Origin of the sequence: Embleya hyalina (assembly GCF_003967355.1) — a bacterium.
GTDB lineage: Bacteria > Actinomycetota > Actinomycetes > Streptomycetales > Streptomycetaceae > Embleya > Embleya hyalina.
This window is the reverse complement of sequence record NZ_BIFH01000016.1, coordinates 544,984-588,248: the sequence shown is the minus strand read 5'-3', so window position 1 is coordinate 588,248 and position 43,265 is coordinate 544,984. Positions and strand designations below refer to the sequence as shown.

The window sequence follows — 43,265 nt, the reverse complement described above, 5'->3', positions numbered from 1 at the left end:
GGGCACAGCAGACGCGGACGCAGCCGACTCGGACGCACCCGAGGCGGACGCCGGCGCAGCCAAGGTGGGCGAGGCCGACCTGGGCGTCGCGGTCACGGGCGCAGCGGAGGCCGGCGCGGCCGAGACGGCGGACGCGAGTGCAGCAGAGGCCGATGCAGCGGACTCGGGCGCGCCCGAGACGGACATGGGCGTGGCGGTCGCGGGCGCGGTGGAGGCAGGCGCGGCCGAGACGGCGGACGCGAGTGCAGCAGAGGCCGATGCAGCGGACTCGGGCGCGCCCGAGACGGACGTGGGCGTGGTGGTCGCGGGCGCGGTGGAGGCAGGTGGGGCCGGGACGGGTACGGCGGGCGCAGGTGCGGCGGAGGCGGGCCCGGTCGAGGCGGAGGCGGGCAACGGCGGTGGTGGCGCCGAATCCGGCGAGAGTTCTGCCGCGTTCGTGGGCTCCGGCCTCGGCTGCGAACCCGAGCCCGCCTCCGGGCTCGACGTCGATTCCGGCTCCGGCTCCGGTCCGGGTTCCCGCTTCGATTCCGACTCCCGCGCCGGTCCCGGCCCCGTGTCCGGCGCCCCCTCCGCTCCCGACGCCGTCGGCCCCCACCGCCCCGACGCCACCTTCCGGCACGCCTCCCGCAGGGCCTCGCCGTCCGGTCCCAGCCACGGGTCCGGCAGGGCGGACGTGCGGACACCCGCCCCGTGCACGGCGGCGCCCGCGGCGGCGTCGCCGCCCGGGGCCCCCTCCAGCAGCCGATCCGCCGCGTCCCCGCCGGGCGCCGCGAACGCGCGCAGGCGGGCCAGGTCGGCCCGTACCCGATGGAACAACCACGGCGTCTCGTGTTCGTCGGAGCAACCGGCCACGCCCGGCTCGTGGTGCGCGCCGAACCGTACCCGCGGCGCGACCCGCCGGATCTGCGCGACGGCCAGCTCCGCCGCGATCGCCCAATCGCCCGCCCCCTCCGCGTAGCGCCGCACCGCATCGGCGATCAACAGATCGCCCGCCCCCAGTTCCATGCGATCGGCCCGCTGCCGCACGGCGGCGAACGCACCCACCGGCTCGCCGGCCCGGGTACGCACCCTGGCGTGCGCGAGCGCCGACCCCGCGGCCCGTTCCGCGGCGCCGAGCGCTCGCGCGGCCCAGCCCAGCCGCAGCACCGTCACCGCGCGATCGGCCTCGGCGGCGGAGAGTTCGAGGTAGGCCAGCGCCGAGCCGAGTCGGGCCCGCGTCCACCCCGGCACCGCCAAGTCCTCGACCGGGTCGACCGCCTCGATCCGATGCAGCCCCATCGGCCCACCGCCGGGCGGCAGTCGCAGGACGTGGCCGGCGACGTCGCCCGCCTCGACCAGGCAACCGGCCCCCGGCAGCCCCGGATCACCCGGCAACGCCGTCGCCACCCGGACGCCACCGTCGCCGATCGCCGCGGCCAGTCCGACATGTTCGGCGAACAACCGTGCCGCCACGAATCCCTCCGACACCGGCAACGGACACGCGGCCCGACCGAGCACCCGGGCCAGGGTGATCGAGGCGGCGAGATCGTCCTCGCGCCCGAGGTCGAACCAGCCGTGCCCGGCGCCCATTTCCCACAGTCGATCCAGGTCCCCCGTCGGCGCGGCGGCGGCCCCTCCCCAGTGCCGGGCGATCAGCCCCGCCGCGACCTCGGCGAACCCCTCGTCCCCGGCAGAGCCCTCGGCCTCGGCGAACATCCCACCCCCCGGCGACCCTTCGGCCCCGGCGAACCCCTCGACCTCGTCCCGGCGCGACACATGCATGGCGCGGCTCCCTTCGGCGCTGGTCCCGGACCGCGCGTCCGCGAACCCCGGCCGATCCGACGGGAGTTCGATGACGGTGATCCGGTGCGTACGATGACCCGGCGCGTACGGCGTTCCCGGATCCCCTCCGGCGGCCGACGCGACCCCCCGCGCTCCGGTCGTGCCTTGCCCGGCCGTCGCCGGCCGCGACGACCCGGCGGTCAACCGGTTGGCTCGGTCAGCGTATGAACCCGACCGCGACCGGGGGAACCCCTGATCCGGCCCTTACCCGGGGTCCGATCGCCCCCTACTCGATCCGGGGTCGCCGATCACCCGTCCACGCCCACCGGTTGGGATCCCGACGCCGAACCACCCACGCCGCCTCGCCCCGCCCGGTCTCGCCCGGCCCCCACCCCCGGCATGAACACGAGCGCGACGATCAACCCGAGCACCGCGACGCCGCCCGACACGAGCAGGGCCAGATCCATACCGTGCACGAACGCCCCCCGCACCGAGGCCGACATCGGCGCCGAGCCGACCCTGCCCGCGACCTCCGCGCCGCCGAACACCCCGGAGCGGGCGGTGGACAGGTCGGCGGCGGACAGATCCGGAACCCGCAGCCGATCCCGATACCCCGTCAGCGACACACTGCCCAGAATCGCCGAACCGAACGGCGCACCCACCTTGTTCACCGCCTGCAACACCGCGGCCTCCACCCCGCTGCGCCCCTGCGACACCTCCGACAGCGCCGCGGCCGTCGACGTCGCCATGGCCAGTCCCATCCCCGCCCCGCTCAACCCCATCCACAACGCGACGAACCACGCGCTCGACCCCACACTCGTCGCCCCACCCATCAGCAGCCCCGCCGCCATCAGCACGAAGCCGACCGCCACCGCGACCTTGACCCCCAACAGGCGGGCCACTCGATCCGCCGGCACCGCACCGATCACCAACCCGCCGATGATCGGCAACAACCGCAGCCCCGAACCCATCGCGTCCGTGCCGCGCACCGCCTGGAAGTACTGCGGCATCGTGAACAGCACCCCGATGTTCGCGAACACCGCGATACCGATCAGCACCACGCCCCACGTGTACGACGCCGCCGCGAACACCCGTAAATCCAGCAGGGGTTGCCTACCGGGCCGGCTCCCGAGTCGATGCTCGTATCGTCCGAACGCGGCGAGTAGCACCAAACCGCCGCCGGTCGCCGCCCAGGCCCACGCGTCGTGCCGGCCGTACTCCCCCGCCCGGATCAACCCGAGCGTCACACACACCAGTCCACCGGTGGACAACGACACCCCGACCGGATCCGGCCGCGACCGACGCCCCACGACGGCCTCGGGCACCGCCTTCGGGACCAACACCGACACCACCACCACGCCCACCAACGCGACCGGCACGTTGATCAGGAACACCCACCCCCACCAGAGATGCGTCAGCATCCACCCACCGAGCAGCGGACCCAGCGGCAGCGCGAGGAAGTTCGCCGCCGACCACACCCCCACGGCCCTCGGCCGCTCGGCCGCCGGGAACAACACCGTCAACGCCGACAACGCCATCACCACGATGCCCGCACCGGCCACCCCGAGCACCGAACGCGCCGCGATGAACCACCCGGGCGTCGCGGCATACGCACAGCCCGCCGACGACAGCGCGAACAGCGACAGCGAGGCGACCAACACCCGCTTGTGCCCCAGACGGTCGCCGAGCAGCCCCATCGGCAACATCGCCGCCGCCAGGAACAGCAGGTACGAGGACGAGAACCACTGCAAATCCGAGGCGGTCGCCTCCAGATCACCCGCCAATCTCGGCAGGGCCACACTCAGTACCGTGCCGTCCAGCCCCACCGCCAACATGGCCAGACTCAACGCGGCCAACGCCCACCATCTGCGCCGCCCGGCTCCGACCGCACCCATCGCCGTACCCGCCGCGCCCGCCATCCCCGTCGCGCCCATGTGGTGTCCCCTCGTCGACGCTCGACTCGCCATGAGAGCGGACACTTTTCTTGAGAGTCAGCTCCTATTTCGGAGCCTACTCCTAGTTTTTTCGGATCCAACAGTATCTACGCGCGTTGATTCACCGTCGAAAACCCCCGTCCACCACCACCCCCTCGATCAGCGGGCCGTCGGGACAACAGGCGGAAGGCGGCCGGGGGCCACCTCCTCGGCGGTTTCCGGCCCCGAGCCGGGCTGACGAGGCGGGAGCGCGCTCCCGGAGCCGCCGGAGCTCCCGACGAGCGACGTCGGGCAGGCCCGGTTCTCGGCGCGCTGGACCGGGGTGATCACCGAGACCACGCCCGAGCCGCCACCGGGGAGGTTGCGGCTGCCGGCCGTCGCGGCGGTACAGATCACCTGCTCCAGCGCGGTCTCGCCGAGCGGACTCGCGCCGGCCATCTCCACCCGGAGCGTGCCGCGCTCGACCACCGTCACCCGCGCGGGGCCGACCCCCGCCGGGATCGCCGTACTCACACCCACCAGCGACTCCTCCCGCGTCGGCCCCGCCAGCAGCAGGTCGATCGCGGCCTGCGGACTGTCGCCGCCGGACGAGGTGCGCAACTCGGGGACAACCCGGTGGGCGTCGACCATGTACACGTACACCCCGCTCGGATGATTCGCGTCGGCGGGCGGGATGATGCCGTCGGCCGGCTGACCCGCCTCGATCGCGCCGGTGGCCGGAATCCCGCAGCCGGCCCCGACCGCGAGCAACACCGCCGCCAGGAACGGCGGTCGCAGCCGGACGATCCCGTTCCCGCGCTCCGTCACCATCCGCGTCCGCATCCGCCGCACCCTCATCCGTCCTCCCGACCTTCGGCGCCGACGCGGGCGTGGCGAGGCAGTTCCACCGTGAACTCCGCGCCCCCGTCGGGCCGGTTCGCCGCCCGGATGAGTCCGTCGTGCAGCCGGACGTTCTCCAGCGTGATCGCCATGCCCAGGCCGCTGCCGGACGAACGGGTGCGCGCCGCGTCGGCCTTGAAGAAACGCTCGAAGACCCGATCCAGGGTTTCCGCGGCGAGTCCGGGGCCCCGGTCGGCGACGGTGAGTACGACCCAGTCGCCGTCGTCGCGCCGCTCGGCCGCCAACGCCACCTCCACCGGCGGCGCACCGTGGCGCAGCGCGTTGCCGACCAGGTTGGCCACCACCACGTCCAGCCGACGCGGGTCGACCTCGGCCCGGATCCCCTCCGGCAGCCGGGTCGCCACCGCGTCCCGCCATCCCCGCGCGGCCAGGCAGCGGCGAACCGCCTCCGCCATGTCCAACTCGTCCACGTGCAGCGCGGCGGCGCGCGCGTCGAAGCGGGAGATCTCCATCAGGTCGTCGACCAGCCGGGTGAGCTTGCCGGTCTCGGAGGAGATCAGCCGCAGCGCCGCGGCCGTGTCGGGGTTCAACTGTTCGGCCGCGGCGTCCTCGTCCAGTACGTCGGTCACCGCGGTCATCGCGGCCAGCGGGGTGCGCAGTTCGTGCGAGACGTCGGCGGCGAACGCCCGGGCCCGCGCCTCCAGTCTGCGCAGCCGCGCGTCGTGTTCCTCCAACGCCGCCGCGGTGTGGTTGAAGTCCTGGGCCAGCTCGGCCAGTTCGTCCCCACCCTTGACCTGGAGCCGGGTGTCCAGGCGACCCCGGGCCAGTCGCCGGGTGGCCCGCTGCAGGGCGCGGACCGGGCGCAGTACGCCGCCCGCGACGATCAGCGCGAGGACCAGCGCGGCCAGCACCGCGGGGATGGCGCCGTTGCGCGCGGCGCGGACCAGGGCGGCCTCCTCCTGCACCTGGGTCTGCATCGGGGTCATCACGTAGACCTCCACCCCGGAGGCGGTGGTCCGGCCCGGGCCGCTGAACGCGATCGGCACACCGACCGCGAGCAGTACCCGTCCGTTGCGGTGTACCCGTTGGAAGGCGGTCGCGGTGCGCGTGGCGACGGTGTCCCGCAGTTCGGTGGGGATCTCGCTCGGCCCGAAGTCGCGATTGGTCGTCGCCCACAGGTCCCGGAACCCGACCGCCACCGCCCAGTGGTCCGTGCGGGTGCGCGGGTCCACGAGCGCGGCGATCCGCTCCAGCGCGGCCTGGTCGGGCGGGAACGGCGTCAACCGCGCGACGGTCTGTACCCGGTCGCGTACCGAGTGCACCGTCGAGTCCTGGGCCCGCTGCAGCATCGCGCCGCGCGCCTCGCGGTAGGTCAGCGCGGCCGTCGTCAGCGCGGCGAACATGGCCACCAGCAGACAGGCCGCCGCCAGCCGCACCCGCAGGCCGCGCAGCCCGCGCAGCACCGCACGCGGCGTGGCACGCAGCCCACGCAGCACGGCACCGGACCCGATCACAGCGGGCCGAAACGATAGCCGAAGCCACGCACGGTCTGGATGTATCGGGCGGGCCGCTCCGCGTCCTCGATCTTGATCCGCAGCCGTTTGACACACGCGTCCACCAGGCGGCTGTCGCCCAGGAACGGGTGTTCCCAAACCGCTTCGAGCAGCTGGCCCCGGCTGAACACCCGGCCGGGGGCGGCGGACAGCGCCAGCAGCAGCCGCAGTTCGGAGGGGGCGAGGGGGATCGGCCGGCCGCCCTTGGACACGGTCAGCGCGGTGCGATCCAGGGTCAGGTCGCCGTGCACCTCGCGTCGACCGGCGGGCGTGGCCGAGTCGGCGCGCCGCAGTACCGCGCGGATCCGCGCCTCCAGGACCCTGGACTGCACCGGCTTGACCACGTAGTCGTCGGCACCGGCTTCCAGACCCACCACGATATCCATGTCCTCGTCACGCGCGGTCAACATGATCACCGGCAGCGTGCCGGCCCGCCGGATCCGCCGGCACACCTCGAAGCCGTCGATGCCGGGCAGCATCACGTCCAGCACGACGAGGTCGGGATCGAATTCGACCACCCCGACCAGCCCCTCCTCGCCGCTGTGCCGCACCTCGGCGGTGTAGCCCTGCCGGCGCAGCCCGATGGCCAAACCCTCGGCCACGGCGGGGTCGTCTTCGATCAAGAGCACACGAACCATTGGGTCAGTATCGAACAGTCCCCCGCCCCGAATCCCGCTCCACCGGCCGATCGCGCGGGTTGTGACACAACGGTCTTGTTCCCGGCCGAATGCGGTCATCCGAGGTCGCCATGGTCGTTCCCATGAAGCCTCACGACGTCGCCACAACGCGGGCGACCACCCCGAAAGCAACGGAAGCCGGGGCCGACGCTCCCCACGGCGGTACGGCACACCACGCCGGAAGCTCCCGGCCCACGCCGGTCGCGGCCACCGCCGACCCTGTCGCCGCCCGCGTCGCGGGCCCGGCCCTCGCGCCGGCCCCGGGCGCCTCCGCCCCTGCCTCCGCTGTCGATCCCGCCGCCGCTCCCATCACCGAGACCGCTCCCGGCCCGGTTGCCGGGCCCGCCCCCGGCCCCGGCGCCGGATCCGCCACCATCGTTCTCGCGCCCACCGCCGCGGACGCCGGGGCCCGCGTGCGGCGCCGTGCCGCCCTCGCCGGACGTCGTCGGTCGTTGCGAGGCCCCGTCGCACTGGTCGTCGGGGCGTTGCTCGCGCTGACCGCCGGTTGTGCGGACGATGTCGGGCCGGCCACGCGTGCCGTGCCGGTGACCGCGACCGTCTCCGCCAGTGGCGGCGACCTCACGCTCCAACCCAGCTGGCCCAAGGACGGCCAGGCGGCGCTGTCCGTGGACGGCGTACGCACGCCGCTCACCTCCGGCACCGCCAAGCCGACACCGACCGCGAGCGTGGCCAAGGTGATGACGGCGTACGTCTTCCTCAAGGCCAAGCCGCTCGCGACCGGCGCCTCGGGACCGTCCTTCACCATCTCCGCCGAGGAGGCCGCCCGTTCCGCCGACCGGATGCGTCGCTCGGAGAGCCTGACCCCGGTGACGGCGGGCGAGTCCTTCACCCAACGCCGGGCCCTGGAGGCGCTGATGGTGGTGTCGGCGAACAACATCGCGCACGAGATCGCCCGCTGGGTCGACGGCGGCGACGCGGCCTTCGTGGCCCGCATGAACCGCACCGCCCGGGAATTGGGCATGACGAACACCACGTACACCGACCCCAGCGGCTTCGACCCGGCCACCGTGAGCACCGCCGCCGACCAGGTCAAGCTGTTCGGCGCGGCCATGCGCGACCCGGGCTTCGCCTCGATCGCCGGCGTCCCCTCCTACACCGACTCCGCCCGAGCCACCAAGTCCAACGGGAACTCCCTCCTGGGCCACGACGGCGTGGTCGCCGGCAAGACCGGCTTCACCACCCCCGCCGGCGCCAACCTGGTCTTCGCCGCCGAACGCCAAATCAACGGCCGCAAGCACCTGATCATCGGCGCGGTCATGTCCCAGCACCGAGGCAAGACCGCGGCCGCCGCGATCTCCGAATCCGAAAAGCTCCTCACGTCGCTCGGAAAGCCGTAAGCCGGCGACACCCGCCCACGACGGCGCGCGAAGCACCCCCGCCTTCGCGCGTCACCCGTCACGGCTCCACCCCACGACCCGGCACCGCGCGCCGCGCCGCGCCCCGAACCCGGCCGAAATTCGATGGCCCCGCACCACCCCGCCTCCTACAGTGACCGAGGCTCCCGCGACGCTCGGGGCCGGATCGGACGCGGAGGATCGGGAGCGGGAGAGGACATGCGTACGCACTATCCGCGCACCCCCCATGTCCCCTGGTCCCCGGGCGCCGGCGCCGACGACATCCGGTCGGGCGATCTGTCCGCGCTCCGCGGCCTCGAGGTCGTGGTCACCGAGAAGCTCGACGGCGAGAACACCACGCTCTATTCCGACGGGCTGCACGCGCGCTCGCTCGACTCGCGACACCACCCCTCACGTACCTGGGTCAAGGGACTCCAGGGCCGGATCGGCGCCCGGATCCCGGCCGGGTGGCGGGTGTGCGGGGAGAACATGTACGCGCGCCACTCGATCGGCTACGACACACTGGCGAGTTGGTTCTACGGCTTCTCGGTCTGGGCCGGCGACGACTGCCTCGACTGGGACGAGAGCACGCGCTTCCTCCGCCGCCTGGGCATACCCGTGCCGCCGGTGTTGTGGCGCGGCGTCTTCGACGAACGCGCGTTGCGCGCGATCCGGCTCGACCCCGCGCGACAGGAGGGCTTCGTCGTACGCTCCGTCGAGACCTTCCCCCGCGCGGAGTTCGGCCTCCGGGTGGCCAAGTGGGTGCGCCGCGGCCACGTACAGACCGACACGCACTGGATGCACGCCGCCGTGACCCCCAACGGCCTCGGCCCGAACGCCGCGCTGTGGGACGTCCGTTCCGGCGCCGAGCCCGACCTCCCGGCCCTGCTCCACCTGCTGGGACGGGACGAACCCACCGCCGGCACCGTCGAATCGGCGGCCGACGCCTGCGCCCGCATCGACGTCCTGGGCCGCTCCGGCGACGCCCGACTGGCCGGCGTCCTGGCCGCCGCCCTGCACTCCGAGCCCCGCGCCGCGCTCGCCGCCGAATCGGCGTCGGCGCTCGGCATGCCCGCGGCCCGCCGGATCGCCGACCTGGTCGGCCTCCAGGCCCTGCTGCGCCGCCCGTTCCCGGACGACGAACGCCCGCGCGGGCTGGCCCGGTTGGCGGTCGCCGCCGACCTGGGCGTACTGCACGCGGTCGCCGGCGCCGTGGCGGCCGCCCGGACCGATCCCGACACCACCGCGGAGGACGCCGCCGCGGAACACGAGCGGGTCGAGTGGTCGGCCCTGCTCGCCGCCGACGCCGGCCTCACCGACGAGGCCCCCCTGGCGCCGGTGCGTGCCCGGGCCCGCGCCGCGTTCGCCGACCTGCCGCCGGACGTGGCCGACCGGTGCTGGGCCGAACTGCGCGACGCCCACGCCAAGGGCTGGGCCATGCCGCCCGAGGCGACCCGCCGGCACTGGTCCGGGGACTTCCCCCGGCTGGTCCACCTGATCGGCCGCTCGGGCAGCGGCAAGAGCACCTACGCCCGCCGACTCCCCGACGTCGCCGCCCACATCGCCCTCGACGACCTGCGCGAGGCCCGCGGTGCCCGGGCCGACCAGCGGACCAACGGCGACGTGTTGCGCGAGGGTCTGGATCGCCTCGACGCCGCGCTCGCCGCCGGGGGTACGGTGGTCTGGGACGCCACCTCGCTCACCGGCCCGCAACGGGCCTCGGTGTCCGCCATCGCGCGCCGCCGCAACGCGCTGACCACACACACGATCGTGCTGGTCGGCGAGGACGAGCTGACCGCTCGCAACGCCACGCGCGAACATCCGATCCCGCCGGCCGTACTCGCCGCGCAGGGACGCCGGTTCGCCCCGCCCTACCCCGGACAGGCGAGCCGGACCCGGTACATCGGTGCGGGCGGCACCGTCGACGACGTCGCCGGCTCCCTGGACGCGGAGGACGCGTGATGCGTACCAGCGAGGAGATCTACCACCGGGTGCGCTGGGATCCCCGATTCGACCCGGCCCGCTTCGTGCTCGCGGTCAGCCGGCGCGGCGCCGAGCCGAAACGCATCGCGCTGCCCGCGTTCGTCCCGGGCGGGGACATCCCGTGGCATCGGGTGTTGCGGATCGAGGCGGACGGCGAGGTGGTGTGGGATCGGGCCGAACGCGTGGACCGGATCGACACCTGCACCGTCGGCCGCGCACACGACCCGCGCCGCCTGCGCGCCCCCTTCTTCACCGCACGCGAACCGTACGCCTTCGACCCGGCCTCGGGGCGCTGGCTGCCCGCGCCCGCACCCACGACGACATCCGCCGCCGCCCGGACCGGCAACTCCGCGGCCACCGCGCGAATCCGCGTACTGACCTGGAACACGCTCTGGGACCGCTACGACGCCGACCGCATCGACACCGCACGCCGCCGACCGCGCCTGCTCACCGCGCTGGCGGCGGCCGACGCCGACGTCATCGCGCTCCAGGAGGTCGAACCCGACCTGATCGCGCTGCTCACCGCCGAACCGTGGCTGCGCGCGGCGTACACGATGGACACCGATCCCGCCGGCCGGGACATCGCCGACAGCGGACTGGTACTGCTCAGCCGACTGCCGGTGCGCGAGGCCGGGCGGCACATACTGGGCCCGTTCAAGGCCGTGGCCGCGATCACCGCGGACACCGGCGTCGCACCGCTGGTCGTCGCCGTCACCCATCTGACCAGCGACCACGCCCAGGACGGCCCCGGTCGCCGCCGCATCGAACTCGCCGCGCTCGCCGACGGGTTCGCGGGCGTACCGGACGACCTGGTCGTGGTCGGCGACTTCAACGACGGCACCGCGGGCCCGACCGGACCCGCCGCCGCGCTCGGACTCACCGACGCGTGGACGCAGGTACACGGCCCCGACGACCACACGCCCACCTTCGACCCGGGCGCCAACCCGCTCGCGGCGATCGGCTCGCGCACCGGCCGCGCCGCACGTCTGGACCGCGTCCTGCTCCGCGCGGGCACCTGGCGCACCGAAACGGCGGTGCTCCGCGGCGACGAGCCCGACCCCGACGGCCTGTACATCTCCGACCACTTCGGCGTCCAGGCCGACCTCGTGACCGGCGCCGACACCCGCTCCGCCGTCCTCGACGCGGCCCCGACCGCGCGCACCGCACTGGCCTGGTTGCCCCCCGAGCACCTGTGGCCGGACCTCCAGGCTCTGCGCCGCGCCCACGACCCGCAGGTGGACCGCTGGCCACCGCACGTCAACATCCTCTTCGGCTTCGTCCCGGAGGCCGCCTTCGCCCGCGCCGCCCCGCTGCTCACCACCGCGGCGGAGCACATCGCGCCGTTCGTCGCGGAGTTGTCCGGCGTACACACCTTCGGCCACCGCGAGGACGCCACCGTCTGGCTGGACCCGGCGGCGGCCGTCGAGGGCGCGTGGGCCCATCTGCACCGGACCTTCGCCCGCCACTTCCCCAACTGCCACGCGCACGGCAGGCCCTACACCCCGCACCTGACCCTGGGCCGCAGCGACGACCCCCGGCGAACGGCGGCCGCGTGCGCGGCCCGCCTGAACCCGACGTCCGCCCGGGTCGACACCCTGGTCCTCCTCTCCCGCCGAGGCGACGAGCCCATGCGACCCAGGGCCGTCCTGACCCTGGGCACGGGAACCCTGAGGTGGCTACCGGAAAACAGGGCCGACACCCATGGGTCGTCCCTCCCCACGGATCCGGAACGGGACGCGCGCGCACGGCGGATCGCTCGGCGCATCGCCGGGGCGTTGGACGAGGGCGTCGTGTCCGTGGTCGGCTCCCGGCGGATGGGCTGCGCCGCCCCCGACGCGGACCTGGACCTCGTACTGGCCCTGCCCGGCACCATCGACCTCGGCGAGGTGGCGGCCCGGGTCGCCACCGCCCTGCCCGAGGCCGGCGGCATCCGTCCCGTGGTCGGCGCCCGCGTACCCGGACTGCGCCTGAGCGTCGGCGACACGACCACCGACCTCGTACTGGTCGGCACCGGACGAATCCCGCCCGCCGACGCGGTGGACCGCCGGGCCGAACTCGCCGAACCCGCCGCCGTCGCCCTGAGCGCGGTCACCGACGCCGACGCGATCCTGAGCGCGGTCGGCGCGGCGCACGCCGGGTTCGCCGTACTGTCCCGCCGGGTCAAGGCCTGGGCGCACGCACGCGGCCTGGACTCGGCCCCCTTCGGCGGACTCCCGGGCGTGGCCTGGTCGATACTCGCCGCCCGAACCACCGTCGACGCCGCCCCCGACGCCACCCCGGACGACCTGCTCCGAGACTTCTTCGCCGGCTGGGCCGCGTGGGACTGGCACACCCCGGTGACCCTCTCCCACCGCGGCACCCACCCCGAACCGACCACCACCACCGAGGCACCGATGTCGATCCTGACACCGAGTCACCCGGTGCGCTCCTGCACCGAACAGGTGTCCCCCGGCGGCCACGACCTCCTGACCGACGAGCTGTACCGCGCCTGGGAGATCCTGACCGCCGCGGAGTCCGACGGCATCGACCCCTGGTCCGAGGCGACCGAACCGCCTCCGCTGCACCGCCGTCACGCGGCCTGGCTCGTCCTGACCGTACTGCCCTGCTCCCCCGACGAGTTCGCGGCGACCACCGGCCGGCTCCGGGGCCGCGTCCGCTCATTGCTCAAACTCCTCGAGGAGGCCGGCATCCGGGACGCCCACGCCTGGCCCCGCCCCTTCGACGCCGGCACCCGCTACGCCATCGGCCTCGGCGCCGACCCGCCCATCGCCACCGACCTCGCCAAGTGGACCGACCGCTGGTCCCGCTCCCTACCGGGCATCACCCTCACCCACACCGACGGCGGGGCGATCCCGACCCTCACCTGATTCCCGGCCACCCCCGCCCGCCGGCCGCGCGCCGATTCGATGCCTCGGCGCGGTTGTCATACCTCGCCACGAGGCGTAGAAGAGAGGGGAACGCACCGCCGGGGGGATTCGGTGTGCTTGGCGAACTCCGCGTCGCGAACTCCGCTTCACCAAGTGCCGCTCGGCCCGGCGGTGATCCCGGATGTTCCCCGCGAAGGGAGCCAGGCATGTCGGCAGAGCCCGTTCAACGATGCCCCGTTCTCGACCCCACCGCCCACGCCGCACACGCGCAGGCCGCCGCGCTGCGCGCGCGAGGCCCGGCCGTGATGATCGAACTCCCGAGCGGCGTGAACGCCTGGGCCATCACCCGGCACGGCGTCATCCAGGCGCTGACGCTCGACCCCCGCGTCTCCCGCGACTTCCGTCGACACTGGCCCGGACTGGTCGACGTACCCGCCGGATGGCCACTCGCCCCGGTCGCGCTCCAGCAGGGCTTCGTCAACAGATACGGCGAGGACCATCGCCGCCGACGCGCCCATGTCGCCCCAGCGTTCGCGCCGCGCCGCGTGCAACGTATGCGCCCACAGGTCCAGGCGACCGCGGATCGTCTGGTCGACGCCATCGCCGCGGTCCCGCCCGGGGAGAGCGTCGACATCCGCGGCACGTTGTCCCTGCCGTTGACCATGACGGTCATCTGCGACCTGCTGGGCGTGCCCGACACCATGCGCCGCACCCTCGGTGCCGCGATCGACGCGATCCTGGACACCGCGGCCGACGCCGCCACGGCGATCGCCCATCAGGTCGAACTCCAGGCCGGATTGAACGAGTTGCTGGACTACAAGCAACAAAACCCCGGCCTCGACGTGATCACCGACCTCCTGGCCACAACGGAGCACGGGAGCGCCACCACCGGCACGACCCCACCCGTTCGCCAGGAACTGCTCGACTCGCTCTTCCTCATGCTCGGCGCCGGCTACGAAACCTCGGTGAACCTGATCACCAGCGCCCTGTACGCCCTGCTCTCCCACCCCGAACACCTGGACCGGCTCCGGGCGAGGACCATCGACTGGGACGACGTCATCGAGGAAACCCTGCGCCACAACGGCCCGGTCATGTTCCTCCCCATGCGCTACGCGATCGAGGACATCGACCTGGGCGAGGGCGTCACCATCCGTCGGGGCGACCCGATCATCATCGGCTTCGCCGCCGCCGGCCGGGATCCCGCCGTGCACCCGAACGCTCCCGACACCTTCGACCCCACCCGCGCCGACAAATCCCACCTGGCCTTCGGTCACGGCCCGCACTACTGCCTGGGCGCCCACCTGGCCCGCCTGGAAGCCGAAGTGGCCCTGACCACGCTGTTCGACCGCCTTCCCCACCTGGCCCTGTCCCACCCGGACCTCCCCCCGCCCCCGGTCCCCTCCCTGCTGGTCAACGGCCCGGCCCACCTGCACATCACCCCCACCCCGGCATCACCGGCGCAGGCCGGATGACTCGACCGCCGGCACCTCCGCCGCGGCCGTGGTCCGGTGGTCCACCGCGATCAGGAGGTCGCCCGTCAAGGGGTGATCCAGGACGGCCGCCCTGATGCCGAAGACCTCGGCCAGCAGGGCCGGGGTCAGCACCTCCCTCGGGGTGCCCGACGCGCGGACCCGGCCCTCGTGGAGCACGTGCAGGCGGTCGCAGACCGAGGCCGCCGCGTTGAGGTCGTGCAGGGCGATCAGCGTCGTGCGGTCCTGGGCCCGGAGGAGGGTGAGGAGTTCGACCTGATGGCGCACGTCCAGGTGGTTGGTCGGTTCGTCCAGGACCAGGACGTCCGGCTCCTGGGCCAACGCCCGGGCCAGTAGCACCCGTTGGCGTTCGCCGCCGGACAGCGTGGCGAAGCGGCGGCCCTGGTGCTCCTCCACGCCGGTCTGCACCAGCGCGATCAGTACCGCCGCGCGGTCGGCGGCGCTGTCGCCCGCGAACGCCTTCTGGTACGGGGTGCGTCCCATCGCGACCACCTCGCGCACCGTGAACTCGAAGTCGCTCTCCCGCTCCTGCGGCAGTGCCGCCACGTGTCGGGCCGCCGCGGCCGGGGTCATCGACCGCAGGTCGCGCTCACCCAGCAGGACTCGGCCGCCCTGCGGCTTCAGGTGGCGGTAGACCGTGCGCAGCAGGGTGGACTTGCCGCTGCCGTTGGGTCCGACCAGACCGGTGATCTCCCCGGCGGCGGCGATCAGTTCGACGCCGGCCAGGATGTCCCGCCCCGCCAGCGCGACCCGCAGATTCTCGACGGTGATCCGCATCGTGTCGTCGGCCGTCGCCTCACCGCTCATCGGGTCTCCAACCGTCGATCGAGCAGGAGCAGCAGCACCGGTGCGCCGATCACGGCCGTGACCACGCCGATCGGCAACTCCTGGGTGCTCACCGCGGTCCGGGCCAGGGTGTCGACCGCGACCAGCAGCACCGCGCCGAACAGCGCGGACACCGGCAACAATCGACGGTGGTCACCGCCGATCAACAACCGGCACACGTGCGGGACCATCAGCCCCACGAAGCCGATCGCCCCCGACACCGAGACCAGCACCCCGGTCAACACACTGGTCACCGCGAACAGTTCGCGCCGCAGCCGGGCCACGTCCACACCGAGCCCGGCGGCCGTCTCGTCCCCCATCAGGAGCGCGTTCAGCGCACGGGCGCGGGCCTGGAGCACGAGCAGGCCGAGCACGACGGCGGTCGTCGGCAGCGCCAACTGGTCCCACTGGGCGCCGCTCAGACTGCCCATCAGCCAGAACAGCACGCCGCGCGTCTGCTGTTCGTCGCCCGCCTGCAGGACCAGGAAGCTGGTGAACCCGGACAGGAACTGGCCCACCCCGATCCCGGCCAGCACCAGGCGCAGCGGGGAGAATCCGCCGCCGCGCCGGGCCAGCGCCCACACCAGCGCGAAGGCCGCCAGCGCGCCGGCGAAGGCCGAGGCGGACAGGCCCCAGCCGAGCACACCGCCCGTGCCCGCCCCGAGCACGATCACCGCGATCGCGCCCAGCGAGGCGCCGGAGGAGATGCCGAGCAGGTACGGATCGGCCAACGGATTGCGCACCAGGGCCTGCACGGCGGTGCCGACCAGGCCCAGCCCCGCGCCCACCACGGCGGCCAGCAGGGCGCGCGGCAGCCGGAGTTGCCACACGATCAGGTCCCGCGTACCGGCCTCCGGCGGCTCGCCCCGCAACCGCCGCCCGACCACCGACCACACCTCGCCGATCGGGATGTCCACCGACCCGAAGGACACCGCCGAGGTCAACGCGACCACCAGCAACACCGCCAGCACCGCGACGACCCACGCCGTACGGGCCGTACGCGTCGCGCCGGCCGGACCACCCGTACGGCCGCCGGCGGACGCGGCGGATCCCGTCGCGACGACACCCTCACCCGCCCGGCGACGAATCCGCGGCTCGGACACCGAACGCACCCGCGCCTACCCCGCGGCCGGCGCGGAGGCGGAAGCCGAGGCCGCGGACCCCGCCCCGGGCGCGGCCCCCGTCCCGGGCTTGACCAGATCCGGGTGAATCCGGCCCGCGATCTCCCGCACCGTGTCCGCGTTCCGCACCCCGGCGATCGTGGTCCGCTCCGACCCGACCCGGACGAACTTCCCGTCCCGGACCGCCGGCAGCCCCTTCGTCGCGTCGAACGTGCGCAGGAAACGCTCCGCCTCGTCGAACGCCTTCGCGTTGGCCTCCGCGCTGCCCTTGTCCCGCACGCCGAGTTGGATCCAGTCCGGGTTCTTCCCGACCACCTCCTCCCAGGACACCGGCTTGAAGTCACCCACGCAGTCGGCGAATACGTTGCGCGCGCCCGCCTGGGTGATCACCGCGTTGGCGACCTGCTTGCCACAGACCGCAATCGGCTGCTTGGTCCCGGCGTCGAAGTCGAAGAAGAAGTACGTCGGCCGCCGATCCCGCGGCACGCCGGCGAGCGCGTCGCGGACCGTGCCGACGGTCCGTCGCATGCCCGCGACCAGCTCCTCCGCCCGGGGCGAAGTCCCGGTGACCGCGCCCAGTTGCCTGATGTCGGCCTCGACCTCGGCCAGATCCTCCTGCGCGCCCGGACGTTTGCTCGCACACGCGGTGGACTTGAGGTAGATGTGCTTGATCCCGGCCGCCGCGAACTCCTTCGGCGACGGCCCGGCGCCCATCGCCCCCATGCCGCTCATGTCGGCGAAGGTGTCGATGTACAAGTCGGCGCCCGAGGCGAGCAGTCGCTCCTTCGGAATGACCATGTCGCCGAGCACCTCGACCCGTTCGGCCTGCGCCGCGAACGGTGCCGGCATGGTGCCCTTGCCGGGCGGGAAACCGGTACCCACCACTCGATCCCCCGCGCCGAGCCAGAACAACATCTCCAGGCTGGACGCGTTGCTGGTGACCACCTTCCTCGGCGCCGCGGTGAACGTCGTCTCGGCCCCGGCACAGTCGGTCACCTTCACCGGGAAGCCGGCCGACCCGGCGTCGCCAGACCGTGCCGCCGATGCCGACGCACCCGATCCGACCTCGGCCGTCTTGTCGGAGTCACCACCACACCCCGCCGCGAACAACGCCACCACCGCGGCCACGCCGCACACCTTGCTCGCCCGCACAGATTCGCTCCCCGGAAGTACCGTCAGGTGGCCCGCGAAGGCGGACCCGGGGAGTCAGTCGGGCGGGACGACCGGGAAGTTCCCGAGGAGAGCGGGTTCGGCACCGGGACGCATGAGCGAGGATCGCGGGATCGCGCACCGACGGCACGGATACCGGGCCGACACCGCCGGCCCGGACCGAGGCACCGTCACCCCGCCGCCCGCTCCCCCACCGCCCGCCGCCGCAGCGCACTGCGGGCCACCGCCGGATGGGTCCACGCGCCGTCCGGGTGGTAGACGTTCGTCCCCGGCGGCACGATCTCGTCGATCCGGTCCAGCGTCGCGTCGTCCAGGACCAGCGAGGCGCCCTTGATCGCCGCCATCGCCTGCTCCATGGTGCGCGGCCCGATGACGACCGAGGTGACCGCCGGGTGCGCGGTCGGGAACGCCATCGCCAGCTCCGGCAGCGTGCAGCCGATCTCCTCGGCCAGCTCGACCAGTCGCTCGACGATGTCGAGTTTGGTGACGTTCACCGGCAGGGTCGGATCGAACCGCCCGGGATTGAGCCGGGCCCGGCCCGAGGTCAGGTCGATCGGCGTGTCCTTGCGATGGCGGCCGGTGAGGAACCCGGAGGCGAGCGGGCCCCAGGTCAGCACGCCCATGCCCAACCGCTCGCACACCGGGAGCAGCGACGCCTCGACGCCCCGGGCCAGGATCGAATACGGCGGCTGCTCGGTCCGGAACCGGTACAGGCCGCGCCGCTCCGCCACGTGATACGCCTCGACCACGTCCTCGGCGGGGAACGTCGAGCAGCCGAACGCCCGGATCTTGCCCTGGCGGACCAGATCGGTCAGCACGGCCAGGGTCTCCTCGATGTCGGTCGAGTCGTCCGGGCGGTGGATCTGGTACAGGTCGATGCGATCCGTCCCGAGCCGACGCAGGCTGTCCTCGACCGCGGTCAGGATCCAACGCCGCGAGTTGCCGCCGCGGTTGACCCCCTCCCCCATCGGAAAGTGCCCCTTGGTGGCCAGCACCACGTCGTCCCGGCGACCGCGCAGCGCCTTGCCGACGATCTCCTCGCTCTCGCCGGCCGAGTACATGTCGGCCGTGTCCACGAAGTTGATGCCCCGGTCCAGCGCGGCGTGCACGATCCGGACGCAGTCGTCGTGATCGGGGTTGCCCACCGCGCCGAACATCATCGTGCCGAGCGCCTGCACGCTGACGTGCATCCCGGTGCGGCCGAGCGGGCGGTATCGCATGGTCGTGCTCCTTGTTCCTGGGCTCCCGGCCGGGGTCCCCCGACTGCCGGTGATACCCGGTGGCGGGCACACTCGTACGGCCCGACCCGCCCCTCGGCGGGCCGGCGCGAGGCCCGCTCCGGTGCCCGGCAATCTATGAGCTGGACCCGACTCCAGGTCAAGCCCCATCCTGGGGCGCGTGACGCAGAACCCCGACAACAGCCCCGCGGACCACCGGCCGGCCGAGCACGCGGGCGACGACGCCCCGGACCCCCCGGGCGACCTGAGCATCGGCGAGGTCGCCGCCCGTACCGGCCTGACCATCGACACCCTGCGCTTCTACGAACGCGAGGGCATCCTGGCCAACCCGGTCCGGCGCGGCCCGGGCGGACGCCGCCGGTACGCCGAACACGACATCGCCTGGCTGAACATGTGCATCGTCCTGCGCGGCTCCGGCATGCCCATCCCGGCCATCCGCCACTACACCGAACTGGCCCGGGCGGGCGAAGGCACCGAACGCGAACGCCTGGCCATCCTCCGCGAGCACAAGACCCGAATCGCCGGCCAGATCGCCCAACTGCACCAGTGCATGGACCTGATCGGCTACAAGATCGGCGTCTACGAGGACTACCTCGCAGACGCCGAACCCGAGACCGATCCCGAACCCGAGCCCGAACGCGGGCTCGAACGCGGGCTCGACGCGGGTGACGACACGGCGAGCAACGACGCCGAAAGCGCCATCGATGCTATTCTCTGACTGACCGATCAGTCATGGAAAGGCGGCGATCCCGTGGCCCGCACCACGGACCCCGAGCGGGTCGCCCGACGCCGCGAAACGATCGCCGTCGCCGCCGCCGCGCGCTTCGCGGAGCAGGGGTTCGAGGCGACCACCGTGGCCGACATCGCCCGGGCCGCCGGGATGAGCGCGGCGAGCGTCTTCTACTACTACCCCGACAAGCGCGCCGTCTTCCGGGCCGTCTTCGAACGCGATCTGCCCCTCTCGCGCACGCTGGTGGATCGCCACGCGGGCGCCGCCCACCCCGCGGCGGCGATCGTCGACCTGGCCACCGACCTCGCCGCCGACGCCCGGGACCCGCACGCGGCCGGGATCCTCGTCGAACTGCTGCGCCAGATCGACCGGGATCCCGAACTGGTCGAGGTGATCACCCGAACCGAAGCCGTGGTCCAGGAGGGCCTGGTCGGCCTGATCACCCGCGGCATCGTCGACGGCACCGTCGACCCCGCGCTCGACCCGGCCGAGACGGCGACCTGGATCCGGAACCTGGTCGACGCGGTCTACCTGGGCGCCCACCCCGACCGCGACGCGATACCGGCCCTGCGCCGCACCGTGGCCCGCTACCTGGCCCCGGAGCCGAGTCCCGACCCGACCGGCGACCCACGAGAAAGCGAGACGAAGTAAGACCATGGACGCGACAGCGGTCGACGAACAAGCCGTCACGATCCGGATGCCCCAGGTGTGGCTGTGGCTGATCGGCGTCGGCACCGCCCTGCTCGGCTTCGGCGCGGGGTTCGGGGTGGGCCCGCTGGTACGCGCCCTGTTGGACCTGACCGGCTCGGCCCCCGCCCCACTGCGTCTGGCCGCGCGCCTGCCGACCGCGTGGGCGGTACCGGCCCTGACCCTGCTCGGCGCCGGGATCGGCGCCTGGATGGCGGTCGTCGCACACCGGGAGAGCCCGGTCGTGACGGTGACGGCCGAAGACATCACGATCCACGTGGACGGCGCCGGCCTCCTGGTGCGTCGGGACCGGATCGCCGCCGTGTTCACCGACGGCCGGGACCTGGTCGCCCTGGACGCCGCCGAGCGGGAACTGATCCGGGTCCGCGCCGGCGACCTGTCCACCGAACACCTGCGCGACGCCTTCGCCCGCTTCGAATATCCCTGGCGCGGTACGACCGACCCGCGCGAGGCGGACTTCACCCCCTGGGTCGACGGCACCCCCGACCTGGAGGAAGCCGCGCACGCCCTACTGCGCACCCGCAAGCGCGCCCTGACCGACAAACGCCCCGGTGCGGCGGAGCAGGCCCTGGACGATCTCCGCGCCCGAGGCCTCGCCGTCCGCGACCGCAAGGGCGCCCAGCAGTACCGCCGCCGCAGCCGCCCGCACCGCCCCGAGGCACCCGAAGCCTGACCGGAGCCGCCCACCCGACCCCGCCCCGATCTGGTCAGCGCGTCGGCCGGCGGCTACCGTCCCCTCAGGACCGGAACGCCAGGGGAGGGGAGCGCCGTGAAGGCTCATCCGAGCGGCCCGTACCGCGTGGAGTACACGGAGACGGCCGCCGCCGTCCGCGACTCGCTGCCGCCCGAGCGCCGCGCGCAGCTCACCAAGGCCCTCCAGGTACTCGCGCGCGACCCGTACACCAAGGCCTCCGCTCCGATCGGCCCCGACGACGACACCCGCCAGGCGATGGTGGCACCGGCCCTGCTCATCGAATACGGCGTCCTGCGCGGCGTCATGGTCGTCGTCGTGGTGACGGTCCTCGACGGCATGGAATTCCTCGGCGACACCGACACCTGACCGAGGACCGGGCGACGCCGTCGCCCCACCGCCGCGAAGCCCGCTCAGCGACGCGCCACCACCATCCGCGCGCGCGGCTCGTGATGCCACTCCCCCGCCACGGCCCGACGCAGGAACTCCTCGCGCAGTTCGGCCATGAACGCCTCGCCCCGGGCCAGGGTCGACGCCCGCAGCGGACCGGAGCGGGTGAACGCGTCGAAGAAGGCCGCCGCGTCCGGGTGGGACATCGGGTACACCAGGTCCACGTCCCGCTCGATCGTCGCGCCCCGCCCGGTGATCGCGGCCGGGAGACGCCCCTCCCAGGAGCGGTCGGACGCCGGCGTCCGGGCCCGGACCACCTCGCCGAGCAGCGCGAACGGGCCGGTCTCCTCGATCCCGTCCGGCCAGAAGACCACCGCGAGCCGTCCGCCCGGGCACAGCGCCCCGACCCACGAATCGAGCGCGTGGTCCGGCTCGGGCAACTGCTGGAGCCCGAACACCGACACGATCGCCGCGCACCGGCCCGTCCACCGCGCGTCCAGGGTCGAGGCGTCGCCCTCGACGACCGTGACCCCGGCCCGGCCGGCCACCCGCTCCCGAGCCAGTCGCACCATGCCCGGGGAGAGGTCGAGACCGACGATCTCCCGGTCGTCGAAGTCCTCGGTCAGCAGTTCGAATTCGGGAAAGGTGCCACAACACGGCACCAGGATCGGCCCGTCCGGCAACGACCCGACCGCGGTCACCGCCGCCCGTACCCACGGCGCGAATCGGGGCACGAAGTAGGCCTCGTACCCCTCCGCGGCCTCGTCCCAGCCCCGTGCCACCCGCGCAAGCCGCTCGGCCCGATCCTCCACGCCCGCACCCCTCGCCACGACCCCCGGGGCGACACCCGCCCGGGACGGCCGAGCCCGACCGCGCCTCCATGATCCCGCCGGCTCCGCCGCCGGCCGCCCGAGCCGCGCCGACGAACGTCACCCGTCCCGCGTACCGGCCGCCGAATCCGAGTCCGAACCGGCACTCGAACCCGACCCGGCCCCGGCCGCCGCCGAAGCCGCCGCCAGCCCCCGCGACAAATGCGCCCGTTCCGGATCCGTACCCACCTGCTCCAACGCCTCCCGATAGGCCACCGCCGCCTCGGCGAACCGCCCGCACCGGTACAACAACTCCGCCCGCGCCGCCGGATACGGATGATGCCCCCGCAACCTCGGCTCGTCGGCCAGCGCGTCCAGCAGCACCAGGCCCGCCTCCGGACCGTCCCGCATCGCCACCGCCACCGCCCGGTTCAGCGCCACGATCGGCGACGGCGTGAGCGCGAACAACACGTCGTACAGCGCCACCACCTGCGGCCAGTCCGTGGTGGTCAGATCCGCCGCCTCGTCGTGCAACGCGGCGATCGCGGCCTGAACCCCGTACCTGCCGGGCGGCCCACCCGTCAGCGCGACCCGGACCAGCTCCCGGCCCTCCTCGATCATCGCCCGGTCCCACCGCCCCCGGTCCTGATCGGCCAACAACACCAGCGCCCCGGCCGCGTCGGTCCGCGCCGCGCGGCGCGCGTGGATCAGCAACATCAGCCCGAGCAGCCCGGCCGGCTCCCGTTCGGCGGGCAGCAGCCGGCGCAGGATCCGGGCCAGCCGGATCGCCTCCTCCGCGAGGTCCGACCGCTGCAACGTCGGCCCCGAGCTGGCCGCGTACCCCTCGGTGAAGATCGAGTAGAGCACCTGGAGCACGCCCGGCAATCGGGCCGGCAACTCGTCGACGCCGGGCACCCGGAAGGGGATGCGGGCCTCGCGGATCTTCTTCTTCGCCCGGACGATCCGCTGGGCCATGGTCGCGGTCGGCACCAGATACGCGCGGGCCACCTCGGGTGTGGTCAGCCCGGCCAGGCAGCGCAGCGTCAGCGCCCCGCGGTCCTCGGCGGGCAGGGCGGGATGCGCGCACGTGAAGAACAGCTGGAGTCGTTCGTCGGGCAACTCGCCGTCGGCGTCGGCCGCGGGCGCCGGATCGGCCCGGTCCGCCTCCACCTGCAACACGGCCAGCCGTGCGGCGTAGGTCCGGTCCCGACGCAGCCGGTCCACCGCCCGCCGCCGGGCCGTGGTCAACAACCAGGCGCCGGGGCGCGACGGCACGCCGTCGACCGGCCAGTGCACCAGCGCCGCCTCGATCGCCTCCGAGGCGACCTCCTCGGCCAGGTCCAAATCACCGAAGCGGCGCGAGAGGGAGGCAAGCAACCGGCCCCGTTCCTCGCGGAACACCGATTCCACCGAGGCGTCCACGCCCGCTCGCGCGGGTTCGTCGGGGCCGGCGGCTCGCTCGTCCATCGCGATCAGACCGAGAAGTCGGCGATCGGCCGGACCACCATCGCGCCGCTGCCCCGGGCCCCGGGACAGCGCGCGGCCCAGTCGAGCGCGACGTCCAGATCCGGCACGTCGATCACGTAGAACCCGCCCAGCACCTCCCGGGACTCCGCGAACGGCCCGTCGGTCACGGTCCGCTCACCGGCCTCGCCGACCCGCACCGTGGTCGCGGTCACCAGGTCCGCCAGCGACTCCCCGGACACGAAGATGCCCGCGTCCTTGACCTCCTTGTCGTAGGCCATCCACTCCTCGACGCCGCACTCGGGGGCCCCGCCCTCCGCGTCGACCGCCCCGCTGTGGATCAACAACATGTATTTCATGGTCCGACTCCCGTCTTGTCCGATGGTGTCCCGCCCGGCAGCCGGCCGGCCTGCCGCACACCAGGACGACGAACGAGAGGCGGCCGGATCGACACGACCGACGAAACTTTCTTCGTCGCCCCCTACCCCTCGGCCAATCCGTCGATCCACTCCAGCAGCCGCGCGCCCTGCACGACCATGATCTCCGGATCCCGGAGCGTGTTGGTCAGCAACGACATGCCCTGGTACGCACCGACCAGGGCCATCGCCGATTCGCGCGCGTCGTCGCCGCGCCCCATCGCCCGGAACTGTTCCCCGGCCCAGTCCAGCAGCAGCCGCATCACGTCGGCGGCGAGCCGAGCCGGTTCGTCCTCGCGCTTGTCCAACTCGGACACCAGCGTGCCGAACGGGCACCCGTACCGCACCGCGAGGTCGCGCTCCCCCACCCAGCCCTCGACCAGGGCGCGCAACCGCTCGCGCGGAGTGGGCAGTTCGGCCAGGGCCGCGATCAGCTCGCGCAGCCGCCGCTCGTGGTCGCCGACGGCGGCCTCGACGAGTTGGTCCTTGGTCCGGAAGTAGTAGTAGACGTTGCCCACCGGCACGTCGGCCTCGGCGGCGATGTCGGCGAGTGTGGTCCGCTCGACCCCCTGCCGATACACGACCCGCGCGGTCGCCGCGACCAGCCGCTCCCGCTTGCCGGGCCTGCCGTCGGCCCGGCTCCGGCTCTTCTTCTGCACCGAGTCAGTCATCTCACTAACGACTATAGACAGACGGCCGGCAAACCCCCTGCCACCGAACGCCACCGCGGTCCTCCCGCGACCGGGCCGGCATCCTGACACCCCGGCCCGCACCCCCGCCCGATCCCACTCCGCTCCGCTCCGCTCCCCTCCACGAGACGAAAGGTCACCCGATGACCGACGGCATCGACACCCCCGACCGGCGCGGTCGCACCGGCCTCGACCGCTACGGCCGCGACCTCACCCGCAACCCGAGGGTGCGGATCCACGACGTGGAGGTGTTGTCCTGCGACTGGTACGTGCTGCGCAAGACCACCTTCGACTACCGACATGCCGACGGTCACTGGAGCCGCGAGCAGCGCGAGAACTACGACCGGGGCGACGGTGCCACGATCCTGCTCTACGACGCGGAGCGGCGCACGGTGCTGCTGACCCGCCAGTTCCGGCTGCCCGCCTACGTCAACGAGCACCCGGACGGCTTCCTGATCGAGACCGCCGCCGGCCTCCTCGACGGCGACGCCCCCGAGGAGGCCATCCGCCGCGAGGCGGCCGAGGAAACCGGACACGTGGTCGGTACGCCCGAACACGTCTTCGACGTCTACATGAGCCCGGGTTCGGTCACCGAGCGGGTGCACTTCTTCGCCGCCCCCTACGGCCCCGGCACGGCCACCGCCCTCGGCGGCGGGATCGCCGCCGAGGGCGAGGACATCGACACCCTGGAACTGCCGTTCACCGAGGCGTCGGCGATGATCCGGGACGGCCGGATCGCCGACGCCAAGACCATCATGCTGCTGCAATGGGCGGCCCTGGACGGCCCGTTCCGCGCGAAGGACTAGCGGCGCAGCAGGGCCTCGGCGAGCGCGACCTGGGCGGGGTCGAGGGCGGTGCCGCCGTCCTCGACGTCCCACAGCGCGTTCTGCAGGATCCGGCCGAGGGTCCAGCCGGCGGCGCGTTGTCGATCCAGGCCGACCACCTCGGTGAGTCGGTCGAAGCGGCGGTACACCGTGCGGGTCACGTCGCCCGTCGCGACGACCTCGGCCCAACGGCTGTCCAGCGCGGGCCACAGGTCGAATCCCGGGTCGCCGGCCAGCGGTTCGGGGTCGATGGCCAGCCAGGGCTCGCGCTCGCCGGCCAGGACGTTGTCGTAGTGCAGGTCCCAGTGCAGCAGACGGTCGCCGGGTTCGTCGATCAGTTCGGCCACGGCCGACGCGCAGGTGCGCACGAGCCGGCGTTCGGCCGGGTCGGACAGCGCCGCCACCGCGCGGGGTGTCTCGTCGAGCATGGCCGCGGCGATGTCGGCCAGTCGGCGCATCCCGGCCGGTGCCGGCACCGCGACCAGGCGGGCCATCAGCTCGGCGAGGGTCTGCGTGGCGACGGTGTCGTCGGGCAGCGCCGCCAACGTGCGCGTCGCGTCGAGGCGTTCGAGGAGTTGGGCGTCGGTGTCCGGGTCGTGGTCGAGCAGGCGCACGATGCCGTCGCCCCGCCAGGCCCGCAGGCCGGGCACGACGCCGGCGTTGTCCTCGGCGACCCGCTGGAACCGCAGTACGGCGGGCGTACCGTCGGCGCGGGTCACCGGGAGCACGACGGCGGCCATGCCGTTGGCGACGGGGCCGTCCGGACGCAGGGACCAGCGGTCCATGACGTCGGCGGCCAGGGTCGGCAGCGCGGCGATCCAGGCTCGACCGTCGGCGGTCCCGTCGTGCGCCGCGGCGAACGTATCGGGGACGTCGAGGGGTGTCGACGTGGTCATTTCGGTTGTCTCCTTCGTGAGATCCGGTTTTCATGCGGGTCCGAAGGAGTCACGGGGGTGCCCGGGGCGCGGGCAGGCGTCAACGCATGTCGTGCAGCCTATCCGCCGGACGCGGAGCCGGGCGTGGCGCGGGACGCGGAACCGGGTCAGGCCACATCGCGCAACATGCGTCCGGCGTAGACGTCGCTCACGTGTCCGCGCAGGTGTGCCCAGACCGCGACGGAGCAGGGGAACTCGCTGTCCCGGTAGGCGATGTAGACGGTTTCCGCGCGTCGGAACAGGCCGTGTTCGGCGTCCTGTGGCTCCGGCCACTCGCGGACCACGGCGGCGGCGTGCTCGGCGTCGACGCAGCGCAACGGCACCACGGCCAGGCGCTCGTACTCCCTGGGCACGGTGTGCGCGATGACCTGGACGTCGCCCATGTGCCGCCCGAACGCCCGCAGGTGATCGGCGCGCGCCCAGGGGCGGTTGGACTCCCAGGTACCGCACGAGCACCTGGCGCGCGTGGCGACGAAACCGAGTGCGTGGTGGTCGCCGGGGTAGGTGGTGAACTCGATCCGGTGGCGGTCGAGGCGCACCAGCGGGTCCTGGGTGTAATTCGGCATGCTCATGAGGGTTCCCCCGAGGTGAGGTCGCGTGGTAATGGGACGAGCGTAGGCAAGCCCACCGACAACGGCGACCGGATTATTCGGCTTCGGTTCCCTGTTCGACCGCGGTCGACCGGCTACCCGGCCGGCTCCGGGTGGTGACCGCGACAGGCGGCCTCCAGGGCCAGGCGCCAGCGGCGGTCGGCGCACTCCTCGTCGCCCAGCGCGCCGCGCAGTTCCAGACTGGCCAACCCGTGTACCAGGGCGCTCAAGTGGGCGGCTATGTCCGCCGGGTCGGCGGGCCCGAAGCGGCCGGCGTCCACACAGCGGGCGACCGCGCGCAGCAGCGTGTCGTAGGTGCCGCCGATCCGGGCCAGGTCCGCCTCGTCGGGGCGAAAGTCGGCGATCGGTCGACCGAACATCAGGTCGTAGCGGTGCGGATCGGCCCGGGCCGCGGCGCGGTAGGCGTGACCCAGGGCCAGCAGGTCGGCCTCGGGGTCGCCGTCCACCGGCACCCGGGCGAACCGCTCCTCCAGCGCCGCGAAGCCGTCCAGGAACATCGCCCGCAACAAACCCGCCTTGTCCTCGAAGAGGTTGTAGACGGCGGTCGTCGAAGTACCCACCTCGTGCGCGACCCGCCGGGTGCCGAGCGCCTGCGGCCCCTCGGCGGCGAGCAGTCGACCGGCGGCGTCGAGCAATGCGCGGCGCAGGTCGTCCCAATCGCGCGTACGTGGCCGTCCCATGTTGACAACTGTAACGCAACGCTGTTACATAACACTGTAATCAAAATCACCCCACCGGGGACGGGCCGTCCGCCGCCGAGTCGGGGCCACCCTCGGGAGCCCGCATGTCCACCGCGTCCGAACTGCACGTGGTCCTCGGCGCCGGCGGCGCCGTCGGCGCCACTCTCGTCGACGAACTGCACGCTCGCGGCCGGCGGATCCGGGCGGTCAACCGCAGTGGCGGGCTCACCGTGCCCGAGGGCGTCGAGGTGGTGCGCGGCGATGTCACCACGCCCGACGGCGCGACCGCCGCGTGTGCCGGGGCCGCGGTGGTGTACCACTGCGCGGCGCCGGCCTACACGGCCTGGGCGAGCGAGTTCCCGGCGCTGACCGACGCGATCCGCCGGGGCGCGGCGGCGGCCGGGGCCAAGCTGGTGTTCGCCGACAACCTCTACATGTACGGGCCGGTGGGCACCGCGATGACCGAGGACATGCCCCACGCCGCGGCGTACCCGAAGGGGCGGGTACGGGCCGCGATGGCACGGGCATTGCTGGCCGCGCACGAGGCCGGCGAACTGCGGGTGGCCATCGGGCGGGCCTCGGACTACTTCGGGCCGCGCGGGGTGAACAGCACGGTGGGCGACACCGTGTTCGGCGCCGCGGTGCGGGGCAAGGTGGTGCGCTGGGTGGGGCCGTTGGACCAGCCGCACTCGTTCAGCTACCTGCCCGACTTCGCCAAGGGCCTGGCGGTGCTCGGCGAGGACGCACGGGCCGACGGCCGAGCCTGGCACGTACCCACGGCCGAACCGCTGACCGGCGAACGGTTCCTCGCCCTGCTGTTCACGGAACTGGGCCGGCCCGGCAAGTCCGCGGCGGTGAGCCACACCGCCCAACGCCTACTCGGCCTGGTGAACCCGACGGTCCGCGCGCTGGGCGAAACCTGGTACCAACGCGACCGGCCCTTCACCGTCGACTCCACCGCCTTCACCGACACCTTCGGCCCCCTCCCCCCGACCCCCCACACCACGGCGATCGGCGAAACCCTGTCCTGGTTCCGCGAGACGACCACCTGAGCCCACCGCGACACACGGGCCCGAGCCGGTTCGCGAACCGCGATCCGTCCCCGGGTCGGTGTCGTGGGCCATCGCGGGGTCATCGGGTGGCGGTCAGGTGGGCGAAGACCACGACGTTCGCGGCGTAGCCGGTGCGTTTGTCGTAGTGGCCGCCGCAGGTGATCACGCGTAGTTCGGCGGCGTCGGTGGCGCCGTAGACGGCGTCGTCCGGGAAGGCGTCCTTCGGGAAGGACCGGACCGCGTCGATGCTGAACACCGCCGTCCTGCGGTCCCGGCGCTGGACCTCGATCCGGTCGCCGACGCGCAGCAGGCCGAGCTTGAAGAACACGGCCGGGCCGGAGCGGGTGTCGGCGTGGCCGACGGTGACGGCGTTGCCGCGAGCCCCCGGCGCGACCCCGTCGCGATACCAGCCGACCAGGTTCCTGTTGCCCACCGGCGGGGAGGCCAGCCGGCGGTCCGGACCGGTGCCGAGGGTGCTCATCGGCGCGTTCACGCCGATCGCCGGGATCCGCATCCTGACCGGCACCGACACCGGCAGCGGTGCGGCGTCCACCCGGCGCGGCCCGTCCGCGGGCACCCGGGCGTGCGGGACGGCGGCCACGTCCGCGACGGGAGCCGGCGGCCGTTCGACGCTGCCGTCCCCCGACCCGTGGTGGACCAGCCACAGTCCGGCGATCAGCGCCAACGCGGTCGCTCCGGCCGCCAGCGGGCCGGAGCGACGGGTACGGTGCGCCGACCGTGTGTCAGGACGTGCCATCGCCCGTGGCCCGGCGACGACGGACGAGGTGGACCCCGAAGCCGGCGAGGGCGGCACCGGCCACCACCGCGCCGACGGTCACCTCGCCCGCGTCGAACGTCGAAGCCCCGCCGCCGCCACCGGCGTTGACGCTGCCGGCCGGACGTCCGCCGGTGGTACCGGCCGTGGTGCCACCCGTGGTACCGGCTGTGGTGCCGCCCGTGGTGGTGCCGCCGGTCGTCCCCGGAGGGCAGTCGACCATGAAGACCTTCTGCTTGCCCGCCCCGTTCTCGCCCGCGAAGGTCCACACGAGCTTGTACTGGCCGTTGGGCAGGGTGAGGGTCCCGGTGTGCCCGGTGCCGTCGGTGAGGGTGATGGAACCCCCGAGCACGGGGCCGTCGGCCTTGGGCGGTTGCGCGGCGATCGTGTAGGTGACCTGCTGCACCGTGTCGAAGTTGAACGCCGCCAGATAGAACAGGCAGACCTTGGGGTCGTTCCGCTGGTCCGTCGGCGGGGTGGTGCTCGCGTGCACCTTGACGTCACCGTTGTCACCCGGCGCCAGGGGCAGCGCGTACGCCGGGCCTGCGCCGGCGAATACGGCGGCGCCCAGCGCGATCGCCGCGACGGTCGGCCGCCGGAGACGGGTGGTCGAACTGCGTAGGGATGCCATCACGATGAGCGCTCCACGAGGAGGGTGAGCGACACCAGTCGCATCACCTGAAAATGGGACATTCCGACGGTGCCGCCTCGTGCACCCACCCCCACGCCGACACGCACCACATCAACCCGATTTCACCCGTATAACCCAACCCCCCACCCCAACAACCACCGCCCCAACGAACGAGGCGAGGACCGGGCCGAGCTGGGAGGACGCGGCCGGGCGGGGCCGGAAGCCTGCCGGGCCGGGCCGGACGCGGCCGACCAAAGGCCGGGCGGAGACCAGGGGGCCTGGCCGGGCTGGACGGGGCCAAGCGGGGGCGACGGGGCGGGGTCGCGCCGAGTGGGGCCAAGCGCCGGGCGTGGCTGGACAGCAGCGGAACGGGGTCCGAGCGGGGCCGAGCAGGGCCCAGGCAACCGCCGAGCGGACACCGAGCCGGGCCGCGCAGGAGCCCGAGTGGAGACCGGGCTGGCAGCCGGGCGAAGGCGGGATGGGGTCAGCCCGGAGCGGGCGCCCACCGAGCGGGAGCCGGACGGGGGCGGGGCGGGAACCGGAAGGCGGCGGGCGCCGACACCAGGCGAAGGTCGGGTGGCTTGGGGTCGAGGGGCGGGCGCCGAACGGAGGTGGGGCCGGCAGCCGGGCGGAAGCGGGATGGGTCCCGGTCGGAGCGGGAGCCGGACGGGGTCGAGGCCGGACCGAGGCGGGGACCGAGCCGGGCAGGAGCCGGATGGGACCGAGTAAAGACCGGGCCGGCAGCCGGGCGGCGGCGGGATGGGGCCGGCCCGAAGCGGGCGACCACCGAGCGGAAGCCGGACGGAGGGCGGACCCGGGACCGGAAGTGGTCGGGGCGAGCGCCGGACGCAGGCGGGGACCGAGCCGGGCCGCGCAAAAGCCCGGGTGGGGACCGAGTGGAGACCGGGCCGACAGCCGGGCGGCGGCGGGATGGGGCCGGCCCGGAGCGGGCGGCCACCGAGCGGGAGCCGGACGGAGGGCGGAGCCGGAGCCGGAAGCGGTCGGGGCGAGCGCCGGACGCAGGCGGGGACCGAGTCGGGCCGGGCAGGAGGCGGGCGCAGGGGCCGGGTGGAGGCGGGCGCAGGAGCCGGGTGGGAGCGGGCAGGGTCGGGTGGGGGTGCGGGGCGGGGTTGGGGGTGGCGGCGGCGCGGGGGTGTGTCTGGTTTGATGTGTATTCGCCCGTTTGACATCGATCCCGGGCAGGCGTACTCCGAGACTATGCGCGCGCAACCAGCGGAGCGTCCGTCGGACCGCACGGGACGAGGTCGGATGCCGGCGGGATTCGCAGGACGAGGGAGTCGCCGATGAGCGGAAGCGGCCCCGGGGCCGATACCGGTCCCCTTCCCCTGCCCGTGATCCGGAGCGGCGCCGATCGTGACGACCACGTCGAAGGGATCCTGGCCGACTGTTCCAACTGCCTGGACGCGGCGGTGCGGGCCACCGGAGCCTACGCCGGGGTGGTCTACCTGCGCTCCCCCGACCGCCGCTCGCTGGTTCTCGCCAAGGTCGCGGGCCTGGCCGTCTCCCTGCTCGGCCCGTGGAGCCGGGTCCCGGTCACCGGCGCGCTGCCCGCGCCGGAGGCGTACCGCACCGGCCGCACCGTCTTCCTGGCCGACGACGGCGACACCATGCGGCGCTTCCCGCAGTTGGCGCTCGGCATGCCGTACGCCTACGCGTCCGCCTCGGCCCCGGTCCGCGGCGCCGGCAGCGGCAGCGGCGGCGGGAACGGCGGCGAGACGTTCGGCGTGGTCACGCTGATGTGGCCCGCCTCCCCCGGACGCGGACTGCCGGCCGCCCGAAGGCGCGGACTGCGCGCGGCGGCCAAGCGGCTCGGCAACGCCCTGGGCGCGCGCAGCGGACCCGGCACGGACATCGCCTACGACGGTCCGCCGACGGTGACCATGCTGCCCACCGACACCTTCCCGCTGATCCGGGTGGGCCTGTTCGACTGGAACGTGACCACCGGCGACTTCGACGCCGACGAGGAACTGTGCGAGTTGTTCGGCGTCGCCCCGGCCGACTTCGACCGCCGCGCGGCCACGCTGGCCGCCCGGGTGGTCTCCGGCGGCGGGCGCGAGTTCCGCGAGGCCGCGCACCGGGCGGTGGAGACCGGTCGGGTACTGGCCTGGCGCCTCCAGGTGGCCGGCCCCGACGGCACGTGCCGGCCGCTGGAGGTGTGGGGGCGCATCCCCGAGGACGAGACCGGCGGCCGGGCCCGGCACCTGGTCGGCGCCGTCCTGGACCTCGGCGCCGGGGCCGCCGCCGCGGAGGCGGTGGAGCGGCTGCGCGACGGCGTCTTCTCGCTCGACGGCGAGGGCCGGGTCACCTACGCCAGCCGCAACCTGGCCGACCTGCTCGGGGTGCGCCTGGAGGACGTACTCGGCCGCACCCCCTGGGACGCGCTGCCGTGGCTCGCCGATCCCGCGTACGAGGACCGCTACCGGGCCGCGATGCTCTCCCAACAACCCGGCTCGTTCCTGGCCCGTACCCCGCGCGACCGCTGGCTGGCGTTCTCGCTCTACCCCGACTCGTACGGCCTGACCGGCAAGGTGGTCCCGGTCGCCCCGCCGCCCGGCGCGAGCGACGCGGCGCACGTCGCCGAGGCCGCCCCGCCGCCCGCCGCGCCGGAGACCGAGGCCGCCCCGCCCCGGCTCGGCGCGATCTACCACGTGCTCCAGATGGCCGGCGCGCTCACCGAGGCGGTGTCCGTCGGCGAGGTGTGCGAGGTGGTCGCCGATCAGATCCTGCCCGCGTTCGGCGGCCGGGAGCTGGCCATCTACGTGGTCCGCGACGAACGTTTCTTCCTGGCCCTGGAGAGCGGCTATCCCGAGGGGTTCCTGGACCGCTTCGAGGGCGTCCCGCTGGACGCGGCGCTGCCCGGCGTGGAGGCGCTGACCCGGGGCGTACCGATCTTCATCGAGTCGGCGGAGGAGCTGACCGCGGCGTATCCCGGGATCCCGCTGGACGAGATGTCCGCGTGGGCCTTCCTGCCGCTGATCGCCTCCGACCGGGCGGTGGGCAGCTGCATCCTCGGCTTCGACCGGCGGCACGCGTTCACCCCCGAGGAGCGCTCGGTGCTCACCGCGCTGAGCGGCCTGATCGCCCAGGCCCTGGAGCGGGCCCGGCTCTACGACGCGGAATTCGCCCTCGCCCGGGGCCTGCAACACGCGCTGCTCCCGCACCGGCTGCCGACGCTGCCGAACCTGGAGGTGGTGGCCCGCTACCTGCCCGGCACCCAGGGCATGGAGATCGGCGGCGACTGGTACGACGTGATCGACACCGGACGCGCGGTCGACCTGGTGATCGGCGACGTCGAGGGGCACAGCGTGGCCGCGGCCGGCACGATGGGCCAACTGCGAAGCGCGGTACGGGCGTTCGCCACCGGGGGGCAGCGGCCCGACGAGGTGGTGAGCTGTACCAATCGGCTGCTCGCGGATCTGGATCCCGGCCTGTTCGCCAGCTGCTGCTACATCGAACTGGACCCGGAGAGCGGGCGGGCCGAGGCGGTCCGGGCGGGGCATCCGCCGCCGCTGCTGCGCGGTGCGGACGGCCGCACGCGGGTGGTCGAACTGCCCGGCGGCCCGCTGCTCGGGGTGGACCGGGCCGCCGAATATCCGGTGACCCGAATGGCTCTGGAACCCGGCTCGGTCCTGGCGCTGTACACCGACGGCCTCGTCGAGGAGGTGGGCGTGGACCTGGACCGGGGCATCGACCGCATGCGCGCGTCCCTCTCGCACGCCGCCGACAGCACCCTCTCCGATGTGGCCGACCGCATGTTGCGCGACGCGGGCCGGCTGACCGAGCGGGCCGACGACGTGGCCGTACTGCTGACCCGCCGGCTGCGGCCGATCCCGGGCATGGGGTCCGTCCCGAACGCGGGATCCGCCGCGAACGCGGGGCCCGCCGCGGATTCGGGCCCCGTCCCGGACGCGGGATCCGCCGCGGATACGGGGCCCGCCGCCGATCTGCGCTGAGCGGCAAACGCGCGACCATGGAATGAGGAGGACAGGAGGGCTTGATGGGCACACCGCACACCGCCGGCGCCGACGACGCCGGCGACGCCTCGCCCGCCGTGCCCTGGGGCGCGGACCGGGCGCTCCTCGACCATCTGCTCAACCGGGCCCCCATCGGCATGGCGGTGGTCGATCGCGACCTGCGCTGCGTGTGGATCAACGACCAGCTCGAGGAGCGGGGCGGCATCCCGCGCGACAAACGCCTGGGCCGGCGGCTCAGCGAGGTGCTGCCCGGGCTGCCGGCGGAGCACATCGAGGCGCGGATGCACGAGGTCCTGACGACGGGGGTGCCGCTGATCGACCACGAGTACCAGGGCCGCACCGCAAGCGACCCGGACCACGTACACGCCTACTCGACCTCCTTCTTCCGCCTGGAGGACGGCGAAGGGCGCCCGGCCGGGGTCTGCTACCTGGTCATCGACGTCACCGACCGGTGGCGGGCCCGGCAACGGCTGGCGCTGCTGAGCGACATCGGCGCCCGGATCGGCACCACCCTGGACGTGGCGCGCACCGCCCAGGAGCTGGCCGACGTCGCGGTCCCCGACCTGGCCGACTTCGTCGCGGTGGACCTGCTCGAACCGGTGCTCGCCGGCGTCGAGCCCGAGCCCGGCCCGGTGCGCCGGGCCAACCCCGACCTGATCCGGGTCGGCCAGCGCTCGGTGCGCGAGGGTCGGCACGGCGGCCCGGACGACGACCTCGTCGAGTCGATCGCCCGGATCGGCGAACGCGCCCCCGTGGCCCGCAACTCCCCCGGCGCCCGCTGCCTGGTCGACGGCAAGGCCGTACTCGAACCGCTCCTGGATCCGCACCTGCTGCCGTGGCTCGCCGAGGACCGGGTCTCCTCCGACCGCACCCGCCGGGTGGGCCTGCACTCGATGATGGTCGTGCCGATCCGGGCCCGCGGCACGATCCTCGGCGTGACGCACTTCTTCCGGCGCGACACCCCCGACCCGTTCGAGAGCGACGACCTGATCCTGGCCGAGGAGTTCGTCTCCCGGGCCGCGGTGTGCATCGACAACGCGCGGCGCTTCACCCACGAGCACGCCGCCGCGCTGGCCCTGCAACGCAGCCTGCTCCCGCACGGGCTGCCCCGGCAGACCGCGGTCGAGGTGGCCAGCCGCTATCTGCCCGCCTACGACCGGGCCGGGGTCGGCGGCGACTGGTTCGACGTGATCCCGCTGTCCGGCGCGCGGGTCGCGCTCGTGGTCGGCGACGTGGCCGGGCACGGCATGCACGCGGCGGCGACCATGGGCCGGCTGCGCGCGTCCGTTCACACCCTGGCCGACCTGGACATGTCCCCCGACGAACTGCTCGCCCACCTGGACGACCTGGTCATCCGGTTCGTCGACGAGGAGGGCGCCGGCGAGGGCGGCGTGGACACCACGGCGCTGGGCGCGAGCTGCCTGTACGCGGTCTACGACCCGGTGAGCCGGCTGTGCACGATGGCCCGCGCCGGGCATCCGCCCCCCGCGCTGGTCCACCCCGACGGCACGGTGGAGTTCCCGGACCTGCCCGCCGGGCCGCCGCTCGGACTGGGCGGGCTGCCGTTCGAGGCGGCCGAGCTGGAACTGCCCGAGGGCAGCCTGCTCGTGCTCTACACCGACGGCCTGGTCGAGGGGCGCGATCGCGACGTCGAGTCCGGAATGGCCCGACTGCGCGCCTCGCTGGCCGACCCCGACCGGTCGCTGGACGAGTTGTGCCGGTCGGTGCTGGGCATCCTGCCGGAGAACCCGCCGCAGGACGACGTGGCGCTGCTGATCGCGCGTACCCGCAAACTGGACTCCTCGAAGGTGGTGTCCTGGGACCTCCCGGCCGACCCCGCCTTCGTCGCCGAGGCGCGCACCCTGGCGGGCCGGCAGCTCGCCGAATGGGGGCTGGACGAGATCGCCTTCACCACCGAACTGGTGGTCAGCGAACTGGTCACCAACGCCATCCGCTACGCCTCCGGACCGATCCGGCTGCGGTTGATCCGCGACGCCACGCTGATCTGCGAGGTGTCCGACGCGACCAGCACCACACCCCGGTTGCGGCATGCGCGGACCACCGACGAGGGCGGGCGCGGGTTGTTCCTGGTCGCCCAGTTCACCCAGCGCTGGGGCACCCGCTACACCACCGACGGCAAGACGATCTGGGCGGAACTGCTGCTGTCCGGACCGGAGTGAGCGCACGCCGCGTGGCCGGATTCGGGTGGGGTCGGCCGTCCCCGACACGTGTCGGCGGCCCCTGATAGCGTTCCCGGATGCCAGGAACCACCCCCCGGGACGCCGACCACGGGTCGGGCAATCGTGGGCGCAACTCCACGGCCGACCGTGCCCTCGACATCCTGCTGCTGTTCCGCGACGACCGGCTCGCGCTGACCGCGTCGCAGGTCGCGGGGCATCTGGGGGTGGCCCGGTCCACCGCGTACCGCTATCTGCAGAGCCTGACCGCCAACGGGTTCCTGGAGGAGAACGACGGCGGTGTCGGCTTTCGGCTCGGGCCGCGGGTGCTCGACCTGGCGCGGCTGGCGCGCAAGGGGGTCGGGTTGTCCGAACTGGCCCGCCCGGTGATGCGCGAACTGGCGCTCGCGGTCGGCCAGCCGGTGCTGCTCACCCGGCGCACCGGCGATTCGGTGGTGTGTCTGGAGCGCGAGGAAGCGTTGCACACGTTGCGCCTGTCCTACGAGCGCGGCCAGGTGTTCCCGGTCAACGCCGGCGCCGCCGCGCTGACCCTGCTGGCGTGGGCGCCCGACGCCGACATCGAACGGGTACTGGCCCGCCCGTTGCCGCGCTTCACCGACGCGACCATCACCCACCCGGACGAACTGCGGGTACGCCTCGCTGGGATCCGGGCCCGGGGCTACACGGTGGCCCGCGGCGAGTTCGACCCGGACCTGCTCGGCATCGGCGCCCCCGTACACCGCGAGGACGGCGCGATCGTCGCGGCGGTCAGCATCGCCGCGCTGTCCCACCGCATCCCGGACGAGCAGGTGCCGCACTACGTGACGGCGGTCCGCGCCTCGGCCGCCGAACTGTCCGCCCGGGTGAGCCGGATGGGGTTGTAGCCGGGGCGTGCCGAGGGCCCGACGGCGGCGGCTCGCACGGCGGCGGTCGCGGGTCAACCCCGGGGTGGAGCCGGTGTCTCCCGCCCGACGGCGGAGGTGGGGCGGGTGCGGGCGTCGATCAGGGCCAGCGCGTCGGCGACCGAGCCGGCCGGGTCGGGGAGCGGATACAGGACGCCGCGCACGGTGCGGGTGTCGTCGAGGAGCAGGGTGAGCCGCTTGAGGCGGTCGACGCCCGCGGCCCGGAAGGTGGGCAGGCGTAGCGCGGCGGCCAGTTCGAGGTCGGCGTCGGACAGGAGCGGGAACGGGATGTTCGCGTGGGCGGCGAACGCGGCCAGTTGGTCCGGGCGTTGGGTGCTGACGCCGAGCACGGTGGCGCCGCGGGCGGTGAATTCGGTGCGGCGGTCGCGGTAGGTGGCCGATTCCAGGGTGCAGCCGGGGGCGCCGGGGATCTCGTCCCAGCCGGGGGGATGCCCCTGGACGCCGGGGGCGTAGGCGCCGGGAAAGCAGTACAGGACCGTCCACGGGGTGTCGGCGATCGGGTCGACGCGCTCTGTGGTGGCGGAGGCGGTCTCGGCGGCGGGGCGCAGGGTGAGCGCGGGCAGTCTGGTGCCGACCAGTGCGTGCGCCTGACGGGCCTCGGCCGAGTCGGCCTCGCCGGTGGCGGTCAGCGTCCCGTCGCCGAGCACGAACCGCGTACCCCAGTTCTGCAGGGCGACCAGGACCGGGAGCAGGCCGCGCCCGGCGTCGGTGAGGTGGTACTCGTAGCGCGGCGGATGCGGGTGGTAGAGCCGCTTCTCCAACACACCGTGTTCGACCAGGGCCTTGAGCCGCTGGGCCAGCACCTTGCGGCTGATCCCGACCTGTTCGTGGAGTGCGCCGAACTGGTGTACGCCCGCCGCCACATCGCGCACGAGCAGCAGGGTCCACCAGTCGCCGACGACGCCGAGCGCCTGGGTGATGGCGCAGTCGGCGTCCGCCAGATCGGTATATCGCATGTCACCTCGTCTTGCCCGCGTCGATGCGCTCACTATAGTGAGTTTCCATTGGTTACTCACTTGGCCACTCACTTGATGGCCGCGGGACACGGGGGCGTGGATGTCGGGCGAAGTGGATGCGACGGGTTCGGTGGGAGCGCGGGGCGCGCTGGGGGCAACGGCGGGCGGGGCGGCGGGCTCGGCGGTTGCCGCGGGGGTGGATGCGGACGCGGTGGCGGGTGCGGGGACCGGCGCGGCCGCGGGCGGGGTGGAGGACGGTTCGGGTCGCGAGGGCCCTTCGGTCGGTGGTGGTAGTGCCTTCTGGCGCTACTGGGCCGCGCTGACCATCAGTCACGCCGGGGACGCGGTCACCGCCGTCGCCCTGCCGCTGATCGCGCTTCGCGGCCTGCACGCCACGAGTCTCCAGGTCAGTCTGATCACCGCCGCGCAGTACACCGCCTGGATCCTGATCGGGCTGCCCGCCGGGGTGATCGTGCAGCGCCTGCCGCTGCGCGGGACCCAGGTCGCGATGGACGTGGTGCGTGCGATCGCGATCGCCTCCGTCCCGATCGCCTGGGTGCTGGATGTACTGGGCCTGTGGCAGTTGGTGGTGGTCGCGTTCGTGGTCGGCCTGGCGAGCGTGGTGTTCGACGTGGGCAACTCGACGCTGCTGCCGTCGATCGTGAGCAGGGAGGAGTTGACGTCGCGCAACAGCCTCACCTCCGGCTCGGCCGCCGCCACCCAGCTCGGCGGCCCGTCGCTGGCCGGTGTACTGGTGCAACTGTGCGGCGCGGCAAGCGGTTTGCTGGTGGACGCGATCAGCTACCTGCTCTCCGCGGTCCTGCTGCGCACGCTGCCCCGCCCGGCTCGGCAGACACCCTCGGACGGCGGTCCCTCGTTGCGGGCGCGGATGGCCGAGGGCCTGCGCTACGTGCGCCGGCATCCCGCGATCCGACCGTGCGTCGCGGCGGTGACGGCCGTGAACTTCGTCTGCGGCGCGCTGATGGCGCTCGTCCCGGCCCTGCTCGTGCGCACGTTGCACGCGCCCACCGCGCTGGTGGGCGTACTGATCGCGACCGAGGGCTTCGGGAGCCTGATCGGCGCCGCGCTGACCACGCGCCTGGTCGCCCGCTTCGGCAGCGCCCGGACGCTGATCGGGGCCGCGCTGCTGACGCCCGTCGCGGTCGGCTGCGTACCGTTCGCCGGCCACGGGCTCGGGCTGCTCGTCTTCGCCGCGGCCAACGCCGCGTTCGGCGCCGCCGTCGTGGTGATGAGCATCGTCACCCGCACCCACCGGCAGACCGTGACTCCGCCGGAGTTGCTGCCTCGGGTGATGGCCACCGTCCGCTTCGTGTCCTGGGGCGCGATCCCGTTCGGTGCGCTCACCGCGGGGCTGGCCGCCACCTGGCTGGGCAATCGCGGCGCGTTGGGCACGATGTTCGGTGTCGCGCTGCTGACTCCGGTGGTGTTGGGCACGAGTCCGATCCGGCGGATGCGCGACCTGGTCTGAACCGGGCGCCGGAAATCCGGTCGACCGCGAGCGAGTTCGTGATCTACGGTGGGCGCATGGATGTCACGTTCAAGCGAATCGGTGCGCGACGCCACGCGTTCGGCACCCGACCGCGGGGCGCCCATCCGACGTCGAACCGGGAGCCGTGGAAGGGCCGTTGGCCCGATCGCTCCGGGTCGCCTCGCGGCTGAGCCGCACCTGCGCCGTAGCGCGCCGTCGTGTTGACGCACTGACGCGTTGTCACGTTGTCGCGTCATCGTACGGCTGCACTATCGCGCTGTTGGGCTGTTGCGCCGTTGCGTCGCCACGTCGTTTCGACGTCGTGTCGTGACCGGAAGCGGCCCCGGCCGTAGGTAGGTGGGTCGGCGACCGTCGACCCACCCGCCGACGCGCGCGGCCGTATCGCCGCCGTCCCCGAGCCGACCCGAAGGCCGCCGCCGGGCGCCGAGTCCGATCCGTTCGACTCCGCCCGTCGCACGCCGATCCCCCACCGATCCGCCCATGCCGCGCCCTCGCGCCGCAGCGGTTCGGCGTACCGTCATGCCGCCCTCCTTCGGCGTGCCCGGTCCCGTCGAAACGCCGCGCGGTGCGCCCATGGGTCGATGGGGTGTGCCCGGTCGCAACCCGACCGGTCCCGGCGGCCGTTCGCCATCCATCCCCGGTGTGCCCACCGGTGCTCTCCGCCGTCCCCGTGCGTGGTGTGCGAACACCCGCGCGGAGTCGACGGATCGCCGTGTGCTGCCCGGATTCGGCACCACCCGTCCCACCCCTTCGTATCGAGAGAGGGCTTCAGGCCGTCATGACCAGAACCGCACGCCACCTCGACCTCGCCACCGTCCGCAACATCGGGATCATGGCCCACATCGACGCGGGCAAGACCACCACCACCGAGCGGATCCTGTTCTACACGGGCGTCTCGTACAAGATCGGCGAGGTGCACGACGGCGCGGCGACCACCGACTGGATGCCCCAGGAGCGCGATCGCGGCATCACCATCACCTCCGCCGCGATCTCCTGCGACTGGACGCTCGACGGCGTCGCACACCGGATCAACCTCATCGACACGCCGGGACACGTCGACTTCACCGTCGAGGTCGAACGTTGCCTGCGAGTCCTCGACGGCGCGGTCACCGTGTTCGACGGCGTCGCGGGCGTCGAGCCGCAGTCCGAGACGGTATGGCGCCAGGCCGACCGCTACCGCGTACCCCGAATCTGCTTCGTCAACAAACTCGACCGCACCGGCGCCGAGTTCCATCGCTGCGTCGAGATGATCGGCGAACGACTGGGCGCGGTGGCCATGGTCGTACAGGTGCCGATCGGCGCCGAGGCGGACTTTCGCGGGGTGGTCGACCTGGTTCGGATGCGCGCACTGGTCTGGTCCGCGGACACCGGACTCGGCGAGGCGTACGACGACGTCGACATCCCGGCCGCGTACCTGGCGGACGCCCGCCGATGGCGCGATCGGCTCCTGGAGACGGTCGCCGAGCACGACGACGCGATGATGGAGGCGTACCTGGCGGGCACCGAACCCACCGAGGCGCAACTGCACGCCGCGATCCGGCGGATCACCATCGCCTCCGGTCGCGACGACGGTCCCACCGTCACGCCGGTGTTGTGTGGAACCGCCTTCCGTAACAAGGGAGTTCAGCCGCTGCTCGACGCCGTGGCGCGCTATCTGCCGTCGCCCCTGGACGTGGGCGCGATCCAGGGGCACGCGGTCGGCGCGCCGGAGACGGCCGTCGTGCGCACGCCGTCGCCGGAACAGCCGTTCGCGGCACTGGCGTTCAAGATCGCGAGTGATCCGCATCTGGGCAGGCTGACGTTCCTGCGGCTGTACTCCGGCCGCCTGAGCGCCGGCGACCAGGTACAGAACTCGATCAAGGGCCGCACCGAACGTGTGGGCAAGATCTACCGCATGCACGCGGACAAACGAGAGGAGATCGCCGCGGTGGGCGCGGGCGACATCGTCGCGGTGATGGGGCTGCGCCGGACCACCACCGGCGAGACCCTGTGCGATCCGGCGCACCCGGTGGTGCTGGAGTCGATGGACTTCCCGGTCCCGGTGATCGAGGTGGCCATCGAACCCGCGTCCCGGATCGACCAGGAGCGGCTGGGCGTCGCGATCCAACGACTGGCCGAGGAGGACCCGTCCTTCCGGGTCAAGACCGACCGGGAGAGCGGGCAGACCATCGTCTCCGGCATGGGCGAGCTGCACCTGGAGGTGCTGGTCGACCGCATGCGGCTGGAGTTCGACGTGGCCGCCTCGGTGGGTCGACCGCGGGTCGCCTACCGCGAAACGGTGAGCGCGCCGGTGCCCGGGCACGACTACACGTACCGCAAACAAAACGGCGGCAAGGGCCAGTTCGCCAAGGTCCGCATCGCCATCGAACCACTGGAGGGAGACGGCTACGAGTTCGTCGACAAGGTCGTGGGCGGCCGCGTTCCGAAGGAGTTCATCCCCTCGGTGGACGCGGGCTGCCGGGCGGCAATGGAACTCGGAGTACTCGCCGGCTACCCGCTCACCGGCCTGCGGGTGACCCTGCTCGACGGCGCGTTCCACGAGATCGACTCATCGGAGACGGCCTTCCGAATCGCCGGCTCACTGGCCTTCAAGGAAGCCGCGCGACTGGCCCGCCCGACCCTGCTCGAACCGGTGATGGCGGTGGAGGTGACCACACCCGAGGACCACTTGGGCGACGTGATCGGCAACCTCAACGCCAGACGCGGCCAGGTCGAGGCCCTGACCGACCGCTCCGGCGCAAAGGTGATCACCGCACTGGTCCCCCTCGCCGAAATGTTCGGCTACGTGGGCGACCTACGCAGCCGAACCTCCGGCCGAGCAAGCTACACAATGGAATTCCACTCCTACACAAGGGTCCCACCCCACCTGACCCCCGAAATCCCCACGGGAGCAAACGCGGCATAGCTCCCGGACCACATCCACCCGAGAACAAGGAAGGAGGCTGACCCCGCCCCGCCCCGCCCGCTGCCCGCCGCCCGGGTGGCGGGCGGGGCGGGGCTGCCGGGGTGCGGGATTCCAGACCCTTCCCGAATGGGCCGGGTGCTTCCGGCGGCCACCGCGCCTCGGCTTGCGCCGGCCGATGCGGGCCGACCCGGCTCGTGAGGCGAACCGCCCCCGGCGCGCATGGCTCCGAAACGGGGGCTCCCGCCGAAACAGGCACTTCGCGGCCCCGAGTCGAGCCCGCCGGAGGAGCTTCCCGAGAAGGCCATGTGCTTTCGGCAGGCGCTGCACTTGTGCCTGCGGATGGCTGGTCCGGGCACGTCAGAGTCGGCGATGGACCGCCGCCGGCGTACGGGACTCCGAGACTTGAGGCTTTCGGCGAAGCGGGTGTGTTGCTCACCGAAAAGCAGCCTGCAGCGGCGGACAGAGAGGGCGGTCGGGTCGAGTTCGCCGAGCATGCGTTCCCGAATGGGCCGGGTCTACTTCGGCGGGCGTCGCGCCTCGGGTCGCGGGTGGCCGGTGCGGGGCCGGCCAGGGTCGGTGG

General features: G+C 73.4%; 34 protein-coding genes. 15 read left to right on the top strand and 19 right to left on the bottom strand.

All coding sequences use genetic code 11. From position 1 onward, the window contains the following. The 5 genes from EMA17_RS51720 to EMA17_RS13210 form a co-directional block, all read right to left on the bottom strand. The coding region (locus EMA17_RS51720; protein WP_218042778.1) for an acyl-CoA dehydrogenase family protein at positions 1-1,761 on the bottom strand (1,761 nt) is incomplete at its 3' end. Positions 1,762-2,069: 308 nt separating this feature from the next. Then, on the bottom strand, positions 2,070-3,695 hold the full coding sequence (locus EMA17_RS13225) for an MFS transporter (RefSeq protein WP_218042776.1): 1,626 nt from the start codon (positions 3,693-3,695) through the stop codon (positions 2,070-2,072). Between the two features lie 159 nt (positions 3,696-3,854). Next, positions 3,855-4,517 (bottom strand): GerMN domain-containing protein, encoded by a 663-nt coding sequence (locus tag EMA17_RS13220; protein WP_126637117.1) that lies wholly within the window; start codon positions 4,515-4,517, stop codon positions 3,855-3,857. A gap of 11 nt (positions 4,518-4,528) precedes the next feature. After that, positions 4,529-6,049: an ATP-binding protein gene (locus EMA17_RS13215; RefSeq protein ID WP_246126630.1), complete on the bottom strand. Its 1,521-nt coding sequence runs from the start codon at positions 6,047-6,049 to the stop codon at positions 4,529-4,531. Continuing rightward, entirely contained in the window at positions 6,046-6,726 is a 681-nt protein-coding gene (locus EMA17_RS13210) for a response regulator (protein ID WP_126637116.1), read from the bottom strand. The genes EMA17_RS13215 and EMA17_RS13210 overlap by 4 nt, the downstream gene beginning before the upstream one ends. A gap of 491 nt (positions 6,727-7,217) precedes the next feature. Between EMA17_RS13210 and EMA17_RS13205 the strand changes: the two genes are divergently transcribed. The 4 genes from EMA17_RS13205 to EMA17_RS13190 all read left to right on the top strand — a co-directional run bounded on the left by EMA17_RS13205 (position 7,218) and on the right by EMA17_RS13190 (position 14,442). After that, positions 7,218-8,123 (top strand): D-alanyl-D-alanine carboxypeptidase family protein, encoded by a 906-nt coding sequence (locus EMA17_RS13205; RefSeq protein ID WP_126637115.1) that lies wholly within the window; start codon positions 7,218-7,220, stop codon positions 8,121-8,123. A 216-nt stretch (positions 8,124-8,339) separates the two neighbouring features. Continuing rightward, a complete protein-coding gene (locus EMA17_RS13200; protein WP_126637114.1) occupies positions 8,340-10,082 on the top strand; it encodes an RNA ligase family protein in 1,743 nt (580 codons plus the stop codon). Beyond that, on the top strand, positions 10,082-12,970 hold the full coding sequence (locus tag EMA17_RS13195) for a poly(A) polymerase (protein ID WP_126637113.1): 2,889 nt from the start codon (positions 10,082-10,084) through the stop codon (positions 12,968-12,970). Before EMA17_RS13200 ends, EMA17_RS13195 begins: the two co-directional genes overlap by 1 nt. 206 nt (positions 12,971-13,176) lie before the next feature. Then, the gene (locus tag EMA17_RS13190; protein WP_126637112.1) at positions 13,177-14,442 is read left to right on the top strand and encodes a cytochrome P450 family protein; all 1,266 of its coding nucleotides are present in this window, start codon (positions 13,177-13,179) and stop codon (positions 14,440-14,442) included. Here EMA17_RS13190 and EMA17_RS13185 read toward each other — a convergent pair. The 4 genes from EMA17_RS13185 to EMA17_RS13170 form a co-directional block, all read right to left on the bottom strand. After that, complete coding sequence (locus EMA17_RS13185; RefSeq protein ID WP_126637222.1) at positions 14,422-15,237, bottom strand: ABC transporter ATP-binding protein; 816 nt, start codon at positions 15,235-15,237, stop codon at positions 14,422-14,424. The two genes, EMA17_RS13190 and EMA17_RS13185, sit on opposite strands and share 21 nt — an antisense overlap. 26 nt (positions 15,238-15,263) lie before the next feature. Then, positions 15,264-16,256 (bottom strand): FecCD family ABC transporter permease, encoded by a 993-nt coding sequence (locus EMA17_RS13180; protein ID WP_126637220.1) that lies wholly within the window; start codon positions 16,254-16,256, stop codon positions 15,264-15,266. Between the two features lie 147 nt (positions 16,257-16,403). Continuing rightward, positions 16,404-17,543 (bottom strand): ABC transporter substrate-binding protein, encoded by a 1,140-nt coding sequence (locus tag EMA17_RS13175; RefSeq protein WP_126637221.1) that lies wholly within the window; start codon positions 17,541-17,543, stop codon positions 16,404-16,406. 203 nt (positions 17,544-17,746) lie between these two features. Further along, a complete protein-coding gene (locus EMA17_RS13170) occupies positions 17,747-18,796 on the bottom strand; it encodes an aldo/keto reductase (protein ID WP_126637111.1) in 1,050 nt (349 codons plus the stop codon). Between the two features lie 178 nt (positions 18,797-18,974). On the opposite strand from EMA17_RS13170, the gene EMA17_RS13165 reads away from it, so the two are divergent. The 4 genes from EMA17_RS13165 (at position 18,975) to EMA17_RS13150 (ending at position 21,312) form a co-directional block, all read left to right on the top strand. Beyond that, on the top strand, positions 18,975-19,532 hold the full coding sequence (locus EMA17_RS13165; protein WP_246126629.1) for a MerR family transcriptional regulator: 558 nt from the start codon (positions 18,975-18,977) through the stop codon (positions 19,530-19,532). A 33-nt stretch (positions 19,533-19,565) separates the two neighbouring features. Further along, positions 19,566-20,195, top strand: coding sequence for a TetR/AcrR family transcriptional regulator (locus EMA17_RS13160; RefSeq protein ID WP_126637110.1), 630 nt, complete (start codon positions 19,566-19,568; stop codon positions 20,193-20,195). Positions 20,196-20,199: 4 nt separating this feature from the next. After that, positions 20,200-20,925 carry a YqeB family protein gene (locus EMA17_RS13155; RefSeq protein ID WP_246126628.1) on the top strand — a complete coding sequence of 242 codons (726 nt, stop codon included), beginning with the start codon at positions 20,200-20,202 and terminating at the stop codon, positions 20,923-20,925. 96 nt (positions 20,926-21,021) lie between these two features. Next, complete coding sequence (locus EMA17_RS13150) at positions 21,022-21,312, top strand: type II toxin-antitoxin system RelE family toxin (protein WP_126637109.1); 291 nt, start codon at positions 21,022-21,024, stop codon at positions 21,310-21,312. Positions 21,313-21,356: 44 nt separating this feature from the next. Here EMA17_RS13150 and EMA17_RS13145 read toward each other — a convergent pair whose 3' ends face one another. The 4 genes from EMA17_RS13145 to EMA17_RS13130 all read right to left on the bottom strand — a co-directional run bounded on the left by EMA17_RS13145 (position 21,357) and on the right by EMA17_RS13130 (position 24,693). Further along, positions 21,357-22,145 carry a class I SAM-dependent methyltransferase gene (locus EMA17_RS13145; RefSeq protein WP_126637108.1) on the bottom strand — a complete coding sequence of 263 codons (789 nt, stop codon included), beginning with the start codon at positions 22,143-22,145 and terminating at the stop codon, positions 21,357-21,359. A 117-nt stretch (positions 22,146-22,262) separates the two neighbouring features. Continuing rightward, positions 22,263-23,609 (bottom strand): RNA polymerase sigma factor, encoded by a 1,347-nt coding sequence (locus tag EMA17_RS13140; RefSeq protein WP_126637107.1) that lies wholly within the window; start codon positions 23,607-23,609, stop codon positions 22,263-22,265. Between the two features lie 5 nt (positions 23,610-23,614). Continuing rightward, positions 23,615-23,965, bottom strand: a complete 351-nt coding sequence (locus EMA17_RS13135) for a YciI family protein (RefSeq protein WP_126637106.1) — start codon at positions 23,963-23,965, stop codon at positions 23,615-23,617. Between the two features lie 122 nt (positions 23,966-24,087). Further along, positions 24,088-24,693, bottom strand: coding sequence for a TetR/AcrR family transcriptional regulator (locus EMA17_RS13130; RefSeq protein WP_126637105.1), 606 nt, complete (start codon positions 24,691-24,693; stop codon positions 24,088-24,090). A 161-nt stretch (positions 24,694-24,854) separates the two neighbouring features. On the opposite strand from EMA17_RS13130, the gene EMA17_RS13125 reads away from it, so the two are divergent. Continuing rightward, complete coding sequence (locus EMA17_RS13125; RefSeq protein WP_126637104.1) at positions 24,855-25,517, top strand: NUDIX domain-containing protein; 663 nt, start codon at positions 24,855-24,857, stop codon at positions 25,515-25,517. On the opposite strand, the gene EMA17_RS13120 is transcribed toward EMA17_RS13125, so the two are convergent. From EMA17_RS13120 to EMA17_RS13110, 3 genes are all read right to left on the bottom strand, one after another. Beyond that, positions 25,514-26,431, bottom strand: a complete 918-nt coding sequence (locus EMA17_RS13120) for an aminoglycoside phosphotransferase family protein (protein ID WP_126637103.1) — start codon at positions 26,429-26,431, stop codon at positions 25,514-25,516. The genes EMA17_RS13125 and EMA17_RS13120 overlap by 4 nt on opposite strands. Before the next feature lie 146 nt (positions 26,432-26,577). Beyond that, entirely contained in the window at positions 26,578-27,042 is a 465-nt protein-coding gene (locus tag EMA17_RS13115) for a hypothetical protein (protein ID WP_126637102.1), read from the bottom strand. Positions 27,043-27,155: 113 nt separating this feature from the next. Beyond that, positions 27,156-27,761 carry a TetR/AcrR family transcriptional regulator gene (locus EMA17_RS13110; protein WP_126637101.1) on the bottom strand — a complete coding sequence of 202 codons (606 nt, stop codon included), beginning with the start codon at positions 27,759-27,761 and terminating at the stop codon, positions 27,156-27,158. 104 nt (positions 27,762-27,865) lie between these two features. Here EMA17_RS13110 and EMA17_RS13105 point away from each other — a divergent pair, with 104 nt between their 5' ends. Continuing rightward, positions 27,866-28,813 carry an NAD-dependent epimerase/dehydratase family protein gene (locus tag EMA17_RS13105; protein WP_126637100.1) on the top strand — a complete coding sequence of 316 codons (948 nt, stop codon included), beginning with the start codon at positions 27,866-27,868 and terminating at the stop codon, positions 28,811-28,813. Between the two features lie 79 nt (positions 28,814-28,892). On the opposite strand, the gene EMA17_RS13100 is transcribed toward EMA17_RS13105, so the two are convergent. Next, positions 28,893-29,570 carry a class F sortase gene (locus EMA17_RS13100; RefSeq protein ID WP_126637099.1) on the bottom strand — a complete coding sequence of 226 codons (678 nt, stop codon included), beginning with the start codon at positions 29,568-29,570 and terminating at the stop codon, positions 28,893-28,895. After that, a complete protein-coding gene (locus tag EMA17_RS52905) occupies positions 29,557-30,219 on the bottom strand; it encodes a hypothetical protein (RefSeq protein WP_246126642.1) in 663 nt (220 codons plus the stop codon). Before EMA17_RS52905 ends, EMA17_RS13100 begins: the two co-directional genes overlap by 14 nt. A 1,304-nt stretch (positions 30,220-31,523) precedes the next feature. Here EMA17_RS52905 and EMA17_RS13090 point away from each other — a divergent pair. From EMA17_RS13090 to EMA17_RS13080, 3 genes are all read left to right on the top strand, one after another. Beyond that, positions 31,524-34,193: a SpoIIE family protein phosphatase gene (locus EMA17_RS13090; protein ID WP_126637098.1), complete on the top strand. Its 2,670-nt coding sequence runs from the start codon at positions 31,524-31,526 to the stop codon at positions 34,191-34,193. A gap of 44 nt (positions 34,194-34,237) precedes the next feature. Continuing rightward, positions 34,238-36,394, top strand: a complete 2,157-nt coding sequence (locus EMA17_RS13085; protein WP_126637097.1) for a SpoIIE family protein phosphatase — start codon at positions 34,238-34,240, stop codon at positions 36,392-36,394. A 77-nt stretch (positions 36,395-36,471) separates the two neighbouring features. Beyond that, positions 36,472-37,275, top strand: coding sequence for an IclR family transcriptional regulator (locus tag EMA17_RS13080; protein ID WP_126637096.1), 804 nt, complete (start codon positions 36,472-36,474; stop codon positions 37,273-37,275). 53 nt (positions 37,276-37,328) lie between these two features. Here the strand turns inward: EMA17_RS13080 and EMA17_RS13075 are convergent, their stop codons facing one another. Then, entirely contained in the window at positions 37,329-38,270 is a 942-nt protein-coding gene (locus EMA17_RS13075) for a winged helix-turn-helix transcriptional regulator (protein ID WP_126637095.1), read from the bottom strand. A gap of 100 nt (positions 38,271-38,370) precedes the next feature. Between EMA17_RS13075 and EMA17_RS13070 the strand changes: the two genes are divergently transcribed. Together EMA17_RS13070 and fusA are read left to right on the top strand one after the other, a co-directional pair. Then, the gene (locus EMA17_RS13070) at positions 38,371-39,759 is read left to right on the top strand and encodes an MFS transporter (protein WP_246126627.1); all 1,389 of its coding nucleotides are present in this window, start codon (positions 38,371-38,373) and stop codon (positions 39,757-39,759) included. A gap of 799 nt (positions 39,760-40,558) precedes the next feature. After that, positions 40,559-42,685, top strand: coding sequence for an elongation factor G (gene fusA / locus EMA17_RS13065; protein WP_126637094.1), 2,127 nt, complete (start codon positions 40,559-40,561; stop codon positions 42,683-42,685). Positions 42,686-43,265 lie beyond the last annotated feature (580 nt).

Coding starts and splice junctions, on each gene's coding strand:
- EMA17_RS13220 (WP_126637117.1), bottom strand. CDS start 4,517: ATGCGGACGCGGATGGTGACGGAGCGCGGGAACGGGATCGTCCGGCTG.
- EMA17_RS13130 (WP_126637105.1), bottom strand. CDS start 24,693: ATGACTGACTCGGTGCAGAAGAAGAGCCGGAGCCGGGCCGACGGCAGG.
- EMA17_RS13125 (WP_126637104.1), top strand. CDS start 24,855: ATGACCGACGGCATCGACACCCCCGACCGGCGCGGTCGCACCGGCCTC.
- EMA17_RS13090 (WP_126637098.1), top strand. CDS start 31,524: ATGAGCGGAAGCGGCCCCGGGGCCGATACCGGTCCCCTTCCCCTGCCC.
- EMA17_RS13170 (WP_126637111.1), bottom strand. CDS start 18,796: ATGCGATACCGCCCGCTCGGCCGCACCGGGATGCACGTCAGCGTGCAG.
- EMA17_RS13110 (WP_126637101.1), bottom strand. CDS start 27,761: ATGGGACGGCCACGTACGCGCGATTGGGACGACCTGCGCCGCGCATTG.
- EMA17_RS52905 (WP_246126642.1), bottom strand. CDS start 30,219: ATGGCATCCCTACGCAGTTCGACCACCCGTCTCCGGCGGCCGACCGTC.
- EMA17_RS13185 (WP_126637222.1), bottom strand. CDS start 15,237: ATGCGGATCACCGTCGAGAATCTGCGGGTCGCGCTGGCGGGGCGGGAC.
- fusA (WP_126637094.1), top strand. CDS start 40,559: ATGACCAGAACCGCACGCCACCTCGACCTCGCCACCGTCCGCAACATC.
- EMA17_RS13210 (WP_126637116.1), bottom strand. CDS start 6,726: ATGGTTCGTGTGCTCTTGATCGAAGACGACCCCGCCGTGGCCGAGGGT.
- EMA17_RS13120 (WP_126637103.1), bottom strand. CDS start 26,431: ATGACCACGTCGACACCCCTCGACGTCCCCGATACGTTCGCCGCGGCG.
- EMA17_RS13200 (WP_126637114.1), top strand. CDS start 8,340: ATGCGTACGCACTATCCGCGCACCCCCCATGTCCCCTGGTCCCCGGGC.
- EMA17_RS13075 (WP_126637095.1), bottom strand. CDS start 38,270: ATGCGATATACCGATCTGGCGGACGCCGACTGCGCCATCACCCAGGCG.
- EMA17_RS13105 (WP_126637100.1), top strand. CDS start 27,866: ATGTCCACCGCGTCCGAACTGCACGTGGTCCTCGGCGCCGGCGGCGCC.
- EMA17_RS13155 (WP_246126628.1), top strand. CDS start 20,200: ATGGACGCGACAGCGGTCGACGAACAAGCCGTCACGATCCGGATGCCC.
- EMA17_RS13100 (WP_126637099.1), bottom strand. CDS start 29,570: ATGGCACGTCCTGACACACGGTCGGCGCACCGTACCCGTCGCTCCGGC.
- EMA17_RS13115 (WP_126637102.1), bottom strand. CDS start 27,042: ATGAGCATGCCGAATTACACCCAGGACCCGCTGGTGCGCCTCGACCGC.
- EMA17_RS13135 (WP_126637106.1), bottom strand. CDS start 23,965: ATGAAATACATGTTGTTGATCCACAGCGGGGCGGTCGACGCGGAGGGC.
- EMA17_RS13080 (WP_126637096.1), top strand. CDS start 36,472: ATGCCAGGAACCACCCCCCGGGACGCCGACCACGGGTCGGGCAATCGT.
- EMA17_RS13225 (WP_218042776.1), bottom strand. CDS start 3,695: ATGGGCGCGACGGGGATGGCGGGCGCGGCGGGTACGGCGATGGGTGCG.
- EMA17_RS13140 (WP_126637107.1), bottom strand. CDS start 23,609: ATGGACGAGCGAGCCGCCGGCCCCGACGAACCCGCGCGAGCGGGCGTG.
- EMA17_RS13190 (WP_126637112.1), top strand. CDS start 13,177: ATGTCGGCAGAGCCCGTTCAACGATGCCCCGTTCTCGACCCCACCGCC.
- EMA17_RS13070 (WP_246126627.1), top strand. CDS start 38,371: ATGTCGGGCGAAGTGGATGCGACGGGTTCGGTGGGAGCGCGGGGCGCG.
- EMA17_RS13195 (WP_126637113.1), top strand. CDS start 10,082: ATGCGTACCAGCGAGGAGATCTACCACCGGGTGCGCTGGGATCCCCGA.
- EMA17_RS13085 (WP_126637097.1), top strand. CDS start 34,238: ATGGGCACACCGCACACCGCCGGCGCCGACGACGCCGGCGACGCCTCG.